Origin of the sequence: Flavobacterium cerinum (assembly GCF_004028155.1) — a bacterium.
Taxonomy (GTDB): domain Bacteria; phylum Bacteroidota; class Bacteroidia; order Flavobacteriales; family Flavobacteriaceae; genus Flavobacterium; species Flavobacterium cerinum.
This window is the reverse complement of the sequence record NZ_SBII01000011.1, coordinates 57,672-115,342: the sequence shown is the minus strand read 5'-3', so window position 1 is coordinate 115,342 and position 57,671 is coordinate 57,672. Positions and strand designations below refer to the sequence as shown.

Sequence of the window (57,671 nt, the reverse complement as noted above, 5' to 3'; positions counted from 1 at the left end):
AGCCTGAAGCGCACAGATAGGATCGATCTCAGTAACAGTAACAATAGAACCCGCACCTCTAAAAGAAGCAGCAGTACCTTTACCTACGTCACCATATCCACAAACGATAACTCTTTTACCGGCAAGCATAAGATCTGTAGCACGACGAACCGCATCTACAGCACTTTCTTTACATCCGTATTTGTTATCGAATTTCGATTTAGTAACTGAATCATTAACATTGATAGCCGGCATAACAAGTGTACCGTTTTTCATTCTTTCGTATAGACGGTGAACACCTGTAGTAGTTTCTTCAGAAAGACCTTTGATAGCATCTACAAGCGCAGGGAAACGATCGAACACCATATTGGTAAGATCTCCACCATCATCAAGGATCATATTAAGTGATTTACGGTCTTCGCCGAAAAACAAAGTCTGCTCTATACACCAGTCAAATTCCTCTTCGTTAAGGCCTTTCCATGCATAAACCTGTATACCTGCAGCGGCAATAGCAGCAGCAGCATGGTCTTGTGTAGAGAAAATGTTACATGAGCTCCAGGTAACTTCTGCACCTAATGCAACTAATGTCTCGATAAGAACAGCTGTTTGGATCGTCATGTGAAGGCAACCAGCAATACGCGCACCTTTAAGTGGCTGCTGTGCACCAAACTCTGCACGAAGTGCCATTAATCCCGGCATTTCGGCTTCTGCAAGGCCAATTTCTTTTCTACCCCATTCCGCAAGCGAAATATCCTTTACTTTATATGCCACAAAAGGCAGCGTTGTAGTACTCATGAATATTGTATATTTGTATTAGCAAAAAAATTTTTGCAAATTTAGTGAATTGGTTTTTAATCAACCGATTTTAACAACAAATTAAAAATTTATGCCGTTACTATAATTGTTTGGTAAACAAGAAGATGATTTCGGCCTTAACAACGATCAATGCCTTTATACAAATCGATTATAATAGATGCAGATACCCAACTGCTCATCTGGAAGAATACAGAAAGTCTCGAAGAACTGTCGCAGCAGGTACAGCTTAAAGATGTTTGTTCTTTAAGATTAAACGGTATGAAATCTGAACTGCATAAAAAAGGTTTCCTGGGTGTACGTATGCTTATGCAGGAAATAGGCTATACTGATTTTGATTTGTTTTATGACACCGATGGTAAACCACATCTAAAAGACGGCAAACATATATCCATAACCCATTCTTATGCTTTTTCGGCCATTATTATAAGCAGCCGCGAAATAGGAATAGACATGGAACTGCAACGGGAAAAAATAATTACCATTGCTAATAAATTCATAGAACCCGAATTCGCTTATCTAGATCCGCTCCACCTTAGTTTGTACATGCAAAAATTAATGGTGATTTGGGGTGTAAAAGAAGCGGTATATAAAATGATGTCACGAAGCGGACTCAGCTTTAAGCAGAATATTTATGTTTTTCCATTCGAATTGAAAGAAAAAACAGGAACAGCATCGGTTCAATTTGAAGAGATAAACGAAACCTATCCTTTTTTCTTTGAAGAAATTGAAGATTTTATTTTAGTGTATTGCTTAGGTACTAAAACCACACAGTAATAATGATAACAATTTTCGATTTTCTTTTCGGGCAGTATAAAGATTATAGTACGCTGCATATCATACTGGAACTTATCGCTACCATATTTGGAATTTTTAGCGTGGTATATTCTAAAAAAAATAACATTCTTGTATATCCTACAGGATTAATAAGTACAGCCATCTATGTTTACCTGCTATTCAAGTGGCATTTATATGGAGACCTTATCATCAATGCCTATTACTTTTACATGAGTATTTATGGCTGGTTGCTTTGGAGCCGTAAAGACAATACAAATCATGACCTGCTTAAAATTACAATGATGACAGCATCCGACAGGACAAAATCGGCAGTGATTTTTCTGGGGTCGATAATTGGCGTTTCTATTGTTTATATTTATTTTAATAAATTTACCTACTGGTGGGCATATATTGATACTTTTATAACCGGTTTATTTTTTGTGGGAATGTGGCTAATGGCCAAACGCAAGATAGAAAACTGGTTATTTTTAATTGCAGGCGACATTATTGCCATCCCCCTGTTTTTTCTTAAGGGCTATACCCTTACGAGTATTTTGAATATAGTTTTAACTATAATTGCCATTTTTGGCTACCTGTCATGGAAGAGAGCATTACAAAACGAAAAGCTAACATAATAAACATTACTGTTTACGGAAATAACCTAAACGGAAGAGAGTTAACAAGTGAATTAACAACATTTATTGACTCAGATGGTAAAGATGCGCGTGAATTTATATTCAGAACGGCAAGCATAAATATTGCCCTGAACGAAAACGACAAGAGTACCAATCTTTTTATTATAGCTGCAGATGAAAATTCCGATGTAAACATTGAAAAACTATTGCGCTCCCTCGAAAAAAATGACAGTTCGCATATTGTAATTACCACTACTACTCCCGAAGAATTTACAGCACAATGCAAAGCTGTTTTAACTTCTCTAAAAATAGCTTTAGATATGGAGTTTAGCATTTCTGATTTAACGGACATCTGGCAGAGGGGAATTCCTCTTGAAAAAATAAAACAGCAGCTCCACGTTTTTAAGAACGGAATAGCAAAAACAACATTAAAAAAACCTGCTCGTTTGGAAGATGGCATTTTTGCAATGCCTTATGATGCAGCCCAAAAATATGCTTCTTATTTTGATGACAAAAAAGACAATTTTAAACTCACCAAGTTTGTACCATCATCTGGAGCAGCAAGCAGGATGTTTAAATTTCTTATTGAATTTATTGCAGAATTCGATCCTGCCAAAGAAACTATAAATGCATATATAAACCGTAAAAAACAAAGCGAACTCAATGTATTTCTTGTTGGTTTAGATAAATTTCCGTTTTATAAAGAAGTTTCAGAGGCATTTAAACAAAATAACCCTGGCTGGAGAAAAGACCAAAAGGCCTATTATTTTATAAAGACCTTATTAGAAGACAAATCATTTGATTTTGCAAATAAACCTAAAGGCATACTTCCGTTTCATAAATATGGCGACTTTATTGCTACTCCAATATATGAACATTTAAAAGAAAGTGTGGCTTATACCAGCTCTCAAAAACAGGCCTATGTACACTTTACCATATCCGAAGATCATCTTGATGGCTTTTTAGATAGTATCAATGAAGTAAAAACCGGAATTGAATTAGAGTCCTGTACAACAATTAACGTGAGTTTCTCCTATCAGCAAAAGTATACCGACACCCTTGCTGTAACAATAAATAATACTCCTTTTCGAGAAGAAAACGGACAATTACTTTTTAGGCCGGGCGGTCACGGTGCTCTTATAGAAAACCTTGGAAAACTGGATGTAGATATTGTTTTTATAAAAAACATAGACAATGTAAGCCATAACAACATTAAAACCATTGCACTATATAAAAAAGCGCTGGCTGGTATACTTATACAATTACAAGAACAGCTTTTCTCTTATTTAGAAAAAATTGCTCAAAACGATATTTCAGAAGAGTGTATAGAATCCATCTTTACTTTTGCTAAAGAAAAACTTTCACAGCATATACCAACAGACATATCTAAATATACGCTTGCACACAAAACTGAATATGCTGCACAGCTGCTTAACAGACCTATTCGTATATGCGGTATGGTGAAAAATGAAGGTGAGCCGGGAGGTGGCCCTTTTTGGATTGTAGAGAAAAATGGTAATTTGTCACTACAGATCGTAGAAAGTTCTCAGGTTGATCTTGAAAACAAAACACAGCAACAATTATTTTCTAATTCGACCCATTTTAACCCTGTTGATTTAGTATGCGGATTAAAAAACTATATAGGTGAATTCTTTAATCTGCAGGATTTTGTAGATAGTTCCTCCGGATTTATTACTTATAAAAGCCGATTGGGTAAAGAAGTAAAATCATATGAATTACCCGGATTATGGAATGGCGCTATGGCCGGATGGATAACTGTATTTGTAGAAGTTCCTTTGGAAACTTTTAATCCGGTAAAAACAGTAAACGACTTATTAAAACCTGCGCATCAGCCACAATAATTTCAGATTCTGCAATCTGTATACATAACTTACATAAAACCACATCTCTTGAATAGCAAGCGATGGATAATATACAATGAACAAAGAATTAATTATATCAGAACTTGACTTTAAAGCCGTAAGAAGCAGTGGTGCCGGCGGACAGAACGTAAACAAAGTTTCGTCTAAAGTTGTACTTAGCTTTAACCTTACTGCATCACGCGCGCTTACAGAAGAAGAAAAAGCATTGGCAGAAGTCCGCCTTGCTTCAAAACTCACAAACGATAAAGTACTGATACTTCAATGCGATGAAGACAGAAGCCAGTTTCGTAATAAAGATATCGTTATAAAACGATTCCTTTTAATGATCGAAAATGCTCTTAAAGAAGAGAAACCAAGGAAACCTACTAAAGTTCCGCGTGCTGTTATTAGAAAACGTATAGAAAACAAAAGACGCCAGGCCGATAAAAAACAATCGCGCAGAAGACCTGAACATTAAATTTTTATTACTAGATATCAAATCATTAGATCTTAAATCCATTTCTATCTAGTGCTTTAAAATAGATCATAAGAAATAGAAACGCCTAGCTTTTCGTTCTAATAATCTAAAAATCTCACAATCTAAAAATCTTTTTATTACTTTTGCGCCGTCTCAAAGGGGTGCTCTAAATAACGAGCTGAGATTATACCCAAAGAACCTGGGCAGGTAATGCTGCCAAGGGAAAAGACAACATTGTGAAGCACATATCACAATGTTGTCAGTAAACCATTAAAAACAAAAGAATAATTACCCCTTTTATTTGTAAACTATTTTACGAATGAAAACCTTATTGACTTTTTCTAAAAAAAGTAAAATCCCAAGACTGCTTGGTTCATCTTTAGCATTTGGCTTTTTCTCTTTAACTGCCTTTGCACAGGAAGTGCAAAAAGACTCAACAAAAACAAAAGATTACAAACTGGAGGAAGTACTGGTACAATCTGTACGTGCCACGGCTCAGGCTCCCGTTACTTTTAGTAATATAAGTAAACAACAACTGGCTCCAAGAAATTTAGGCCAGGACATCCCTGTACTATTAAATTACCTGCCATCTGTAGTAACAACTACTGATGCCGGTAATGGTATTGGTTACACTTCTATGCGCGTGAGGGGTGCAGATGCTACCCGTGTAAACGTAACATTAAATGGTATTCCTTTTAACGACTCAGAATCTCAGGGTTCATTTTGGGTAAACATGCCCGATTTTGCCTCATCTGTAGAAAACATTCAGTTACAACGTGGCGTAGGTACTTCTACAAACGGTGCAGGTGCTTTTGGTGCCAGTCTTAACTTACTTACAGATGCTTTTCAGCAGCAATCAAGTGGTGAAATATCCAACTCTTTTGGAAGCTTCAACTCACGTAAGCACACTGTAAAGTTTAGTACAGGACTAATGAATAACAAGGTTGAGATTGCCGGAAGATTATCAAACATCGCATCTGACGGATATATAGACAGAGCATCATCCAACCTTAAATCTTATTTTCTACAAGCCACATATGTAGGCAATACTACATTAATTAAAGCCATAACCTTTGGCGGAAAAGAAAAGACATACCAGGCATGGAACGGTATTGATACTGCAACACTACAAAGTAACAGGCGTTTCAACACATCAGGAATGTATACAGATGCTAATGGGAGCGTTAAATTCTATGACAATGAAACCGATAACTACGAGCAAAATCATTATCAATTGCATTGGAATGAAAAACTAAGCAGCAACTGGACAACAAACCTTGCCGCCCACTACACTGTAGGTCAGGGTTATTATGAAAACTACCAGGACGATGCTAAATTCTCTAAATATGGATTACAACCTGTTAACATAGATGGTGTTGTAGTAACTAAGGGTGACCTAGTTACCAGAAAATGGCTTGTAAACGATTTTTATGGTACTACTTTTTCTGCCAATTATAAAAATGACGATCTTGATGTGATGGTAGGCGGTGCATGGAACAGGTATGAAGGAGATCACTTTGGTGAAGTGATATGGGCTTCTTATTCCGGAAATGTGCAACCGGATGACAGGTACTATAATGACAACGCTACGAAAACAGACTTTAACGTATATTCTAAAGCGACTTATAAAGTTGCCGAAAAATGGAGCCTTTTTGGTGATTTACAATACCGAAAAGTAAACTATAAAGCAGACGGTGTATTAGCAGATCCTGTAAACGATACCTTTAACTTTTTTAACCCGAAAGCAGGTATTACTTATAGTCTAAATATAAAAAACAATATTTATTTTTCTTATGGCAGGGCAAATAAAGAGCCGCGTCGTGACGATTATGAAAATGGCAGTGCTAAACCAGAACAATTAAACGACTTTGAGTTAGGCTGGAGATTTAATACTGGTAAGCACGCCATTAATATTAATGGATACTACATGAGGTATAAAGATCAATTAGTGCTTACAGGAGCTTTAAATGACGTAGGCGCACCTGTTTATACTAACAGTGGCGACAGTTACCGTTTAGGTCTTGAAATTGACGCAACGATATCCTTGACCGATAATTTTGTACTTAGGCCAAATATCGCGGTAAGTGATAATAAGAACATCGACTTCTTTAACGAAACCGAAGCCGGAGTGCAAAAACTGGGTAATACTCAAATAGCATTTTCACCAAACTTTATAGGTACTAACCAATTGTTATATAACTACAAAAACTGGCATGCAATGCTGGCTACAAAATTTGTTGGTAAGCAGTACATGGACAATTTAGAAGCAAGCAACTCTAAGCTTAATGGCTACTCTACAACAGATGTTAATGTAAGCTATGAATTTAGGCTAAAATCCATTTTTAAAGCTATTGTATTAACCGGACTCGTAAATAACGTCTTTGACCAAGAGTATGTATCTAACGGATATATGTATGGCGACCCATATTATTACCCGCAGGCAGGTATAAACTTTCTTGTAGGAGCAACATTTAAATTCTAAAGATCCAACTAAAAAAATTACTACTCATACAAAACAGGGGAGCCAATTGGCTCCCCTGTTTTGTTTTTGTCTGTTATTCTATTACTTGAACTTCAAAATGCTCTGTGTTTTTTCTGCATCTTCTGCATATTCCCGGATAATTTCATTTCGTTTTAAAAGAAGTTCTTTCATATATTTTTCAAGAAAAAGTACATCTGCCAAATGTCCAACTAGTCCATATGGGCTTTGGTAATTAAAAATATCTGTCACAGCTGTCATCCCATTTTGCTCTTTTAAGATATGTTCATGCTTAAAACCCTTAAAAGCTCCAGACACCATCTCATCTGCAAAATAGAACGGAGCATCAAACCCTGTTATTTTAGAGGTAAGCAATTGTGTTATTCCAAAATGCTTTGCTTTCCAGGTAACCGTTTCTCCCATGCCTATAAGTCCTGATGTCTTTCCGGCTACAGCCTGCTCACCAGTATGCGCGGTAGATATAGTATGAAGATCAATACTTCTTGAAAGGTCAAATACTACCTCAATAGGAGCATTGATAACCATTTCTATTTTAATAACCGGCATAGGTTAGTTGTATACCCTTAACATATTAGGAGCTAGCATTTGCACTCTGTATTGCTTTAAAGGAAACTCTACCTTAGTGCTTGGCTGCCCGGTAAAGAGGCTATACTCTACTCCATCGCAAGGGCATTTTACTAATATCCCTTTTATTTCAAGCACAGAACAATTGCTCAAGGCCTGATTAGGGCAGCTCGCCTCAAAAGCCGTATAACTTCCGCCTACATTCATCACAATAACACCATTAATACCAATACCCAACTGAGTAACACGCACCGGGTTTGAAGGAAACTGAAGCTGACTATACAAAGGCAGATCCAGATTAATATCTATCGAAAAATTATAATTTGGTAAATACCTGTTGTTATTTGTAAAGTCATCTTTACTGCAGGCACCAATAAAAGGTAGTATTAATAGTAATAAAATATATTTTTTCATGTTGTAATTTTTTAGCGTTATAATTATGAAACAAATTTAATTTAATTAACTTTGACGTATGCTATTGCATATTTAAAAATTGAAATATCAAAAAAATATTATCTTTGCAGTGAGAAATCCCGTCCTGATGGGATTTTTTCTATTTATATAAACGACGAAGTTATGAGTACAGTATCTTATTACACAGCAGAAGGATTAAAAAAGTTAAGAGATGAACTTGATCAGCTAAAAAGCATCGAAAGGCCTAAGGCATCGGCTGCTATTGCTGAAGCAAGAGATAAAGGAGATCTTTCTGAAAATGCAGAGTATGATGCGGCTAAAGAAGCTCAGGGTCTGCTTGAACTGAAAATATCTAAAATGGAAGAAGTTGTGTCTAACGCACGTCTTATCGACGAGTCGCAGCTTGACAACTCTAAAGCACTTGTGCTGTCTACCGTAAAAATAAAAAACCAGGGTAACGGAATGGAGATGAAATATACTCTTGTTGCCGAAAGTGAAGCCGACCTTAAAACCGGAAAAATATCTGTTACATCTCCAATAGGCAAAGGTCTTCTTGGAAAATCTGTAGGTGAAATTGCCGAGATCAATGTACCAAACGGAACACTTAAATTTGAAGTATTAGAAATATCAAGAGACTAAGTTATGAGCTCTATATTCACCAAAATAATTAACGGAGAAATCCCGGCTTATAAAGTAGCTGAAGACGACAACTTCCTGGCATTTTTAGATGTAAATCCAAATGCCAAAGGCCACACACTTTGTATTCCAAAAACAGAGATCAATAAGATTTTTGACATGGATGAAGAGCAGTACCTGGGATTGATGAAATTTTCAAGAAAAGTAGCAATAGCACTGGAAAAAACTGTACCCTGCAAAAGAGTAGGCGTAGCGGTTATAGGTCTTGAAGTACCACACACCCATGTACACCTTATTCCTCTTAATGAAATGGATGAAATGCGTTTCGTGAACAAGGTAAAACTTGAAAAAGAAGAATTTGAAGCACTGGCAAAAGCCATCAATGCTAATTTATAGATTAGTACATACTATTACACAAAGCAGGAAGTAATTCCTGCTTTTTTGTTTTAATGAAATTACCATCCATTTTTATTATTAGAAAATTAACTGGATTTTTTAATATTATTTTATATCATTGCACCTTGAATCTAACACAAAATATCATGAAAAAATTAATTGGTTTGGGTTTAGCACTACTTTGCTTAACCGCCTGCTCAAGTGATGACGACTCGGGATCTTCTATTAACCTGAACCAGCTGACAAAAAGATGGTATAACGTTTCTTATGTTGTAGCAGGAAAAACTGTAGAATATGACGGACACCAGCCTTGTGGTAAAGACTATACTGAATTTAGCGGAGGCAATATAGCTAAAGAAGTAGATTACTTTAACTGCCAGGAAGATCCGGACACAGCAACAGGCACATATACTGCGGCAGAAAAATCGCTTACAACAGTGGTAAATGGCGTAACAAATGTTTATACAATTAAAAAGCTTAATTCTAAAGCGCTTGAAATAGAACAAGCTTCGGGAAATCCAAAAATAACATACATATATACCAGTACACCATAAAAAAAGCGGAACATTATGTTCCGCTTTTTTTATATCTTTTTATAACTGGCTTCCATCACCGTCCCTTTTCCAATTTCAGAAGAAAGCACCTTTATCCGTCCTTTGTGATATTCTTCCACAATACGTTTGGTTAAAGATAACCCAAGTCCCCACCCTCTTCTTTTGGTGGTAAAACCAGGTTCAAACACTTTTCGAAACTGCGCTTTAGGAATCCCTTTACCAGAATCGCATACTTTTATCTTAACAAACTTATCGGTTTCCCGTATAATAACATCCAGCCTGCCTTTACCTTTCATGGCATCAATAGCATTTTTCACTAAATTCTCTACCGTCCAACTGTGCAGTTCAGGATTAATCATCACTTTTACCGGGTGGTTAGGTGACATAAAAAAGAACTCTACCTGTTTAGAAGCTCTTGATCTTAAATACTCAAAAGACTTCTCGGTCTCAGCAACGATATCCAACTCTTCCAACAAAGGCTCCGACCCAATTTTAGAAAAACGCTCAGCAATAGTTTGCAATCGGGCAACATCTTTTTCAATTTCGGTTACTGTAGTTTCATCAACATTATCTGCCTTCATAATCTCAATCCACCCCAATAATGACGATAGCGGTGTACCTATCTGGTGGGCAGTTTCTTTTGCCATACCCGCCCAAAGTTTACTTTGCGCCCCCATCTTCGTAGCACGATAAAAATTATAAATAACAGCACCAAAAAGCACTATTACAAGCCCGAGAGCCATTGGGTAATATTTCAGGACATTAAGTAATGTAGAATTACCATAATATATATACTGATTATTACTAGCTATTGGATGATGCATTACTATAGCTGCATTTTGTTTTTTAAATCTTTCCAAATATGCTCGCAATTGCAATGTATCGTTCACAATCCCGTCATCAATATTTTTAGTCCCGGTAATACTATCCTTATTATTTGTCCTGATAATAGGGATTGTAGTATTACTCTCAATTATCTGGGTTAAAAAGTTTATATCAGCTGCTGAGTTGATATTATTGAATTCCTCCATAGAACCCGCCCAAACGTGCATTTTATCTTTCTCCTCCTGTTTAAATATCTGAAAGAGATAATACGTATTCCAAAGTATAAATAAAACTATAAGAAACGATGCTGAAATAATTATCCAACGGGTAATGCTTCTTTTATCTGTAAACTGCATAGGGTATAATTTGTGGCTTAAAGATAACAAAAGTTAGGCACTCGGTTATTGCAAAAAAGCCTGTATAAAATGTAACCTATACTAACGTTAATAGTACCCGATTATTTCAGAGAAAAATTATCTTTGCATAACAAAAAAACTACCATGTTAACTATAGACCCAAAAGAACTTACTACACAAAAGCTGCATGGCTATTTACAAAGCGCTGTTGGACCCCGTCCTATTGCCTTAGCCAGTACTTTAGATAGAAATAACATACCTAATTTATCGCCTTTTAGCTTCTTTAATATTTTCAGTAGCAACCCGCCTATACTAATATTTTCGCCTTCACGAAGAGTACGCGATAATACTACCAAACACACGCTAATGAACGCCGAACTTAACCGTGAAGTGGTTATTAACGTAGTGAACTATGCAATGGTAGAGCAGGTATCGCTTTCAAGTACTGAATATGCCGCTGGTATTAATGAGTTTGAGAAAGCCGGATTTACTATGATACCATCTGACATGGTTAAACCATACAGAGTAAAAGAAGCACCGGTACAATTTGAGTGTCGTGTTAACGAAATTATCGCCCTTGGAACCGAAGGCGGAGCCGGTAACCTTATACTATGCGAAGTACTTAAAATGCACATACATGAAAGCATTTTAGATGATAACGGCGGCATAGACCAGCATAAAATAGACCTGGTATCGCGTTTGGGCGGCAACTGGTATTCCCGCTCTGCAGAAGGCCTGTTTGAAGTAGAAAAACCCTTAACCACATTAGGCATAGGTGTAGATAGTATTCCTGATTTTATAAAAGAAAGCAGTTTTTTTAACGGTAATGATTTAGGCAAATTAGGTAATACAGAAACATTGCCTACTGACGAAGAAGTTAGTATATTTGTAAAAGAAAGCTTCGAAGTAAAAGCGATTTTAAGCTCAGATGATGAGACTAAGAAGTTCCTGAAAGCCAAGGAATACCTTGATAACAACGAAGTAATTACCGCATGGAAGGTACTTCTTGCTAAGAATAATTTTTAATATTAACGATAGCTGCCCCGGCAGAAAACAACAAACAATTACATTATGGAAGTTTCAGGAAGAATTAAGATGATCGATGAAACCAAAGCTTTTGGAAGCAACGGTTTCAAAAAAAGAGAAATAGTAGTCACTACAGATGAGCAGTATCCACAGCACATCATGATAGAATTTACTCAGGACAAATGTGACCTGCTTAATAACTACAAAGCAGGAGAACCTGTAAAAATTTCCATAAACCTTAGAGGAAGAGAATGGGTTAACCCACAAGGTGAAACAAAATACTTTAACTCTATACAGGGCTGGAGAATAGAAAAAGCACAGCCGGAAGCACCACAAGGTGGTAGTTACCAACAAGCGCCACAGCCAACATCGGCAAGTGATGCTTTTGAACCTGCTACAAGCTTTAAAGAAGAAGAGCACGACGATCTTCCTTTTTAAAAAGAAAACCAAAATAAAAAATCCCGATAAGCAGTACTTATCGGGATTTTTTCATTCAAAAATACAAACTAATAATCTCTTGTTAAAGTTTGCACTTTTACTCTTAATCCTTTCGTATACAAAGGCATAAGCTCTTTTTTATTATAAGCATAAATTAATTTTCTGTCCGCTAAATAAGATACTGGCAAATAATAATAGCATTCATAACAAGATGCATCAGAAATTCTTTTTAAGAATACAAAAAATTTATCCCCAATAAAATTATACTTAGAAATATCAATTTTTATTTTTCTAGTAGCATCACTTTTATTTTGTTCAAGAACAATAGGTATTGCAACTTGATTAACTTTATCCCCTAAGCTTCCCTCATCGGAAACCTTATAAATTGTCAATTCAAATTCTGTATTATTAACTTTATCAAAACGATACCCATTCTCCATTAAAATCTCTGTAGACTTACTTGAAGGACAAAAAAACAAAGTCAATTCCTTTATACCCCCATAAGGAATATTATCTACCAGATAATACTCAGGAATATCATCAAAAAACAAATTAACTAAAAGATATGTGGAGTTTTTACCAAAATAAACACTCTTTAACTTCTCTTTTTTAGTGAAATCTTTTTCGATTAAAACTTCTTTCATCTGCACAGTATCTTGAGCATGTAAAATTGTAATTGCGAAAAAAAACACTACCTTAAATAATAAGAATTTAAATGTCATCTATACTCTATAATAAATAATTACGGACAAGGAACAGTAACTTCATGACTTGTTGTACTCCATTTAATCCAAAACCTTCTTTTAACAACGGTTTTGACCTGCACACAGTCAACAGTACCGTCAGCGTTAAGATTTTTGACAATTGGTCCATCTGATTTTTCATTCGTCCAGAAATTACCTAAATCAATATTTACACCAAAAAAGAAAAAACCACCCCCTTTTTGTAAACCAAAATCATTACGAGCTTGAATCAATTCAATCATGTCATATTGATTTCCTACATAAATAGGATCATTTACATCAATAACATCACTATCAGAAATATTCGTTACTGCCTCATAAGTACTAAACGTATTGTTTACTCTATCAACATCTATAAAATATAGAAAATCTCCATTATCCTTATTTGTAACAACATAACCTCTTGCTCTTACATCTGCTAAAGGACTAACTTCAGTTACAAGAATCTTACCCTCGTCTGATATTGATTCAATTTGCTTCCCATATATATATTGTGTATTATAAAAGGAACTTACAAAAGAATTAATAGTATTACTTAGATTAACTTTAGGTGTAGCAAGTGCTTTTCCTGATGTTTGAGATTTAGACATCGCGGCTTCATCTCCTGAACAACTTATAAAAACATTGGCGCTCAAAATCAATACCATAAAAGGCAGTATTAATTTTTTCATTTTAAAGTTTTGTATTTTTTTGTCAGTAATACCGACGTTAGTAATAATTTTTCAATTGGATATCCATTGACAATATTAGCATATTTAATCAAATAAAACTTACAATAAAACTATCGAAAAAGTTAAGCAAAAGTTAAAATACATTATTGTGATTTGCTTTTTTTAAGACCAATATTTAATATTCATATAAATAAACATTATTTGAATATTTTCAATATAAAAAAGCGGAAGACCGAACCACCAGTCTTCCGCATACATTTAGCTAAAACACAATACGTTTCAATTACTTAATGCTATACTATTTTTGTAAATTTTATAATCAAAAAGTTATCTTTCATCTCTTGTATTTTGGATGCAAAACTACATTTATATTACAGAAAAAACCTATAAATAATACATTTAACACACTCAATAAAACAATATAACAAAACAATAGTTTTGGATTTTATTTTAGCATTTTTAACAAAAATTAAGGATAAAAATCACAGATAGACTGCTGGATTTTGGCTTTCCCACCCTCTACTGTCTATTAAGTTTTCGCGATATATTTATCATACACTTTTCACTGTTTATATATAATGTGTAAATTTGAACTGCTATATAAACTAGTACATAAATGTATTTTCTTTCCCGCGAATTATTCTTCCCTTCCGTAAATCATGCTTCCCCCGAAGGCATAGTTGCTATTGGCGGTGATCTTTCGCCAGAACGGCTGTTGCTGGCTTATAGGAGTGGCATCTTTCCTTGGTTTGAAGATGACGAACCTATATTATGGTGGAGTCCGCCTGAAAGAATGGTGTTGTTTTTTGAAGATTTAAAGATTTCTAAAAGCATGCGTAACATTTTAAACCGCAATACTTTTAAAATCACCTTTAATACTTCTTTTAAAGAAGTGATCACCAACTGCCGCACTATTAAACGCGACGGGCAGCCAGGCACATGGATAACCGACGAAATGGTTGAGGCTTATTGCAGGCTTCACGAACTGGGTTATGCCAAATCTGTAGAAGTATGGCAGGACGATAAATTAGTTGGCGGATTATATGGTATAGACCTTGGTCATATATTTTGCGGAGAAAGCATGTTTTCTAAAGTATCGAATGCATCAAAAATTGCTTTTATAGCACTGGCTAAACACCTTGAAAAAGAAAACTACAAACTATTGGACTGCCAGGTGCATAATGACCATCTGGAAAGCCTTGGCGCGACAGAGATTTTAAGAGAAGATTTCTTAGCCATACTAAAAAGTTAAACAAAAGATCCATAAAACAAAAAACCCACTCATTTGAGTGGGTTTTTTATATGCGTAGGGTTACTACTAAGCTTCGAAAGGAACAATTGAAACAAAAGATTTGTTGTTTGCTTTTTTCTGAAACTTAACTACACCGTCAACTTTAGCATGTAAAGTATGATCTTTACCCATGTAAACGTTTTCACCTGGGTTGTGTTTTGAACCACGTTGTCTTATGATGATGTTACCAGCAATAGCAGCTTGTCCACCATAAATCTTAACGCCTAGACGTTTCGATTCTGATTCCCTACCATTCTTGGAACTACCGACACCTTTCTTGTGAGCCATGATGTTTTGTTTTTAAATGTTAATTATTCCTCTGCAGCTTCCGCTTTTTTAGACGCTTTTTTCTTAGTTCCTCCAGCTGTAATAACTGAAATTTGAATTTGCGTTAAAGATTGACGGTGGCCATTTTTCTTTTTGTAACCTTTTCTTCTTTTCTTTTTGAAGACGATTACTTTATCTCCTTTTAAGTGCTGCAGCACTTTAGCTTCTACTGAAGCACCTTCTATAGCCGGGGCGCCTAGAGTAACTGTTCCGTTGTCATCAAGTAAAAGAACTTTCGCAAATGTAACTGCGTCTCCTTCTTTACCTTCTAAACGGTGAACAAATACTTTTTGGTCTTTGCTAACTTTAAATTGTTGCCCTGCTATCTCTACGATTGCGTACATAACAATATGGTTTAATTAATTTTTTAAGTGTGCAAATATACAACTTATTATTTATCAGGCAACCTAGGGTGATAAATTTATCCGAAAAAATCAGCCATAACGGCTATTAATTTCAAATACCTAAAAATTTATGTAATTATTGTAACAAATTACCGAAATTGCACACCAATTAGCAATATCAAAAATAATTATTAATTTTTATGAAAAAATCTTTAATGGCTTTGGGTTCACTTCTAATGCTTGGCGGAGTTGCTTCGGCTCAAAAAGTGGCATTCGAGGAATACAATTTAGACAACGGATTGCATGTTATCCTACACCAGGATAAATCAGCTCCGGTTATCATTACTTCGGTAATGTATCATGTGGGTTCTAAAGATGAAAATCCTGAAAGAACAGGTTTTGCACACTTTTTTGAGCACTTATTATTCGAAGGAACAGAAAACATCAAACGTGGTGACTGGTTTAAAATTGTAACTGCTAATGGTGGTAACAATAATGCCAACACGTCTGACGACAGAACGTATTATTATGAAGTTTTCCCATCTAACAACCTTGAGTTGTCGCTTTGGATGGAATCTGAAAGATTAATGCACCCGGTTATCAACCAAATTGGTGTTGATACTCAAAATGAAGTTGTAAAAGAAGAAAAAAGGCTTCGTATGGACAATCAGCCTTATGGAAACTTAATGACTGAAGTTAAAAAGAATATGTTTAAGGTACACCCTTACCGTTGGTCAACTATCGGTTCTATGGAACACCTTGACGCTGCAACTCTTGGAGAATTCCAGGCGTTCAATAAAAAATTCTACATTCCTAACAATGCAGTTCTTGTAGTAGCCGGAGATTTTGATACTGATCAGGCTAAAAAATGGATCAAACAATACTTTGGTGCGATACCTAAAGGTACTCCTATAACACGTCAGAAATTTGAAGAGCAGCCAATCACTCAGGCTTTCAAAGCTACTTATGAGGATCCAAACGTACAACTTCCAATGGTTGTTACTGCTTACAGGACTCCATCTATGAAAACTAAAGATGCAAGAGTACTTGACATGGTTTCTGCTATCCTTAGTGATGGTAAGAGTTCAAGAATGTACAAGAAGATCGTTGACACTAAAAAAATGGCACTTCAAATTGGCGCTGTGAATATTGCTCAGGAAGATTACGGTTTGTATGTAATATATGGCATACCAATGCAAGGATTCACATCTGCTGATATCATGAAAGAAGCTGATCAAGAAATTGTAAAATTACAAACAGACCTTATATCTGAAAAAGAATTCCAAAAACTTCAAAATCAGATTGAGAACCGTTATGTTAGCGCTAACTCTAACGTAGAAGGAATTGCAGAAAACCTTTCTTCTTTCTACTTATTATATGGTGATGTTAACCTTATCAATACAGAAATAGACATTTACCGTTCTATTACAAGAGAAGACATTAGAGAAGCAGCTAGAAAATACCTTAACCCTAACCAAAGGCTAACACTAGATTACATAGGAGCTAAAGATAAAGCACAAAACTAAGCATTGAAAAATATCATGAAAAAAGTTATATATATTTTAGCCAGCGTGTTTTTAACGATTACTATGCAGGCACAAAACAGACCACAACCTAAACCAGGACCGGCTCCAACAGTTAACGTAGGTAAACCGGAAACTTTTACTCTTAAAAATGGTTTAAAAGTTTTAGTTGTAGAAAACCATAAACTACCAAGAGTATCTTTCAGCCTTACTATGGACAATGCTCCATACTCAGAAGGAAGTAAAAAAGGAGTATCAGACATGACTTCTGCACTTATGGGCAGCGGAACTAAAAAAATGTCTAAAGATGCATTTAACGAAGAAGTAGATTTCTTAGGAGCAAATATTGGTTTTAGCTCACAGTCTGCGAACGGAAGCGGTTTATCTAAATATTCTAACAGAATATTAGAATTAATGGCTGACGGCGCTTTAAACCCTGTATTTACTCAGGAAGAATTTGACAAACAAAAAGCACAAATACTTGAAGGACTTAAGTCTGACGAGAAAAGTGTTTCATCTGTTGCAGCAAGAGTTACCGGAGTTCTTACTTATGGTAAAGATCACCCTGCAGGAGAATACCTTAGCGAAGAGACATTAAACAATGTATCTCTTGCTGACGTAAAAGACAACTACAATACTTACTTTGTACCAGGTAATGCTTACCTTATCGTTGTAGGTGATGTTAAAACTAAAGACGTTAAAAAACAAGTTGAAAAACTGTTTGGTTCATGGAAGCCTGCAAAAGCTCCAAATGTAACCTATAGCGATCCTAAAGATGTACAGTACACTCAGATTAACTTTGTAGATATGCCAAACGCGGTACAGTCTGAAATCTCTGTAGTGAATGTTGTTAACATGAAAATGACAGACAAAGAATACTTTGCTGCTCTTTTAGCTAACCAGATCCTTGGTGGTGGTGGTGAAGGAAGACTTTTCCTTAACCTTCGTGAGGCTCACGGATGGACATATGGTGCTTACTCTTCTATAAGTGGAGGTAAATATGTATCGGATTTTACATCTTCAACTTCTGTAAGAAACACTGTTACTGACAGTGCTGTTGTAGAGATATTCAATGAACTTAAGAAAATGAGAACTGACTTAGTTTCTGCAGAAGATCTTAAAAATGCAAAAGCTAAATTTGTAGGTAACTTCGTTATGAACATGGAGAAGCCAGGTACTGTTGCTCGTTTTGCATTAACTACAGAAACTCAGGGATTACCTGCTGACTTCTACGAAAACTACATTAAAAACATTAATGCAGTAACTGCTGAAGACATTAGAAATGCTGCTAAGAAATATTTCCTTGCAGACAATTCAAGAGTTGTAGTTGTAGGTAAATCTGCAGATGTATTACCAGGTCTTGAGAAAACTAAAATTCCGGTTTTCTACTTTGATAAATTTGGAAAACCAACAGAAAAACCAGTTGTAAACAAGCCGGTTCCTGCAGGTGTAACTGCTAAAACGGTAATGGACAACTACATTAAAGCTGTAGGTGGCGAAAAAGCACTTAAAGCTGTAAAATCTGTTGCTACAAAATCTAACGGTACTGTTCAGGGTATGGCTGTTGTATTTACTTCTAAAGTAACTTCAGACAACAAACAACTTGTAGAAATTACTGCAATGGGTATGTCACTTATGAAACAAGTAATCAACGAAAAAGGTGGTTACAAATCTGGACAAGGGCAACGTGAAGACATTACAGGTACAGAACTTGCTGACTTAAAAGCTAGCGCTGTTCCTTTTGAAGAACTTACTCTTGCAAACAGCAAAGATGTAAAAGTAACAGGTATCGAAGCTATTAACGGCGCTGAGGCTTATGCAGTTAAAAAAGGTGAGACTACTTTATACTATGATGTTAAAACAGGCTACAAAATAGCTGAAGCTAACCAACAAGATACACCAGCAGGAAAAATACCTGTTTTCACATACTTTAGTGATTATAAAGATGTAAAAGGCATCAAAATACCATACAAAGTAGTTATGAATATTGGTGTTGATCTTGACCTTACGGTTTCAGAAGTTAAAATCAACGAAGGAGTTACTCCTGCTGATTTCCAATAATAATTATTTTTGATGTTATTATAAGAAAGGCTGCCCATTGGGCAGCCTTTCTGTATTTATATAAAACCTGTAAGTATTCAAAATTATTTTCTTGCAGAGAAATACACGCCTACCAATATTATTGCTGCCCCTACCGCCTGCGTAGCAGTAAGCGATTCGTTATCCAAAACGCCCCATCCAAAAGCAACAACAGGAATAAGATAAGTTACCGAAGAAGCAAAAATTGGGGATGACATTTGGATAAGTTTGAAGAATACAATATTAGCAATACCTGTACCCAAAACAGCTAGTATAGCAACATACATCATTGCCTTGTGCGTTTCCGGCAGTGCTGCAACATCTGCAAATCCCGAAAAGAAAAGTATCACTAATGCCGGCAGCAGCATTACAACAAAATTACCTGTACTAATGCTTAGCGGACTTAGATCTGACAGATACTTTTTAATAAGATTTACGTTAGACGCATAACATACCGATGCCGCAACTACAAACAAGGCATAGTAATAATTCTGATTCGGATTATTAATAGCTCCATTATAGATAAGAAGCGTACAGCCTATCAGCCCAATTAACACCCCAAACAACTGCCTGCGCTGAAACTGAAGTCCAAACACAGTTGCACCAATAAGCAGCGTATTAAGAGGCGTAAGCGAATTAAGGATGGCACTTATTGAACTGTTAATTTGTGTTTGTGCATACGAAAACAAAAAGACAGGCATAAAAGTACCAAAGAGTGACGTGAGCGCAATAAACTTCCATTGACCCAACGGAATACTCTTAAGACTTTTAAAGCCAATGATGAGCAGGAAAACAGCACAGAAAATGATTCTTAATGCGCCCATCTGAAAAGGACTAAGACCTTCGAGCCCTCTTTTCATAAGTATGAAAGAACTACCCCAAATTAAAGACAACAAAGCCAACAGATACCACTTGAGATGTTTTGATTGCATGGTTTAAAATTTTGAATCAAAATTCCAACATAATAATCAGGTTAGCAAACCGATTTTACATAAATTTGTAAACTCTTTTAAAAGAACCTTTTAAATTTAAAAAACAACATATCATGAATTTTGTAAAAAAACTTTCATTTTTCGCATTAACAGCATTATTATTTGCAAGCTGCAAAGACACCTCTAAAGATGGTAACCTAGAAACTCCTGCCGAAGGAACAGTAACTGATACTACAAAAGTTAAAGAAACTGCAGCTAATCTAGAAACTACAAGCTTTAAAATAGACGGTATGACATGCGCTATTGGTTGTGCTGCTACTATCGAAAGCAAACTTGCAGGCCTTGATGGTGTACAGGAAGCTAAAGTAGATTTCGAAAAGAAAACAGCAACTGTATCTTTTGATGCTGCAAAACAAACTCCGGAAAAACTGGTTGAAACGGTAGAACATATTGCTGATGGTGCTTATAAAGTATCTGATGTTAAAAACTCTGGTGACAAGGCGTTTTTTGCTGTAGATCAGGAAAAAGAAAAAGCTAAAACAGAAAAGAAAGCTGACGATAAAAAATCGAAAGATGCGAAACACTCTTGCTGCTCTAAAGATGCAAAAAAAGAGAAAAAAGAAGGATGCTGCTCAGCTGACAAAAAAGAAGGAAAAGGAACTTTATAACCCTACTCCATCCTAACAATACAAAAGCAGCTTTAGGGCTGCTTTATTAATTTTATCTACCGATGAATAAACTAAATGTAATTGAGAATACAATTCCTGTAACGACTTACAGAACACTAAGAGTCAACTCGGGGTTATCACCCAAGACCATAGCTGCTGCAGAAATCGGACTTGCTAATTCGCTGTACTCCGTTATGATAGCTAATGAAGGGAACGAGGTAATAGGTATGGGAAGAATAATTGGGGATGGTGGCTGCTTTTGCCAAATTGTAGACATATGTGTACTACCCGAATATCAGGGACAGGGCATTGGCAAACTTATTATGGAGAATCTAATGAACTACATTAACAATGAACTTCCAGAGTCCTGTTACATAAGTCTAATTGCAGATGGCGATGCTGATAAATTATATGCTAAATATGGCTTTAAAGACACAATGCCAAAGTCTAAAGGAATGGCTTTAAAGAAATAAGCCTTATTTCCATTTAACTGTTTCCATGATATTACGCATATCATCTCTTAGGTAACTGGCGGCAGGCATGATAGAATCGAAGTTAGGTTTTGCATAAAAATATACAGATCCTGATAAAAAGTGATTTAAGCTATCGGTAACATAAAACTGAGCATTTGTAGCAGCGTCTCCCCCTACCTCATAAAACATTCCGTAAAGCCTTTTCTCAGGATTCATAAACGGCTGTTCGCGTATATCATCTGCCTTAACAACCTGCTTATACGTTAATGTTTGCGCATCTTTAAGCAGTTTATCTAAATTACCCTCCACAGGTTTGTAATTCAGATAAATAGTAGCCTTCATTTTAGGGTATTGAATCATTAAACTGCAATCACCGCCTTGTTTTAGTTTGGCTAAAGAGTTATATCCAAAAGTATATGGACAATCTGACTCTAATGGCAAATATTTACCCATTGGGTAATCCAGCCTTAAATAAGCTTTTGGCTTTGGCAGTGTATCACCACCACAGCTAACTATAAGTATTCCTGCAAAAAACAGTATTGTAAGCCCAACTAATTGTTTAATCGTTTTCATTTAAGTGTAACCTTAATTTGTTTTATCCTTCTCTTATCAACTGATTCGACGGTAAAGATATTGCCATTAAAGCTAATTTTTTGTCCTTTTTTAGGAAAATTGCCCGATATCTCCAAAAGAAAGCCAGCCAGTGTTTCGGCCTCTCCTTTTGAATTCTCAAAATCTTCTTCCTCAATATCCGTAATCCGGTAAAAATCCTTAAGACTTATTTTCCCATCAAACAGATAGTTACGATCATCGATACGTGTATATATAATATCCTCGTCATCAAACTCATCGCTTATATCACCTACTATTTCTTCAAGAATATCTTCTAAGGATATAAGCCCGGATGTCCCTCCATATTCATCAACCACAATAGCAAGGTGGTTTTTCATACTCTGGAATTCTTTAAGCAGGTTATCCAGCTTTTTATTTTCGGGAACAAAGAAAGGCTCTCTAACAATTGTTTGCCATTGAAAATCTTCGTTATCGATATATGGAATAAGATCTTTAATAAAAAGCACACCTTCTATCTGGTCGATATTATCGCGATACACCGGTATACGCGAAAAACCTTTATCTACCAGCTTTGGCATTATCTCTACAAATGATGCTTCAACATCTAAAGCAAAAATATCGATACGCGGACTCATAACCTGTTTCACATCGGTATTACCAAAAGAAACAATACCTTCCAGTATTTTTTGTTCTTCCATTGTAGCATCTCCATAATCTGTAAGTTCCAATGCCTGCGAAAGCCTGTCTACAGAAAGTCCTCCACCCTGTGCTCCTATTTTTTTGTGTAATGCTACTGTTACCTCACGCATAGGCACGCTAAGTGGCGAAAGCAGTTTATTAAGACCATACAATAAGTACACTACCTTCTTAGCAAATTTAGTATTGTTCCTGCCCGCATAGAGCTTAGGCACCACCTCTCCGAAAAGAAGCACCAAAAATGTTATAACGATTACCTGCAGTGAAAAGCTGAGCCACGGTAATGCTATAGCACCAAAAAGTGCATCACCAAGTCTGAAGAACAGAATGATAATAGCAATATTAATAAAAGTATTAGTGATTACAATAGTGGCTAAAAGCTTTTTGGGCTTTTCCAGAAGGGAGACAATGAGACTGCCTTTCCTTGCACTTTTTTGATTTATTTTATCAATATCCTGAGGTGTAAGCGAAAACATTGCTACCTCTGTACCGGATATAAATGCAGAGCATATAAGTAGAATTACAATTCCAGCTATGCCTATTATTAGGTTAAAATCTATTGAGTTAAAACTCGAGGGGTCGGGGTCCAAAATTTTTGGTTTTAGTTAAACATTAAAATGGCAAGTCGTCATCTGGCGCCGGCACATTCACATCATAATTAGGCTTTGCAGGCTCACTCACCGTTGGCGATGTAAAACTCTGCTTGTTGTTATTATCCAATTCCTTCTTTGTAGTAAGAAATGTAAATTCTGTTACCTGTATCTCTGTGGTATATTTAGTAGTGCCATCTTCACCCTGCCATTGACGGGACTTTATACGTCCTTCTACATATATCTTATCTCCTTTACTTAGATACTTTTCGCAAATCTCGGCAGCCTTATTACGCACCACAAGATTGTGCCATTCGGTAGACGTTATTTTTTCGTTCGTCTGCTTATTAATATATATTTCATTGGTAGCCAGCGGAAACCTTCCGATGCAGTTACCACCTTCAAAATAATGGATCTTTACATCGTCACCCAAATGCCCTATAAGCATCACTTTATTTAACGTTCCGTTCATGCTTTGCGCTGATTAATTCACTCAAATATACCACTTTTAATGATTACTCCAATGGTTCTCTATAAAATTATAAATAACGATAGGAAATGGATAACTCTTTAACAAATCAACACCAATAGCACCATCAACCACCTCTCCAACAGCTACTTCCCAAAACCGAACAGACAAATGCTGATGCGATAATTTATGCACAATAACATCCGGATTAAGCAGTTTTATGCGCTGTGGCACAAAACCAAGACCTTCAAAATTTGCAATACGCTCAAGGGTTTCTTCGCTAGATAGCAACACCTCTGTTTCAAGCAATGGGAATTCATATAAGTTATGCCAAATGCCCTTTGCTGTTCGCTTCTGGATAACACTATTATTATTCACATCCTTCACAATAAGGTAATTAAAGTACCTGTTTGTTACTTTAATTTTTTTAAGCTTTACAGGCAGCTGCCCTACTTTACCCGTATTAAAAGCTACGCATTTTACAGTAAAAATACAACTCCCGCAATCCGGACTTTTAGGAACACATTGCAGCGCTCCAAACTCCATCATAGCCTGGTTAAATTCTGATGCCTGCCCTTTTGGGAGCAATGATGCCGCCAGTTCTGTAAATTGCTTTTTTGCACCCGAAGATGAAATATCTGTTTCGACACCAAAATAACGTGACAGCACTCTGTACACATTCCCATCTACCACAGGAACCGCTTCACCATAGCTTATAGAAGCAATAGCAGCAGCTGTGTAATCGCCCACACCTTTTAGTTTTAAAAGACCCGCACTACTATCCGGAAAAACACCACCCATATCGAAAGCTACCTGTTTTGCAGTAGCATGAAGGTTACGTGCACGAGAGTAATAACCAAGCCCCTGCCACAATTTGAGTACTTGCTCTTCGGGGGCATTAGCCATATCCTGAACTGTAGGAAAAGCATCCATAAAACGCAAAAAATAGGGTAATCCCTGTGCTACACGCGTTTGCTGTAACATTATTTCTGATAGCCAAATAGCATATGGAGCAGTGGTTTTACGCCACGGCAAATCACGCTTATTCTGTAAATACCAATGAATTAAAGACTTAGAAAATTCCATTATCAATATGAGGTTTAGCAAATGTAAAAGTTTATGTTATTAAATTTTAATAGATTAACCTTGAATTATTGTTTTTTTAATTCTTATATTTGCACTCTCAAAAAAATACACACAATCATAAATTAGAAAGAAAATGACGAAAGCAGACATCGTAGCGAAAATTTCGGAGAAACTTGGACTTGAAAAAGGAGATGTTCAAGCGACAGTTGAGTCTTTTATGGAAGAAGTAAAAAACTCTCTTGAGACTGGCGATAATGTATACCTAAGAGGTTTTGGAAGTTTTATAATCAAAACACGTGCAGAAAAAACAGGTAGGAATATCTCTAAAAACACTACAATAAAGATACCTGCTCACAATATACCGGCATTCAAACCTGCAAAGATTTTTGTTGACGGAGTAAAAACGAATACTGAAGCTAAAGTAAACTAATTATTAACCACCTAATCCTTTCATTATTATGCCAAGTGGTAAAAAAAGAAAAAGACATAAGGTAGCTACGCACAAACGTAAAAAGAGAGCGAGAGCAAACCGTCACAAGAAGAAAAAGTAGTTTAATACTACTTTTTCTTTTTTAGATTAAAGTTCATTGAAAACGGAATTTTATATTGCAGATTTTAGAGTTTAGACTGGCACTGCCTGCTAAATACTGCTTCTGCAATTTAAAGGTCCTTCGGGTAACAAATACCTGTAAACTATTGTTTAATCCATCTGCATAGAGGTTGTAGGTTACGAGTTGCGGGATTCGGGTTGTTAAACCCTAAACTCAAAAACACAAGACCAATAACTGCAAAGCGGATAAAAATGTACAGTGTGAACAAAGAACTAATTATTCGATCTGGTTCTGAAGCCGTAGATTTTGCCTTATTAAAAGATGGAAAACTAATTGAATTACACAGCGAGCGCGAAGACAAGAACCAATTTTCTGTTGGTGACATCTTCATAGCGAAGATCCGTAAACCCGTGGCCGGCCTTAACGCCGCCTTTGTAAATGTAGGCTTTGAAAAAGATGCCTTTTTACATTACCACGATTTGGGTCCGAACCTGGCCTCAATGCAAAAATTCATAAAACTTGTAAGCGCAGGTAAAATTAAAGATTACACACTTAAAAACTTTCCTTTTGAACCGGAGATAGACAAAGATGGCTCCATTGCCGATGTACTTAGTGCAAACCAGTCTATACTCGTTCAGGTAGTAAAAGAACCCATATCTACAAAAGGGCCAAGAATAAGTTCTGAACTTTCTCTGGCCGGACGATATGTAGTTTTAGTACCGTTTTCGGACAGGATATCTATTTCACAAAAAATAGAATCTAAAGATGAAAAAGACCGCCTAAAAAGACTTGTACAGTCGATCAGGCCAAAAGGATTTGGAGTTATAGTGAGAACGGTAGCCGAAGACAAAAAAGTAGCTGAACTGGACAAAGACCTGCAAAATTTGCTGGAAAAATGGACAGGAATGTGCAAACGTCTTCCCAGTGCCCATCATCCGTCTAAAGTACTTGGGGAAGTTAATAAAGCTTCATCAATATTACGAGACGTATTCAACGATACCTTCACCGGTATTTATGTAGATGATGAGGACCTGTATTACCAAACAAAGGACTATTTGCAGGAAATAGCTCCTCAAAAAGCGAATATCGTTAAGCACTACCAAAGTAAAGAGTTGCCGTTGTTTGAAAAATACAACATTGAAAGGCAAATTAAAACCTCATTTGGAAAAACGGTATCTATGAGCAAAGGTGCCTATTTAATAATAGAGCATACCGAAGCCCTGCACGTTATAGACGTGAACAGTGGTAACCGCTCTAACAAGGCTTTAAGCCAGGAAGATACCGCCCTCGAAGTAAACCTTATAGCCGCCGCAGAGATTGCGAGACAGCTCAGATTAAGGGATATGGGAGGAATTATCGTAGTCGATTTCATTGATATGTCCAATCCGGACAACAGAAAGAAACTCTACGATTTCCTTAAAGAGGAAATGAGCGACGATAAAGCAAAACACAAGATCCTGCCTCCTAGTAAATTTGGGCTTATCCAAATTACAAGGCAAAGGGTAAGGCCTGAAGTTAACATTAAGACAAGAGAAGAAGATCCGAATAATGAAAATGCGGAAATTGAAGCTCCAATACTAGTGATTGACAGAATAACGGCCGACCTAGAAAGAATTATGAAGACCCACAAAAAGATAGTGCTTAATGCACACCCTTTTGTGGCCGCATACCTTACCAAAGGTTTTCCATCCATTCGCACAAAATGGTTTTTTGAGCACAAAAAATGGGTGAAAGTTATACCACGTGACGCTTACACGTATTTAGAATACCGCTTTTTTGATAGCAAAGGAAACGCTATCGCAGAATAACAAAAACCGCCCCGATAAAAATCAGGGCGGTTTTTTTGTTTATAAATACTAAATGATACTTTATTCTGTTTTCTTTATGAACCAAAAATTCTTACATGAAAAACATCTTTTTTGTATTAGTCATACTCTTTGCCATTTCTTGCAAAAAAGAAGAAGCCTTTACACGTGCAGCACATATACCTTCCAAAATTGATAACTTGAATACTGAAGATGAAATTGAAGCTTATATCCGTAAGTTAGATACAAATCTCCGTGACTTTTATCTTGTTGATTACAAGAGAATAATGACATTTAACCCAACTTATGTTGACAGCCTTAATCGTATTTATGCAAAACAACTCGGTATCAATAAAACTTTTTATAAAACGGATTTTAATAATGATGGCCTTACAGACCTTTTACTCATAGGAGGATGGAAAAATGGTAACGTAAAACCAAAAGATCAACTCTATCAGTTTAATTCACAAATTGTAATAAATGGTGGTGAAGGTAAATCCACTACTTATTCTATTGCACGTGATTATAATTTTGCTTTCGTCCCGCAAATCTTATATACAGATAGCCTACCGCTTTTAGTATTACACCATTCTCAAAATTTTGACATTGTATATCCGCCTCGCAGGGATACGCTTCAGGTAAAATTGGTGTATAAATCTGGTTATTTTGTTGAATTCAATAAAAAATCTGTTAAGCATCATGAAATTAAAAAAATTGAATTCACTAATGTTCTTGGAGAGTCGGGGCCATTTTTCCAAATGATTCTAAATAAAAACAAGGAATCATGGTTTATCGCCATATGTAATAACTTTGAAGAACGCCAATATAGTGAAGGCACGTTTAAAACCGCAATTAAAGATTCAGATTTTAATGCAATATCGGATTTACTAAATTATATTGATTTTAAAAACTTGCGTGAAGACTATAGCATATACAATACCGGCCCACCAAGTATGGCTTTGAGAATAACGTATGATAATGGTAAAATAAAAGAAATTTTCAATAACGCTGGAGCAGGCACATACGGCTTGGAAGCCATATATAGCCTGATGATGGAACTACGGTTCTCACAGGATTGGAAACCTGCAAAAGAGCCAAAAAACATACGCATACCCAGACCCGAGAAAACGACTAGATGGAAAGCATAATTCATAATTTTGGCTACATCTAATCCCGCATTAAGTAAACACCAAGGACTGTCTAAAATCCCAAACTTTTCTTAAAACATACTAAAACAATACGCAGCGAGTTATAGTAAAAAAGCTTGGTTATGAAATATTACTTACACATACTGTTACTACTTGCATCGGCAAATTTTTACGCTAACAATCTTGAAAACTGCGGACTGGACAGCAACCCTGCTCTTACAGATGATGAAGCTGCTTTCCTGAATACTTACTTTGGTGAAGATACCGATGGTTTCGATTTTAAAGGCAAAAGAATATTAATTGTAGCTGGTGCCGAAGGATCGCGTTTTGAAACAAAAGCGGAATACTTCCGTGATATCAAAAAACGCCTTCAGGAATCAGGATTACCCGTTGCTACTACTCCCTACCCGCTTACTGAAATGGAAAAGATACAGTCCGGAGGATATGATGCCGTAGTAACGCATTGGGTAAACGAACCAATAAGTAAAGAAAAAAGAAGGAACATTATTGCCCGTCTTGCTTCAGGGATATGGGAAACTTTTAACAATTAATTCACACAAATACAGCGTTTCAAGTAGCCGTATATCTCCTTAAAAATACTTAAGTTTACTCTTCTTAAAAGAGTTATGAATCAAAAAGTGTTACTGGTAGGCAATGACATTAATAACGCGTCAGGATCGTATTCCTGGAGCGACCTTATTAACAGGCTTCTTGATTTCACCAAAACAGACAGAGGCATCAATAAATTAAACAAGCCGTTCCCATTATTATATGAGGAAATCTATCTACGATCGGCTGCCGAATTTGGCACTTCCGAAAGCCTTATTAAAAAATTCATTGCTTCGGAGACCGAACGCTTAAAGCCAAATCAATTACACACAGCAATTCTTGATCTGGGTATTGAGAACCTACTCACCACCAATTATGATCTCTCTTTTGAAAAAGCATCGGGTACCGACCTGAAAAAATGTAAAAATCAGGGGATGATAAAAGAGAATACCTATAATCTTTTTAGGTATCACAAAACCGACAAGCATAAAATATGGCACATCCACGGCAGTGAAACCAACCCGAAGTCAATTACATTGGGCTATGAACATTACAGTGGTTATTTGCAACAAATGCGCAACTATACTGCATCAGGAACTATTGGCACCTACAAAGCTAAAGATTTTCACTCACTCATAAGACGAATAAAAGAAAACACAGTACTGGACGAAAGCTGGGTTGATTTTTTCTTTACAAAAGACATTTATATTTTTGGCCTTAACCTAGATTTTGTAGAGCTGCATTTGTGGTGGCTATTTACATTTAGAGCCAGAGCTAAGGCAGAAAACCGCTGCGCCGTAACCAACCGTATCGTTTATTTTTATCCCGAAGAAAAGGAAAAAGAATCGGCACATAAGCTGGAAATGTTTAAAGCTGTGGGCATAGAGACAATTGCAGAAAAATCGCCAGCTGGCAATAAGATGCAATACTACCTCAACATTATAAACAGGATTAAAAAAGAGTAAATTTATCTTTTTCTATATATCCAAAGAAATAAAAGAAGTTTTTTTGTCCTGATCACCCCCTTTGGTTGTCACACATACCACTATACTTTCACATTAACTTTCGTAGCTTTACTATATTACTAAAAACATAGCAATGAGAAAGTTAACTGTTTTTAATTTTATCAGTCTTAATGGTTATTACAAAGGATCGGATAATGATATTAGCTGGCACAGACATGGCGCCGAAGAAGATGCTTTCTCTGCCGATTCACTAAAAGCAGATAACATACTGCTCTTTGGCCGTATAACCTATGAGATGATGGCGTTTTGGTGGCCTTCGCCGATGGCTGCCGAAGCCTATCCAGAAGTGGCTAAGGGAATGAATAGTGCGGAGAAAATAGTGTTTTCTACCATTATCGAAAAGCCGAAATGGAATAATACTACCGTTATACATAGTGATATTGTAAACCGTATACGCCAGATGAAACAACAACCGGGCAAGAACATGACAATTTTAGGCAGTGGCTCTATTGTTTCACAATTTGCCGAAGCAGGATTAATTGACGAATACCTCATCATGATAGATCCAATTGCATTAACTGGCGGAACGCCCATATTTAACGGGTTAAAAAGCAATCTCAGTCTTACCTTAACCGATAGCAAAGTTTTTAAAAGCGGTGTAGTGTTATTATCATATAAAATCGCATCTAATGCTACTTAAACAAAAGAGATTTTGTTGGCTTTTCCGATTTACTTTGTTATGTTTTTTTCAGTTTAATTCACTTTAACGCATTGTAAAACAGAATCATACTTTATTTTCTTTGTATCATAAAAAAAACATTCCACCATATCTTCGTTCGTTATTTTTATTTTACTCGGAAAATAGGTTCCTGAGAGGCCGGAATCTATTTTCTTAACAAATACTAAATCAGAATTATAAACTGAATAACACCAATTTCTCTCTTTATTTTGTGAAAGCACCACAATAGTCCCGTTAGATAACACTACCATTTTTCCTGTATCGATTTTATCAAACAATTCAATTTCGATATTTTTCTTAGTGACAAAATTGACATTAGTTTTTGTTAAATACATTTCTTTTCCACCAAAAAAATTTGTGGCCAAAAAAATATTCTCAGTTAAAGAATTAGCATAAAACCCATTAATATTTACCACATTGTGATTATTATAACCTCCCTCAAAATATTTAAAATCTTCCTGGTCTTCAAGTGTTTTACCATTAAATCTATAAATATGTGTTTCGTTTTTCAAATTTTTCAAATCGGTTTGATCAAAATTAGATGCAGAAAAATAGTATGTTGAACCTACTTTTGAAATCTCCGATACATCAATTCTGCCACCGCCACCATAATCAGAGATTATCTTAGAAACGGGATCTAATATTTTGGGGAAATAGCCTTCTTTATAATGAAATTTGTTCAGGTCAACAGTAATGATTTCAAGCTTCTCGTCTCTTGTAATTGATCTGCCTGGCTCTTCAGAAGCGACTAAAACATGAATCCTCTCTTCTTCAAAAATGAAATCTTTCAGATAACAGGAATAGTCGTTTTTAATATCATAGACTGTTCCGTACTGTTCCAGATTCAATACTACAATCATTGGTTGCCATTCGCTTACATAATGATCATCTAAATTCAAACGCCCTAATTCACTGCATCCCAGTATGAATTTTTCAAGCTTTGAATTATAACTGATTACTTGTGTTCGATGAGCATCACCTATCTTTAATATTTTAAAATTTTTATCCGTTGAAATTAAAATATAATGGTCATCATAAAATCCGATTGAAAGATCTATCGCTTTGTTAATAATAGGATCCCTTTTCTTTTCATCTTCTTCCAGTGCTTTTATTCGTCCCACAAACATATGATTACCACGTTCATCAGCCGCTCCATCATGTATTGTCAACGAAAATCCTTTAAAATAAAAAGGATTTTCTTTAATTGCTGCATCCAAAATTCGAGGTTTAGATGCTTCTGTCTTGATTCGTGAGGATGTAGTTTTTGTTTTAGATGCTGGTTTTTGTTGAGCTAATGCCGGTAATCCCACCAACCATACTGCAAGAATGAAATATTTTATCATGTTTTTTTACGGTTTATTTCCACAAATTAATTCTTTAGGATACAAAAAAATATTTCAGGAATTCCCTTTTTGTTCTACAATTCGATTTTAATAATTTAAAATGGAGTACAATAATATAAAATAAAACTTACAAATAAAACTTAAACAGCGTCATCATATAAACCGGAAGCTAATGATTAATTTTCAATTGTAAGTAGTACCTTCGCCCTCCTAAAAAAATCACATGTCGAAGAACCTTAACGAAATGACCGCCGAAGAGATCGCGAAGGCATTTCCTGTCGAACTTTCATCATATGACAAAGAATGGCCAAAAATATTTGAAGCCGAAAAAGAACGTATTATTGGAGCTTTAGGTAGTGACCTTATACGTATAGAGCATTTTGGGAGTACTTCAGTTCCGGGGATCATAGCAAAAAACACTATTGATATTTTAGCTGAATTTACTCCTGATGAAACAAGAATGAGCAGTATCATCGAGCGAATGAAAACCCTCGAATACAACTATATGTGGCAGGAAGATGGCGAACCGCCTTACGGCTTTTTTGCTAAAGGTTTTTCCGGCTCAGGCATCAAAGACCAAACCTATTTTATCCATACCGCTGCAGCCAATCATAAACTATGGGACCGACTTTATTTTAGGGATTACCTGAGAGAATACCCTAGTGTTGCTGCCGAGTATGAAGCATTAAAAATACAGCTTGCCGAAAAGTTTAAATACAACAGGGTAGGTTACCGCATTGCAAAAACCGACTTTGTAGTTGCTGCGACCGAAAAGGCAAAAGCTTACTATATTACAAAGCAAGAGTAAACCTATTCACTCACAATTTCAATTTTCCGCCTGATCTCATTCCCTGATTCATCGGTAACGGTAAGAATATATTTCCCGGTTTTGGCTTCTACCTGCATTTCATGAAATGTTTTGGTTTCACCAAGGTATTTATCGCCCAGATACCAGAACAATTTAGCATTAGGTGAACTATGTGCCGCTTTGAGCACAAACGGTTGTATAACCCCGTTAAAATCTTTCGCAAGGTATATTTTACCGGTCTCTTTAGGATAAATAAAGTCCATAGATCCGGATGTTACTCCCTGACAGTCGGCTCTAAATGGAGGTAACGGCATATAATCCATATGTAGGCTTTTATAATACCATTCCATTACCGGAGGCAGTACAAACCATGTTTTCGTAATCATATTGTCTACACTTTCGCAACTGCTGTTAACCTGGTACTGCCCTGTTGGATCGAGATGTATGGTTTTGTGGTATGGGCACATACTGGTTTTGCTCCTACTTAAAGGAATCCATTGTTTTACAACCGGACAATGGTCGCCAGCCAAATGACCACTTAATGCGCAAACATCGGCTTCTTCCAGATCGTTGAACGGAGCTGCAAACCATTTGGTTCTTGGCAGTAGATTAAAAACATCAAAAAGTATGGGAGCAGCACTACCTACACCTGTAAGCGATGGTCTGCCCTCACCAGAAGCATTTCCTACCCAAACGCCTACTACATATTTAGAACTTGTGCCAATAGCCCAACCGTCACGTCCTCCAAAGCTAGTACCCGTTTTCCACGCAATTTCTAAGGATGAATCATAAAAACGCCAGGCTTCATCACCCTGAGGACGATTCACCTCTTTCATCGCATTATAAGTAAGCCATATCGATCCTGCACCTAGTTGTGGTTTATTAAAAATATCTTTACCATAATCATTTTCATGATCGTGATCCCAATTCAGTTCAGCAAATTCGCCCGTTCTATACTTCGCCTGATGCGCATTAAAATAATTAAGCGTTCCGCTCAACCCTGCATAGGTTCGACAGAGATCCCACAAGTTCGATTCGGCACCACCCAAAATAAGTGATAACCCGTAATGGTTGGGATGCTTGTTGATATCCCTTAATTTAAAATGCTTTAACTGATCGTAAAATCGGTACACTCCATACTCCTTAAGCATCAATACCGATGGTATATTCAGCGAACGCGACAAGGCACGCTGAGCCGGAACAGCTCCATCATAGGTCAGTTCATAATTCTTAGGACTGTAGCCTGCTATCTGCGTAGGCACATCGGCAACCAAAGTATTTGGCAGTATCTCTCCGGCATCGAGCATGGCTGCAAACAAAAAAGGTTTTAAGATGCTCCCCGTACTTCTGGGAGCAGGTATAATATCCACATCTTTTTGGTGCGCCATATCGGTTGGAGAATTACCAACATAAGCAACAATATTGCGGGTTTGCACATCAATAACCAGAATAGCAAGATTGTGCACCTCTGTTTGTTTGTAATCCTGATAGTAACGGGCAGCAATTTGGTTTACCCTTGCCTGCAATCCGTTTTTAACAGTAGTTTTTATACGCTGGCCTTCTTTCGTCTTTGCTATGTTTTGTAGCAGGTGTGGCGCAGCCTGAGGCAGGTTAAAAGGTTTATTAGGCAAATCTTCCTGAAGGGAAAGTTCATACGTCGTCTGATCGATGATCTTCTCTTCAAACAATTTCTTTAAAAGACGGTTTCGTTTTGCTAAAAGGTGTTGTTGGTTTTTACCCGGATAGATAAGGCTTGGCGCATTAGGCAATACTGCCAAGGTTGCCGTTTCCGCCCACGACAATTGATGCGGCTGAACGCCAAAGTAACGCCAGGAAGCCATTTCCAACCCTACCACATTGCCTCCATAAGGAGCATGAGCAGCGTAAAGTCCTAAAATAGCATCTTTACTATGACGAAATTCCAGACGGGTAGCAAGTACCATTTCGATGAATTTCTCAAAATAACTTCTCTTTTTGCCTTCGCGGGATAAGCGTATTACCTGCTGCGTAAGCGTACTCCCTCCGCGCACAACTTTGCCCGCTTTATAGTTTTGTCGAACCGCATTTACAATTGCAACCGGATTAAACCCCGGATGGCTGTAAAAATGCTGATCTTCAAAATGTACAATGCATTCTCGGAATTTATAAGGTACGCTGTCCTGTTCCGGAAAACGCCACTGGCCATCACGGGCGATGCGAGCACCAAGCAGTTCACCTTCACTGCTTTCTATTACTGTAGAATAAGGTTCACTAAAAAGGGTTCGCGGTAAACAGAAATAATATCCAATAAGCAAGAGCAACGCTATGGCAGACTTGATCTTGTTGGCTTTTATCCAGTGGAATATACGTTCCAGCAAGGTTTTAAAAACCCTGTAAGTATTCTTTAAAAACGCTCTGAATTTATTTTTCATGATTGTGCTTCCTGATCTTATGTATTAAAACAAAAGAAACAAGATTCAAGGGTGTTATAGTCACCTTAAATATTCTGTATATAAACACCTGCAAAACTAATTAACCTTGCAGGTGTTTTAAAAAATCTAAATTATCGCACTACTCTAACCCACTGCCCTTGGGTACGTGCAAAGAACGAGTTATCATACATGGCTTCACACTGTACACCCGGCAGGTAATAGCTACCCGGATAAGATGCGTTTAGCAGAACCCTAAATGTTTTGGTCTCATTCGCTTTAAGTGGGAAGTAGAAGTTGGTCCTGTCATCCCTTATATCTGTATAGTCTACATTGTTTTCTGCAAAGCTTCCAAAATCGGTAAACCTTGTATTTACAATTTCCCATCCTGACGGAATGATCTGTGTAAGCGCCACATTCTCTACATATTCATTTTTGGTATTCTGAATCGTTACTTCGGCTATAAACTCGGTACCCTGTCTAAGTTCTGAAGGATTAATAACATTACCAGATCTGTCTTTAAATGTAATACCAGTTGCCAGTCCGCGTTCTGCCGTTTGCTCTTCACCAACAGGAAGTATACCACTGTAAACTACTTTTACATACAGTGTCGATTTTTTGTTGTTCTTGATCGAAACGGTATTATTTCCGTTTATCTGAAGAACCCTGTCTGCAAACGTTTTGGCTGTATTAATAGTCTGCGTCTTACCTTTATTCGTATAGGTAACATCGATTCCTTTTGAGCCATTCACCTGAGCAAATTTAGACATCGCATACAAACAGTAAGCCGATGTTTGTGTACTCATCCATTCTCCTGAAGACATTTGCTTTGCCAGTTTATTTGCTAACGTAAACGCCTTTTCCTTTTGACCTAACACAATAAGCGTTTCCAGCGCCATAGCTCTGTTACGTTCCGGTGAACCATAATAGTAATAGCCGTACTCATTATTTTCGGCATCAAGACTACTCTGGTTGAGCAATTGCTGACCTACCGTTTTTTGGCCAGCCAATGCATAAGCAGCAGCCAGTCTTAATTTAGATTCGTTAGACAATCCCGGAGTTTCTCTTAATCTGTTCATCGATGAAAGATCCGGTGCGCCTGCCAATGCCAGTGTATACAAACGATATGCCTGAGCAAAATCGTTCCTGTAGCCACTATTATAACGCCACTGTCTTGCTGTTTTTTGCTGGTATTGCAGCCATTGCCTTTTTGAATTTAATGGTAATGCATATCCTTTTTTCTCCGCTTCTATAAAGAAGTGCCCCACATAGCTCGATCCCCAGTCATCAGGAGTGTTATTACCCGGCCAGTAAGCAAATCCTCCATCTGCTACTTGGTATTGGGATAACTTCTGGATTCCTGCCGTAACGTTTACCTGTATTTTTTGCTTTCTCGAAAGATCAATATCAGCAATATCAGCCAGATACAACTGCGGGAATACACCCGATGTTACCTGCTCTAAACAGCCGTGAGGATATTGTATTAAATAATCCAGCCTGCGGTTAAAGTCTATAGACGGGAATGAAGAAACTTCCAGCCTTGCCACATTACTGCCTGCTACACCAAAAGAAGCCCAGTTTATCGTTCCTGTTTTACCAGGTTCTAATACCAGTTCCTTATAATTTTGGGTTACCGGATTTGGATTCGTGATATCTAACTCTACATCATAGCTGGCTTTTTCTTTACCGGATGTTGCCGTAACCGTCACTTTACCAATACCGGTTACATCACTTACTTCAAGATCAAAATAAGCGATCTTCTCATCAGGACGAGCAAAACTCACCGACTGCGTTGATGCTCCAATTACCTTAATTCCGTTATTCGTTTTTACCTGTAACGTTACATTCTTGATTTGGTTCTCCATTGCAAAAATGGTTACCGGAAGAGTTACTTTTTCTTTAGAGGTTATCTTTCTAGGTAACGATGCTAACAGCATTAACGGACTTCTTACCGGGGTTGTTTTTTCGGCACTGCCATAAGCACCTAAATCGGTATTTGCTGCAACAACCATAGTACGAACAGACCCTACATATTTAGGCAGTTTAATCTCATGTATCCTTGTTTCTCCTTTTCCTACTGTAAACGGACCCAAGAACACAACCACCGGTTTAAAGCGATTGGCTTTTTTAGCCTGTCCTCCGCCAAGATCGGCATCACCACCGATACTGAATACTTGGTTTACCTTACCTCCATAAGCACCTATAACATCGTCATAGATATCCCATGTTTTTACACCCAATGCTTCTTTAGCAAAGAAACTATCCCAGGCATTTGGTGTTTTAAATCGGGTAAGATCAAGTAGCCCGTCATCTACAATTGCCAGTGTATAAGTCATCGGTTTGCCCGATTTCTCATTTACTTTTATTGTAGTTTTCTGCTCAGGCCTCAATACGGCAGGCATAACTATCTGAGGCTGCAGAATCGTATTCTTATCTACAACTTCAATAGGAATGATACCATACAAACGTATAGGCGAATCATTTAACGTAGTCGCGTGTGGTTGTATTAGTGTAATATGTATGTACACATTAGGCGCCATTTTTGCCGTTATCGGAATATCGATCTGGGTTTCACCTTTTTTAGTTTGTGCCCAGTACGTCTGCACTACTTTAGATCCGTTCTCTAGTGAAATTAAAGCACGGCCTCCTTCGCTGGAAGGGAATGATATTGTTGCTTTTTCGCCTACGGCATATTTCTCTTTATTTGCACTAAACATAAGCATAGCAGCATCCTGACCTCCGTTATTACGGGTACGCCCTGACCAGTATGGATAATCTATAAGCACTGTTTCTCCTGCAGAGTGTCCGCCCTGAATATCAGTGACACGCACCAGGTACCTGCCCCACTGATCTTCACCCGTTGCAAAGCTGAATGATGCTTTACCTGCCGCGTTTGTAGTTACATGTTGTGTATAAAATGGGGTATTGGTCATGGCTGAGCTGTACGATGATGCTCCATTATTGGATTGATCCCACCACCAGCGCCAGTCTACCTTATATACTTTTACTTCCAGTGTTCGGGATGCTTTAGGCTGTCCTTTTTCATTTACCGTAGCAAGATCAAAACGGTTAGCTTTACCTGTTTCCAGCATACCATATTTATTACCTTCAGGTCTTTTTACACCCACATAAGTATCATAAGGCGAATAAGAAGCTGTAACCACATCGGTACTAAAATCGCCTCCTTTTTCGTAAGCCTTAGTAATAATTGCGGTTTTAAGCATACCCGGTGCACGCGATTGCAGTTTTGGCTGAAGCGTAACTACAGCAGCACCGTTATCATCTGTTTTCCCCGAGAACATATTTACCTCTTCACTGCTAAAATCCTGTGCAGGGTCATCAAAAACATAGTTTAAATATCCTTTAAATGTAGTTGTCTGTTTAAGGAACTTGGCCTGCATCTCTACCTTAAGGTCTTTCGCTATAGCTCCGTGAAGCCACATTACCTGTACTGTTCCTGTATTTTTGGCAGTCGCCGAAATGGTTTTACCATCAAAGCTGTTTTTTATTTTGAGCCTGTTTGGCTTAATCGTTTCTATTTTGATTCCCTTGTAAAAATGCGCTCCACCAATAGACACTTTAGCCTCCCAGTTTCCTGTAATAGCTGCTGCCTGTGTAGGTACAATAAATTTAAAGTGGTTTTTCTGGTTGTAGGTTTGTACTGCCTCAAATACCATTTTACCATTAGGGTCGCTCAATCTTAATTTCACAGGGTGCGTTGCCGGTAGTTTAGCCGCTTTATCGTTAAGGATGAACCCTAAGAATAAGGTGTCACCAGGACGCCACACTCCTCTTTCTCCATAAATATACCCTTTAAGCCCTTTTACCAACTGAGTACCATCTACATCGAAACTGCTCACTGATTTAGAATTACCATCATACAGCTTAACATAGGTAGTATTGTTGTCTTTTTTAATGATCGCAAAAAAGCCGCCTTTACCAGTTGTAAAACTTACTGTTCCTTCGGCTCCTGTTACTGCCGATCCCAATTTTTGACGTTGGAAATTATAAATTTCAATTTTAGCTCCAACTACAGGAGCTGTAGTTGTAATACTGGTTACAGCAAAGAAATAATTGTTGTTAACTCCTCTTTTGGCAATAACACCCAGGTCGCTTGCTAAAACATTAGTCGCGATTTTCCTGTCATAAAAATAAGAGCTGCTACACGCGTTTTCTCTTTGATCCCAATCGTAATTGTATGGGTAATAATCGTAGTCTTCATATTCAGAATAGTCCTGTTCTTCTTCTTCATCCTCATCTTCTTCCGGTTCATCTGCAGTTTGCTGTACATTAGATGCTTCATCACATTTATAAAGCGAATATGCTTTTTTAATCGACATCTCTACTCTGTAAATAGCACCCGGTTCTGGTATAATTAATGTAGACAAATCAAGCGCATAAGCATTCCATTTGCCATAATTCAGCAGCTTGTCACTATTAAGTACCAGTTTCTTTTTAGCAACCGGCAATGCTACATTTCGCATGCTGTAACCACCATTCAGTTCGTTTTGCTGTAAAAACTGCATCACATTATTTTCGAATACACGGTATACCTTAACATCTACATTACTAAGGTTTACGGCTTCGAAATTGATCTTAAGATTACTCGATGCCGGGAGAATCGTTCCGCTTTTTATAAAACGAACTTCCGGTCTCATTTGTTCAAAAAGTACTTTTTCAGAATGTGTTTTCTTAGTCTTATAGCCATCAATACTTTCTATTCCCTGAAAGACCTCTACCATAAAATTACCGTTAATCGGCTCTGCAAAGAACACTTTTAGCAGGTTTCCATCTACAGCATACCTAAGGTTTTGTACACTTTCTACAGCAACAAGACCTGAAAAATCCTGATCTTTTCTAAGAGGGTCAGAGAAATTGATCAATAACGTTTGGTTATCTCTCATTTCTGCCGAAAGGCTGATCACTTTAAAATTATCTTTCCCCGGAATTTCAAAATCCATCGAATCCTGCTTATCGATCCCTACGGAGTTTCCATTCCAATGAATTGTTATAATACCGTTCTTAACTTTTCTGTTTATTTTATCTACTATAAAATGGAATTCGGTAGCAGTACCTGCAATGTCGTCAAAACGAATACTCAATGGTTTACCATCCTGCTCTGCCGTAACAATTTTTCGGGCAGTAGCGATATCCATCTGGTCGCTGGTTTTAAGTGTACAATTAAGAAACTGCGAATCTCTGTTATACGATTGCAGATCCTGAGTAGTAACTAAAAAGTCCTGCTTTATGGTTTTTATCCTAAACTTAAAATCGTTTAAAGTGTTAGGTACTTTTATAAATTTAGAGAGGTGTAGTGTTACACGGTACTCTGTATCTTCATCCAGTTTTTTTGCCGGACGGAAAGCAATCGTATTATCCGCAAGGAACACCACTTTACCATCTACCGATGGCGAAATGCTAAAATAATCCTCATCCAATTCCTGGTTCACCTGCCATTCTTTTTTAGTAAAGGCAAGCCCTACCTGAATGTCGGCCTTTGTTGAAATGATACCCGAAGAAAAGCTGGTAATATATTCCCTATACAGGGTATAGTCTGAATCGAAATCTTTCCCGGACTCTTTAGAACAGGAAGGTAACAGCGAAGCGATAACTGCAAAGAACAGGATCAGTCTAAGGGTTTTCATAAGGTTTGGCCGTGTTAAGGTTAAAAAATTAATTATGTGTTTATATTTTCACGCTATAACTGATAATATCTTTCAATTATTGCAGTGAAACCAATGTATATTTAAACTATTTTAAAAATACGCAAAAAAGCCAACAACACGTTGGCTTTCAAAATATTACTTTCTTCTTTTTTTGAAAAATTCTTTCACTAAAACAGAACATTCTTCACCCAGAATACCGCTTACAACTTCTGTCTTTGGGTGCAGCTTTGTACCCATTACCCTGTAGCCTCTATGATCATCGGAAGCTCCAAAAACTACTTTAGATACCTGACTCCAGTACAAGGCCCCGGCACACATCTGGCAAGGTTCGAGTGTTACATAAAGCGTACAGCCAGTAAGATACTTGCCGCCAATAAAATTTGCCGCTGCCGTTATGGCCTGCATTTCAGCATGAGCGGTAACATCATGCAATAATTCTGTAAGATTATGGGTTTTTGCGATTACCCTGTTATCTATAACAACAAGTGCTCCTACGGGTATTTCTCCTTTATCAAATGCTGTCTCTGCCTCCTGCAGCGCCTTCTTCATAAAATACTCGTCGGTAAAGATGTTTTCCATGCCGACAAAAATACGATTATGATTACAAATTGATTATCAAGAAAATCATAAATTATAACAAGAAAAGTTATATGCATAGCCCTTTCGGGACGATTAAGATAAGTCATGTGCCAATACTAAAAAGGAATGACAACGGTATAAGTAATATATTGTAAATTTGCTGCTCGCAATAATGATAATGAAAGGCAATTTACTTGACAATATAAACGACCCAAAACAACTTAGAACACTAAGACCCGAACAGCTGCCTCAACTGGCTGCCGAACTGCGCCGTTTTATTATCGACGTGGTCTCTGTTAAAGAAGGGCACCTTGGCGCCAGTCTTGGCGTAGTAGAACTTACCATTGCACTGCATTATATATTCAACACTCCCGATGATCAATTGGTTTGGGATGTAGGCCATCAGGCATACGGGCACAAAATACTCACCGGGCGTAAAGATAATTTTGACACCAATCGTCAATTGGGCGGTATTAGCGGTTTTCCTAACCGAAGAGAAAGTGAGTATGACACGTTTGGCACCGGGCACTCCAGTACCTCAATTTCTGCAGCATTAGGAATGGCAATAGCCTCACAATTAAAAGGCGACACAAACAAAAATCATATTGCTGTTATAGGCGATGCTTCTATAGCATCAGGTATGGCATTTGAAGGTTTAAACCATGCCGGTGTTACCGACGCCAACCTACTTGTGATACTTAACGACAATGCTATAGGTATAGATCCAAGCGTAGGTGCACTTAAGCACTACCTCACTCAGGTTAAAGAAGGTAAGAATCCGCCGCAAAATAACATGATCAAATCCTTGAATTTTGATTATAGTGGTCCTATTGATGGTCACGATCTGCCTACATTACTAAAAGAACTCGAACGCCTTAAAAATAAAAAAGGACCTCGTTTCCTTCATATCATTACAACAAAAGGCAAGGGTTTACGCCAAGCCGAAGAAGATCAGGTTAAATACCATGCTCCAGGAAAATTTGATAAAATTACCGGAGAAGTTTTGGCTATAGCCGATGAAAATCTTCCGCCTAAATACCAGGATGTTTTCGGGATTACGTTGGTTGAACTTGCCAAAAAAAATAATAAAATTATAGGCATCACTCCTGCTATGCCATCGGGCAGTTCCATGAAATTCATGATGGAAGCTTTCCCCAAAAGAGCACTGGATGTAGGTATTGCCGAACAGCATGCTGTTACTCTGGCCGCCGGAATGGCGACACAGGGAATGGTAGTGTACTGTAACATATACTCAACCTTTTTACAACGTGCTTACGACCAGGTTATTCATGATGTAGCATTACAAAACCTGCCTGTTATTTTCTGCTTAGACAGGGGTGGACTTGTAGGAGAAGATGGTGCAACCCATCATGGTGTTTTTGATATCGCTTACCTTAACTGCATTCCTAATCTTATTATCTATGCTCCTTTAAACGAAATTGCCCTTCGCAATATCCTTTATACGGCACAATTAGGACTGAAGCATCCTATCGCAATTCGCTATCCGAGAGGCAGAGGTGAAAACACCAACTGGCGAAAACCATTTGAAGTTATCGAAATCGGTAAAGCACAACAATTATCTACAGGATCTAAAGTTGCAGTACTCTCTACCGGAACTATAGGTAACAATGTTATAAAAGCATTGACTCAAATTGATAATGCCGATTTATTTTCGCATTATGATTTTGCCTTTATTAAGCCATTAGATGAAGTTTTACTGCATGAAATCTTTACTAAACACAAAGAAATCATCACAATTGAAGACGGAACTGTTATTGGGGGTTTTGGCGGCAGCATTTCTGCTTTTGCCACAAAACACAATTACATACTGAAAATAAACACTTTAGGAATCCCTGATACTTTTATTGAACACGGGACGGTAATCCAGCTACAACATTACTGCGGCATAGACGTTAATAGTCTTAAAGATATTTTTTCGGGATACTGAAAAAATGCCGACTTTTGCAAAAAATTTCCAAAAAACTGTTAGAATGAAATTGAGAGCCTTATTTATGGCATCGCTGTTTATTGCCTTTACCCAAGTATCAAAAGCACAAGTAATAGTAACCACTACCCTTCCTGACTCCATTACCTATTGGGAAAAAACAAACAGAGTGGGATTTGACATTAACCAGATCGCGTTTGTAAACTGGAGCGTAGGTGGTAATAACTCGGTTGCCGGTCTTGTAAAAGGTGCTTTTATAAGAAGATATACAAAAGGAAACATGGACTGGAACAATGAACTTATCCTGAAATACGGACTTAACAGGCAGGAAGGCCAGTCAACCCGAAAAACAGATGACCAGGTAGAGTTAAACTCAACCTTTGGTTACCGAAATGATACTGTATCTCATTGGTATTATAGTGCTAAATTTAACTTTAAGACTCAGTTCTCTAATGGTTATTCTTATCCAAATACTGTAAATGAGATCTCAGGACCTTTCTCTCCGGCCTATATCTTTCTAGGGGTTGGTACAGAATACATTCGTAAAGACCTTGGATTCAACGCTTATTTCTCTCCATTAACGAATAAAACTACTTTGGTTTTAAATAACACGCTAGCCGATCAGGGTGCATTTGGGGTAGATGCAGCAATTAAAGATGAAAACGGAAACATCTTAAGACATGGTAAAAACTCAAGAACAGAGGTAGGTATATTAATAACCAATCAGTTTAAAAGACAGATATTCACCAATATTATGCTCGACAACCGCGTAACACTTTATACCGATTATCTTAACAACTTTGGAAATGTAGATGTAGACTGGCAATTGCAGCTTGACCTTACCGTTAACGAGTATGTAAAAGCAAACATTGGCATGCATATGATCTATGACGATGATATTAAATCGAAAAGAGAAGTTGCCGGCGTTCAGCTTACTGAAGGTCCGAAAATACAGCTTAAGCAAATGATTGGTGTAGGACTTAGCTATACTTTCTAGTTTGATTATTGGTTTGAAAAATCCATACAACATGAAAAAAGGAACAATCTTCAATTTAGATTCTTCCTTTTTTTATTTAGTTTTCAACTCGGTTACGTTATGTACCAAACAACTGAGTCTGTCGAAGCATTATATATCATATAAAGACAATGGATAATTACTTTGCTCCTGTGATGGTATTATAAAGCAGTACAGCCTTACCATCTGTCAACGTTGATACAAAATGGCAAATATGCAGTAACCTGTCATAAAGGTTCATTTTCTCAGTAATAAACTTCTCTGGCAGCAGCTTTAATACAAGATTATCATAGTTGCTGCCATTGCCTTCAAACTTGTTGTTATAAGCCGTACAAAAGGTATCCAGCAGTGTATTTATAATACGATAGCCTATTACCTCTTTTTCTACTACTTCACGGCTCTGATAAATGTTTTTTACACTAAGGTTAATAATATCTCTCATTTGAGCCGTATACTTACCCTGATCTGTCAAGGCATACGGATATTTACCCTGAAGTATCAATTCTTCATTTTCAAGGAATACATTTACTGCATCGCCAATAAGCCTTCCTATAGCCAATGCTCTCAGGTAGCTTATACGGTCTTCTTTAGTGGTAAGCATGTTGTATTTTGATGCATCGATAGAATCTTTTACCAGTTTAATTAGGTATTCCAGTGCAAATTCTTCCTGGATAAGCCCAAGATTGATACCATCTTCAAAATCGATTATAGTATAACAAATATCATCGGCAGCCTCCACAAGGTAAGCTAACGGATGACGCTCGTAACCAATATCATCTCCTGTTTTATTAGGGATAAGTCCCATTTCTTTTGCGACATCTTTAAAGAACTCTTTATCGCACTGAAAGAAACCATATTTTTTATCGGCAATATTGGCCGTTGGCTTTTTAGGCAGTGATTCTTTTGGGTACTTCATAAAAGCCCCAAGGGTAGCATAGGTAATTCGTAAACCACCTTCAACTCCCGGACGGGACGATGTAAGCAGGTTAAAGCCATTAGCATTGCCTTCAAAATCCGTAAGGTCCTGCCATTCTTTAGCAGTAAGCTTGTCTTTATACTGTTTGCCGTTTCCGGTTTTAAAGTACTCTCCAATGGCTTTTTCTCCCGAATGCCCAAAAGGCGGATTTCCAATATCGTGAGAAAGTGCAGCTGCAGCTACAATAGCCCCAAAATCGTTCATGTGAAAACCATGAATATCATAGAGGTAAGGATGCTTTTCGATAATTTTTTTACCTACTAACCTTCCTAATGAACGGCCTACTACAGAAACTTCGAGGCTATGGGTAAGGCGGGTATGTACAAAATCGGTTTTAGATAAGGGTATTACCTGCGTTTTATCCTGAAGGCTTCTAAAACCGGATGAAAATATAATACGGTCATAATCTACTTCAAAACCCAAACGGGTATCGTCCTGTTCCTTACGTAATCTTTTGCTTGTATCACCCTGTCTTTTCAAAGACAGTAACTGTTCCCATTGCATCATTTAGTTTATGATTTTAGATTTCTCTATTTCAGCCTTAATAATATTATTCTTCACTTCCTTAAACACATGGTTTTTAGCTTCCGCAAACGAAATTTCGTAAACTCTGTCCAATGTTTGAAATTCAACCGGATATTTCATCAGCAGTTTATCATAGTACACATCCAGTACCTCTTTTGCAGGTGAAGTAAATTCCAATCGCAGTTCAAATCTACGGATCAATGCCTCGTCTATCATTTTTACCTGATTTGTCGCCGCAATAAGAATTGAATTCTTAGGGAAGTTATCAATCAACTGAAGAATGGCATTCACCACACGCTTCATTTCACTACTGTCTTTGCTATCATAATCACGTACCTGACCCAAAGTATCAAATTCGTCAAAAAACAGCACAGAATCGTGATAACTCACCTCTTTAAACAAGGTAGCAACATTCTTGGCTGTTTCACCTAACTTAGATGATACTATCGCCGAAAGATTCACTACAATTATTTTCCTGTCCAGCTGCTTTGCTATGGCTTTTGCAGTCATGGTTTTACCACATCCCGTTTTACCATACAGCAGCATTTTGTTGTTTACAGGCAAATCATAGCTGTCCAGGATATCCCTAAACTGGTATTCTTTTAAAAACTGTTCTATCTGCACAGAAACTGCTTCATTAAAAACTACGTCTTTAATATCTACCTCGCTTCTGTCTGTAAAAAATAATGCGCTCAATTGCTCGTATTTAAATTGCTTACTTCTTTAAATTGAATAAAAAGAAATCACGTGATTTTTTAGGATACTGTGCAAAACTTCTGTCGCTTGGATTCTCTATAATCGACTTGATAGTTATTTTATCGCCCAGCTTAAAGCTCTCTTCTACACGTTGGTAATCCAGCATATACTCTCCGCAAAAGTAATTACCATTTTCATCTTTCTCAATAATTCCTGAGTAAACTCCTTTTTTATCTTTTGACATTTCTATTATTTTTCTTCGTTAATTCCTATATCTTCAACATCTTTAGTCTGATGTCTCCTATTAAATTCATATATATCTACTACCCTTGTTCTCGAAAGGCTATCGTGTAATCCTACACCCGGGTTCCATAAGAACGAAAGGAATTCTAAAGGTATAAGCCTGCACAATGTTCTTAAAAAAATGCGGCCGTCACCTGGTTTGGTACCATCATCTTTTACCACCATAGTGTTGGTTACATACTTACCTGGTGTTCGCATAGTCAAAGTTTCAAACAACCCAAAGTAAACTATATTTAAGGCTGTTGCCAGTAATAAATATTTTATGTTACCCAATACCGGCAAACCGATATTTAAGGCTTCATTACCAAATTTATGATACAATGCATTACAACCTTCGGTAGCTCCAAACTGAATAAGCCCAACAACTATACTATCTATAATAAAATTCACAAACCTGTTCGTTCGTGAAGCCAGCATTCCCGGTTTTATTTCTACAGGTTTTTCCATATCTATTTAACGCCGTCCCTTTTTATTTCTAAAAATGGATCTTATAATTGTAAAGCGCCTGATCTAATTAAACTTTATTTGTTTTTGAAAACAAAAATAAGGAGCATTTGCTCCTTATTTACTTTTATTGAAAGATTTATTTACGAACCACACATTTCGCAATCCTCAGGATCAGCGGTTCTCGAACGTTCCAGCATTGCCTGAAACTCGCTTGCCGGTATAGGCTGAATTTCTTCTGCCGCAACTACAACTGCAGGTTTTGGCGCTGCCACAACCTCTGGTACTTCTTCTACTTTTTTATCGTTATTAAGTGTAAACTTAATAGCATCTACAGCACTCTTCGTTCTCAAATAGTACATACCTGTTTTCAGGCCGCTCTGCCACGCATAAAAGTGCATTGACGTTAGCTTAGAGAAGTTTGCATTCTCCATGAACAGGTTAAGTGACTGCGACTGGTCTACAAAGTAACCTCTTTGGCGTGACATATCAATAATGTCTTTCATACTCAATTCCCAAACAGTTTTGTACAGTTCTTTAATATCCTGAGGGATAATATCGATATTCTGTACAGATCCATTTGCTCTCATGATCTCCTGTTTAAGGTTTTCATTCCATAAACCTAAGTTCACAAGATCTTCAAGAAGGTGTTTGTTTACAACGATAAACTCACCGGAAAGTACCCTTCTTGTGTATATGTTTGATGTATAAGGCTCAAATGCCTCATTATTACCTAGTATTTGCGATGTAGACGCTGTAGGCATTGGCGCCATTAACAGTGAGTTCCTTACACCGTGTTCCATAACTTCTTTACGAAGTGAAGCCCAATCCCAACGACCACTTAGATCTTCATCTTTAAGTCCCCAAAGATTATACTGGAATTCTCCCTGAGATATTGGCGAACCTTTAAAGCTCGAATATGGACCTTCTACTTTTGCCTCTTCCATAGAAGCGGTTACCGCAGCAAAGTATATTGTTTCGAATATCTCCTGATTCAATTCTTTAGCAGCATCGCTTGTAAACGGAAGACGCATTAATATAAAGGCATCTGCAAGACCCTGAACACCTAATCCTACCGGACGGTGGCGCATGTTAGAGTTTTCTGCTTCTTTAACTGGATAATAGTTCCTGTCTATAACTTTATTAAGGTTACGAGTTATACGCTTAGTAACCTGATATAAGAATTCGTGATTAAATTTACCACCTTCAACAAACATTGGAAGTGATATCGACGCAAGGTTACAAACTGCAATTTCATCTGCAGATGTGTACTCCATGATCTCTGTACAAAGGTTTGAAGAACGGATCGTACCAAGATTTTTCTGGTTCGATTTTCTGTTAGCCGCATCTTTGTAAAGCATATAAGGCAATCCTGTCTCAATTTGTGATTCAAGTATTTTTTCCCATAATTCACGTGCTTTAATGGTTTTTCTACCTTTATTAGCTGCTTCATAGCTAAGGTAAAGTGCATCAAACTCTTCACTGTGCACACTGTATAGATCCGGACATTCGTTAGGGCACATTAATGTCCAGGTACTGTCTTCCTGTACACGTTTCATGAACAAGTCAGGAATCCACATAGCAAGGAACAAGTCACGTGCTCTCATTTCTTCTTTTCCGTGGTTTTTTCTCAAATCAAGGAAATCAAAGATATCTGCATGCCAAGGTTCAATATACACTGCAAAGCTTCCTTTACGCTTACCTCCACCCTGGTCTACATAACGTGCCGTGTCATTAAACACACGCAGCATTGGTACAATACCGTTTGATGTACCGTTTGTACCTCGAATGTATGAACCTGTAGCTCTTACATTGTGGATAGACAAACCAATACCTCCTGCAGACTGCGATATTTTTGCAGTACTTCTAAGTGTATCATAAATACCATCAATACTATCATCTTTCATTGAAAGAAGGAAGCATGACGACATTTGCGGCTTAGGCGTACCCGAATTGAATAGCGTAGGCGTAGCGTGAGTAAAGAATTTTTTAGACATCAGTTCATAGGTTTCTATAACTGACTCAATATCATTAAGGTGAATACCTACAGATACACGCATAAGCATGTGCTGTGGTCTTTCGGCAATCTGTCCGTTTAATTTTAAAAGGTAAGAACGCTCAAGCGTCTTGAATCCAAAGTAGTCGTAGTTAAAATCCCTGTTGTAGATGATGGTAGAATCCAGCATCTCAGCATTAGCCATAATAGTTTCATACACCTCGTCAGACAACAAAGGTGCTTCCTGCCCTGTCCTTGGGTTAACATAATGGTACATATCAGACATCGTCTCTGAGAACGATTTCTTTGTATTTTTATGCAGGTTAGACACCGCAATACGGGCAGCTAACTGAGCATAATCAGGGTGTGTAATTGTCATTGATGCAGCAGTTTCTGCTGCAAGGTTATCAAGTTCTGATGTGGTCACACCATCATACAGACCTTCAATAACACGCATTGCCACTTTAACCGGATCTACCAGTTCGTTTAGTTCATAGCACAGTTTTCTAACACGGTCAGTGATTTTATCAAACATTACCGGCTCTCTTCTTCCGTCTCTTTTTACTACATACATAGGGCAACAATTTTAAGGTTAACAATCAGGGCACCGGGGTGCACCTTACAATCAGGTATAGATGGGTTGTTTTTAAAAGTCAGCGTCAAAACTAATTTTTTGAGAGTCGCCGCCTTCTTTGTTCATTACCCCTGCTTTTTGGTATTCTGAAACTCTTTTTTCAAAGAAGTTTGTTTTACCCTGCAGCGATATCATGTCCATAAAATCAAACGGATTACCTGCATTAAACTGTCTTTCACAGCCTAATTCTACAAGCAGCCTGTCTGTTACAAATTCTAAGTACTGTGTCATTAGCACTGCATTCATACCAATAAGGCTGGCAGGTAAAGACTCAGTAATAAATTCTCTTTCAATATCAAGTGCATCAAGAAGAATTTCTCTAATTCTTTCTTTAGACACTTTATTCACTAGGTGATGGTTGTGTAAATGCACTGCAAAATCACAATGCACACCTTCGTCACGGGATATTAATTCGTTAGAGAAGGTAAGACCCGGCATAAGTCCGCGTTTTTTAAGCCAGAAGATAGAGCAGAATGCACCCGAAAAGAATATTCCTTCTACCGCTGCAAAAGCAATAAGCCTTTCAGCGAATGAGTCAGAATCAATCCATTTCAATGCCCAGTCGGCTTTTTTCTTAATAGCAGGAAACACTTCAAGTGCATGGAAAAGCTGATCTTTCTCTGTCTCATCTTTTACATATGTATCTATAAGCAGGGAATAGGTTTCGCTATGTATGTTCTCCATCATGATCTGGAAACCATAGAAAAACTTAGCTTCGGCATATTGCACTTCGTTTACAAAGTTTTCAGCCAGGTTTTCGTTTACAATACCATCAGACGCTGCGAAAAATGCCAGAATGTGTTTAATAAAGTATTTTTCGTCTTCATTAAGTTTAGTATTCCAGTCATTAAGATCCTGATGAAGATCAATTTCTTCAGCTGTCCAAAAACTGGCTTCCATTTTTTTATACCACTCCCATATATCATGGTGCTTTATTGGAAAAATTACAAATCTGTTTTTATTTTCCTGTAAAATGGGTTCGATTGCAGACATATTATTTTGACTTTTATAGTATTATAGAATAGATGTTGTCATCTCAAGTAGTGAGTACAAAGATTGGCATTTACATTAAAAAATGAAAGCCAAACTTATTCACAATTGCCTATAGTTTTTAACAACGTTAAATTTCTCACAACAAGAACATGTGTTTGTAATATATTGTTTTTCAATATATTACAAAAAGTAAGTTTAAAAAAATTTCTGTAAGAAAAGATGTAAAAACTAGCGTTTTAAAGGGTTTAGCGACGTTTCTGCACAGGGTTTTCCCTAAGCTCCCCGGCTACTTTTTCAAGCTCCTCATACCAGTCTTTTCCAAAACGGCGAATGAGCGCTTCTTTAACAAATTTGTATACCGGTACTTCCAGCTCTTTACCCAAAGAACACGCATCGCTGCAAATATCCCATTTATCGTAGTTAACAGCGGCAAACTCTGTGAAGTCTTTTACCCTGATAGGGTATAAATGACAGGAAACAGGTTTTTTCCAATCTACGATTCCTTGATTATAAGCCTGCTCAATACCGCAAAGCGCAGTTTTACCGTCAAAAATAACGTAAGCACAGTCTTTATTATCTATAAGCGGCGTTTCAAGATCGCCATCAGTACCTTTAACCCATGTTCCCTGAGCCTCTATTGCAGCAATACCCTCTTTTCTTAAGAAAGGTTTTACTTTTGGATAGATCGCTTCCAGGATTTTGGTTTCCTCTTCATTTAACGGTGCTCCGGCATCTCCGTCTACACAACAAGCCCCTTTGCATGCCGAAAGATTGCATACAAATTCTTTTTCCAGTATGTCTTCAGACACTATTGTTTTTCCCAGTTGAAACATGCTGCAAAGATAGTCAAACTTTAGCTATCAGTAGCCAATTGACAGCTTTGACAAAAAAAATAACTAATTAGCGAATTCAATTTTAAATGTCATTTGGTGATGCCTTAAAAATTTTCGTAAATAAACAGTTACATTTTTCCCATTTATTCGTTATACCAATACGTTTTTAATACCGTTACTATTTTTAAACCAACCGTTATGAAAAAAATTATCCTTCCCCTCTTGCTGCTTTGCAGTGCAAAATCATTTTGCCAAGACAATAAACCAAGCGGCTTTAATTTTGATTTTGAAAAACAAACCCCAGGAGAAAGTCTCCCCGATAATTGGTTCGTTTGGGGTAAAGACTACAAAATCGCTATCGACAAAACCATTGCACAGCATGGAAAATCGTCAGTATCACTGGTGCCTGAAGGAAAAGAAGCCGAATTTGGATGTGTTGTATTATCAATACCTGCAAATTATGCGGGAGAAACTATTGAACTAAAAGCCTACCTAAAAACCGAAGATGTCAAAGAAGGTTTTGCCGGACTTATAATGCGTATTGATGATTCCGAGAAAATTCTTCAAATGGACAACATGAACGACAGAGGAATTACCGGCACAACAGACTGGAAGCAATATTCCATAAAGCTGCCTTTATCTCCTAAAGCCCGAAAGATTTTTGTAGGTGCCATACACACCGGAGCGGGAAAAGTATGGGCCGATAATTTTGAAGTCTTTATTAACGATAAAAACATAAACGATTTAAAACCGACAGAAAAACAAGCATCAAAAGCAAGCAAGGATACCGAGTTTGACAAAGGGTCTACTATTACATCTATTGTACTTAATAAACAAAACACAAAAAATATTGAACTTTTAGGTCAGGTTTGGGGCTTTCTAAAGTATTATCATCCGGCAGTAGCATCAGGAAATTACAACTGGGATTATGAGCTGTTCAGGGTAATGCCTAAAATACTGGAATCAAAAACCGAACAGCAGAGAGACGAAACACTTCTGGCATGGATTGCATCATTAGGAGAGTTTAAAATAAAACAGGAAAAAGCACTTTCTATAAATCAGATTAGAATGCAGGCCAATCTTGGATGGATCGAAAAAATAGGCAGTTCGCAGTTAAAAACACAATTATATAAAGTAAGGGACGCCGAAAGAAGCGGCGGAAATGAATATGTAGAATTTGCTCCAGGTGTTGGAAATACGCTGTTTGATAATGAAAAAGGTTATGCCGAAATGAAATACCCAGATGCCGGCTTTCGTATGCTATCACTATATCGCTACTGGAACATTATTAATTACTTTTTCCCTTACAGGGATATTATTGGTGAAGACTGGAACAACATATTAACAGAGTTTACCCCTAAATTCAACAATGCTAAAAATGAGAGCGAATACCACCTTGCATGCCTTGAAATAATTGCCCGCATTCACGACACCCACGCAAATGCATGGGGCGACTATACCGGCATAAACAAATACTGGGGAATAAATTATGCTCCCGTTAAAGTTACTTTCACAGAAGGACAACCCGTAGTAACAGCCTTTTTAGACAACGAGTTCGGACCTAAAACAGGACTCAAAAAAGGTGATGTTATTACAGCGATCAATAATACACCCATAGCCGATATTGTAAAAAACAGCCTTAAATACATTCCCGCATCTAATTATGAGACACAACTAAGGGACCTTTCTGTACAAATAATGCGCACTAACGAGAGCACAATGAACATTACCTACAAAAGGGACAAGAAAACACTTAAAACTACAATCAATACTTACCCTGACGATAAAATAGACATTTATAAAATATATAAGGAGCAGGCTAAAGACACTTGCTTTAAAATGCTTTCACCTAAGATCGCTTACCTATTTCCCGGCTCTATAAAATCTTCTTACCTGAAGAAAATCATGGAGACTGCAAAAGATACAGACGGGCTTATAATTGACCTGCGCTGTTATCCGTCAGACTTTATCGTTTTTAGCCTGAGCGAATACTTAACCCCAAAGTCAACATCTTTTGCGAAGTTCTCTGCAACAAACTTTCAATCACCAGGAGTTTTCACCTATACCCCGCCAGTATCTGTAGGTAAAGAGAGTAAGGATAATTACAAAGGAAAGATTGTAATTCTGGTAAATGAAACAACTCAAAGCCAGGCAGAATATACTGCGATGGCTTTTAGAACTGCACCAAAAGCAACTGTTATTGGATCGACTACCGCGGGGGCAGACGGAAATCTTTCGCGCATTATCTTACCTGGAAATATAAAGACAGCCATGAGCGGTATTGGTGTTTATTATCCTGACGGAAAAGAAACACAGCGCATAGGTATAGTACCGGATATTACTATTAAGCCCACTATTGCAGGAGTTAGGCAAAATAGGGACGAAGTACTGGAGAAAGCCATCGAAATTATCAATAAAAAATAAATTTCTCAGTACTCTAAATCAATATAGCCGGAATGTTTTAAAGCATTCCGGCTATTTTTATAACCATACCCGCTTTTTCAATAAGAATAATATATCATATTTATTAATACCTTTGCGAGCTAAACATTAATGTATATGGAGTTAGACTGGAAAGAAGTATTTACAGCCAGCATGGTACTGTTTGCAGTAATCGACATCGTGGGTAGTGTTCCTATAATTGTCGACTTACGTAATAAAGTAGGCCACATACACTCAGAAAAGGCTTCAATTGTAGCTATGGTAATCATGATCGCTTTCCTTTTTGTAGGAGAAGAAATCTTGAAACTCATCGGTATTGATGCTAATTCATTTGCTGTTGCAGGTGCTTTTGTTTTGTTTTTTCTTGCATTAGAAATGATCCTGGGAATACGCCTTTACAAAGAAGACAACCCAAGTACAGCCTCTATAGTCCCGATAGCTTTCCCACTTATTGCCGGAGCCGGAACCATGACAACGATACTATCGCTTCGCGCAGAATTTGAAAAAATAAATATTATTATTGCCATAGTAATCAATGTAATAGTTGTTTTTGCTGTACTAAAGCTTTCTGCAAGAATAGAACGCATTTTAGGCGTTAACGGTCTTGGCGTAATCCGTAAAGTTTTTGGAGTTGTACTCCTTGCAATAGCTGTTAAATTATTTGCAGCTAATGTTAAACAATTGTTTCTATAATATTATATTCATTAATTTCCCGCACTGAACACCAATCACCTATCTTAAATAAAAGATACTATATAATGAAAATTTTTATTTACACCTTAATGACTATCGCGTTAGCGCTTATTATTTTCAACATCACCCTACTTGATTTTGATAACCTGTTAACAGGAAATAGTTTAGTTGCACTTATAGGCATCATCGCTTCTTTATGTGCTGTTTGTATTCTGGTTATTTTTAGAATGGCTAAAAACATCGAGGAAAAAACCAGAAATCACTAAAATTTATGTTTGACGTTTTAATTATTGGAGGAGGCGTTTCGGGCGTTTCCTGTGCACTTATTATAGGTTCCGCACTAAAGCGACCATACGCCGAAGGTAAGAAAACAGGAATCTTTACCCACCAAAAGGCAACCTCTTTACAAGATGCTCTTTTTAATAATGCTTATGGCATTCCTGCAGGGACATTAGGCTTAGACCTTATGGAAACCAGTCTGAAACAATTAAGCGATCTATATCCTGAAATGGAGCAGATACCTAACGAAAAGGTAATGAGTGTTGAGGGCGAAGCGGGTAACTTTATCGTTACTACAAACAAAGGTACTTACAAAACAAAAATGATAGTTGTAACAATAGGCTCTGCAAATACATTTGCTATAGAAGGGCTTATGGACTATGTTATTCCTAACAAGAAAGCAATGCCGGAAAAAAACCGTATACAGCTTAAAAATGAAGATCATCTTGTAGCCCCGGGCATTTATGTTGCAGGAACACTTGCAGGTCATAGAAGCCAGTTATCTATAGCAGCCGGAAGTGGCGCAGCAGTAGGAACAGATATCCTTACACTTTGGAATGATGGCAAACCTACACAATATCACGATAGCACCAGAAAGTAGTTTACAACAACTATTATACAATACAAAAAAGCGGGATCCATAATGAATCCCGCTTTTTTGTTATCTGCAAGTGCCATGAGCACTTAATATTATTTTTTATGTTCCAATACAGCCTTTACCATATTATCTTCTTTAAGGATCATTTCATAGTAGGCTTTTTCGCTTAATAGCTGTCTTGCAAACTCTGCAGCCAGGTAATGTTTTACTTTCGCCTTATGCTGATCCAAATGAAATACAAGTCCGTTCTTGGCAAGATATGCGCCAAAGGCTTTAAAGTATTTATCATTTTCAACAACTTTATCAGTTATCTGCTGTGCAGATAATCCTTTAAATACGGCACGTTCTTTATCCAGTTGTTCAAACACAAAATAGCTCACAACACCGCTCTGCATTATCATAGTAACGGCCTCATCGCCATGTTTACCTTCAAGAGGCACAAAAACATCTGGAATAATACCGCCGCCGCCGTACACAATACGTCCTTTAGCGGTTTTAAATTTAAGCGTATCGGCAACTTTTATGCTATCGGCGGCATAAAGCTCACCGCTTTCAAAACGTTTCTCGAATTCATTAAAGTATTCAGCACCACCATGAGAGTAGCTGCGCTGTATTGATCTGCCTGAAGGCGTATAATAACGGGCTACCGTAAGGCGTACTGCACTACCATCACCCAAAGGCATTTCGCGCTGTACTAGTCCTTTACCAAAAGAACGTCTCCCCACAATTACACCTCTATCGTTATCCTGAATAGCTCCTGCAAGGATTTCGCTTGCCGAAGCACTATTTTCATTGATCAGAATGTATAGTTTACCGGTTTCAAAACTACCTTCTTTTGTAGCATAGGTTTTATCCACACGGTTCTTTTTATTTTTAGTCTTCACGATAAGCTGCCCGTCTTTTAAAAGATCGTCGGCAATTTGAACCGCTTTCTCTAAATAACCTCCTCCGTTATCACGAAGATCGATTATCAGTTCTGAAGCACCTTGTTTCTTAAGGCCTTCCAGTGCTTTATGAAACTCATCGTAAGTAGTCTCTGCAAAACGGTTTATTTTGATGTAACCCGTTTTTTTATCGGCCATAACAGCAGCATCTACACTTTTAATAGGTACTATGTCGCGTTTTACATCTACTTTGAATTTTTTGTTTTCACTCTTTCTGAAAATTGTAAGCGTTACATTCGACCCCTCTTCACCTTTCAGTTTAGAGAACAAGGTATCATTCGGCAATTTTCGCCCAAAAAGCTTACTATTGTTAGCATACAATATACGGTCACCCGATTTAATTCCTGCCTTTTCAGACGGCCCTCCGGGTATTGGTTTTATAACCGCTACCGAGTCTTTGTACATATAGAAATTAACCCCTATGCCCACAAAATCTCCCTTCATGCTCTGAGCCACCTCTTCCATTTCATTTTTAGCAATATAAACGGAGTGCGGGTCGAGCTTTTCGAGTATGCTGTTTACAGTGATATCTACAATAGAGTCGGTATTCACTTCATCTACATACTCCCTGTCTATAAAATCTATAAGTTTGTTTAGTTTGCTCTTGTTAGAGCCGGATATCATTCCGCGCTGTTCGGCGGGGAAATTAAGGAAACTGCCCATGAGCAGTCCTATGGCAAGCGCCAATGATACTATTATCGGTAAATAAATTTTCTTAATCTTCATGTATATCTACTTCCAAATCTGGAATGTGCGCTACCTCTACACCTGCTTTAAGTAAAAATTCAATGCCCGAATCATCTTTGTAGCCATCTTTATACACTACTCTTTTTATTCCGGACTGATGTATTAATTTACTACAGTCTTTACAGGGTGACATGGTTATGTACAGCGTTCCGCCTTCGCAGGATTGTGTTGAACGGGCAACTTTTAATATTGCATTTGCTTCAGCATGGAGCACATACCATTTGGTCGTGCCTTCAGTATCCTCACAGCAATTCTCAAACCCGGACGGCGTCCCGTTATAACCGTCAGAGATTATCATTCTATCTTTTACAATAATTGCGCCAACTTTT

At 37.3% G+C, this 57,671-nt stretch carries 53 protein-coding genes and 1 pseudogene (2 of these 54 cut by a window edge); 28 read left to right on the top strand and 26 right to left on the bottom strand.

The genetic code is table 11. From position 1 onward, the window contains the following. On the bottom strand, window positions 1-774 hold the 5' portion of the coding sequence (gene ahcY, locus EPI11_RS14910; protein ID WP_128390777.1) for an adenosylhomocysteinase. It extends 543 nt beyond the left edge of the window; only the first 774 of its 1,317 coding nucleotides appear in the window; the start codon lies at window positions 772-774; its stop codon lies off the left edge, out of view. Window positions 775-924: 150 nt separating this feature from the next. Between ahcY and EPI11_RS14905 the strand changes: the two genes are divergently transcribed. The 5 genes from EPI11_RS14905 to EPI11_RS14885 all read left to right on the top strand — a co-directional run bounded on the left by EPI11_RS14905 (window position 925) and on the right by EPI11_RS14885 (window position 7,026). Then, window positions 925-1,569: a 4'-phosphopantetheinyl transferase family protein gene (locus EPI11_RS14905; RefSeq protein WP_128390776.1), complete on the top strand. Its 645-nt coding sequence runs from the start codon at window positions 925-927 to the stop codon at window positions 1,567-1,569. 2 nt (window positions 1,570-1,571) lie between these two features. Next, window positions 1,572-2,204 carry a nicotinamide riboside transporter PnuC gene (gene pnuC / locus EPI11_RS14900; protein WP_128390775.1) on the top strand — a complete coding sequence of 211 codons (633 nt, stop codon included), beginning with the start codon at window positions 1,572-1,574 and terminating at the stop codon, window positions 2,202-2,204. Continuing rightward, window positions 2,168-4,066, top strand: a complete 1,899-nt coding sequence (locus EPI11_RS14895) for a DUF4301 family protein (RefSeq protein WP_128390774.1) — start codon at window positions 2,168-2,170, stop codon at window positions 4,064-4,066. Before pnuC ends, EPI11_RS14895 begins: the two co-directional genes overlap by 37 nt. 76 nt (window positions 4,067-4,142) lie before the next feature. Next, entirely contained in the window at window positions 4,143-4,544 is a 402-nt protein-coding gene (arfB, locus tag EPI11_RS14890) for an alternative ribosome rescue aminoacyl-tRNA hydrolase ArfB (protein WP_128390773.1), read from the top strand. Between the two features lie 319 nt (window positions 4,545-4,863). Next, window positions 4,864-7,026, top strand: coding sequence for a TonB-dependent receptor (locus EPI11_RS14885; RefSeq protein WP_128390772.1), 2,163 nt, complete (start codon window positions 4,864-4,866; stop codon window positions 7,024-7,026). A gap of 81 nt (window positions 7,027-7,107) precedes the next feature. Here EPI11_RS14885 and EPI11_RS14880 read toward each other — a convergent pair whose 3' ends face one another. Both EPI11_RS14880 and EPI11_RS14875 read right to left on the bottom strand, forming a co-directional pair. After that, window positions 7,108-7,590 (bottom strand): SRPBCC family protein, encoded by a 483-nt coding sequence (locus tag EPI11_RS14880; protein WP_128390771.1) that lies wholly within the window; start codon window positions 7,588-7,590, stop codon window positions 7,108-7,110. Between the two features lie 3 nt (window positions 7,591-7,593). Next, entirely contained in the window at window positions 7,594-8,022 is a 429-nt protein-coding gene (locus tag EPI11_RS14875; protein WP_128390770.1) for a Rieske (2Fe-2S) protein, read from the bottom strand. A gap of 162 nt (window positions 8,023-8,184) precedes the next feature. Between EPI11_RS14875 and greA the strand changes: the two genes are divergently transcribed. From greA to EPI11_RS14860, 3 genes are all read left to right on the top strand, one after another. Next, a complete protein-coding gene (gene greA, locus EPI11_RS14870) occupies window positions 8,185-8,661 on the top strand; it encodes a transcription elongation factor GreA (protein WP_128390769.1) in 477 nt (158 codons plus the stop codon). 3 nt (window positions 8,662-8,664) lie between these two features. Continuing rightward, on the top strand, window positions 8,665-9,054 hold the full coding sequence (locus EPI11_RS14865; RefSeq protein ID WP_128390768.1) for an HIT family protein: 390 nt from the start codon (window positions 8,665-8,667) through the stop codon (window positions 9,052-9,054). A gap of 146 nt (window positions 9,055-9,200) precedes the next feature. Then, the gene (locus EPI11_RS14860) at window positions 9,201-9,608 is read left to right on the top strand and encodes a lipocalin family protein (RefSeq protein ID WP_128390767.1); all 408 of its coding nucleotides are present in this window, start codon (window positions 9,201-9,203) and stop codon (window positions 9,606-9,608) included. A gap of 29 nt (window positions 9,609-9,637) precedes the next feature. On the opposite strand, the gene EPI11_RS14855 is transcribed toward EPI11_RS14860, so the two are convergent. After that, complete coding sequence (locus EPI11_RS14855; RefSeq protein WP_128390766.1) at window positions 9,638-10,789, bottom strand: sensor histidine kinase; 1,152 nt, start codon at window positions 10,787-10,789, stop codon at window positions 9,638-9,640. A 144-nt stretch (window positions 10,790-10,933) separates the two neighbouring features. Here EPI11_RS14855 and EPI11_RS14850 point away from each other — a divergent pair, with 144 nt between their 5' ends. Both EPI11_RS14850 and EPI11_RS14845 read left to right on the top strand, forming a co-directional pair. Continuing rightward, the gene (locus EPI11_RS14850) at window positions 10,934-11,815 is read left to right on the top strand and encodes a flavin reductase family protein (RefSeq protein ID WP_128390765.1); all 882 of its coding nucleotides are present in this window, start codon (window positions 10,934-10,936) and stop codon (window positions 11,813-11,815) included. A 45-nt stretch (window positions 11,816-11,860) separates the two neighbouring features. Then, complete coding sequence (locus EPI11_RS14845; protein WP_128390764.1) at window positions 11,861-12,253, top strand: DUF3127 domain-containing protein; 393 nt, start codon at window positions 11,861-11,863, stop codon at window positions 12,251-12,253. A 68-nt stretch (window positions 12,254-12,321) separates the two neighbouring features. Here the strand turns inward: EPI11_RS14845 and EPI11_RS14840 are convergent, their stop codons facing one another. Together EPI11_RS14840 and EPI11_RS14835 are read right to left on the bottom strand one after the other, a co-directional pair. Next, window positions 12,322-12,897 (bottom strand): hypothetical protein, encoded by a 576-nt coding sequence (locus EPI11_RS14840; protein ID WP_128390763.1) that lies wholly within the window; start codon window positions 12,895-12,897, stop codon window positions 12,322-12,324. A 98-nt stretch (window positions 12,898-12,995) separates the two neighbouring features. Beyond that, window positions 12,996-13,667, bottom strand: a complete 672-nt coding sequence (locus tag EPI11_RS14835; RefSeq protein ID WP_128390762.1) for a hypothetical protein — start codon at window positions 13,665-13,667, stop codon at window positions 12,996-12,998. A 616-nt stretch (window positions 13,668-14,283) separates the two neighbouring features. Between EPI11_RS14835 and aat the strand changes: the two genes are divergently transcribed. After that, on the top strand, window positions 14,284-14,919 hold the full coding sequence (gene aat / locus EPI11_RS14830) for a leucyl/phenylalanyl-tRNA--protein transferase (protein WP_128390761.1): 636 nt from the start codon (window positions 14,284-14,286) through the stop codon (window positions 14,917-14,919). Window positions 14,920-14,985: 66 nt separating this feature from the next. Here the strand turns inward: aat and rpmA are convergent, their stop codons facing one another. Continuing rightward, window positions 14,986-15,246, bottom strand: coding sequence for a 50S ribosomal protein L27 (rpmA, locus tag EPI11_RS14825; RefSeq protein WP_128390760.1), 261 nt, complete (start codon window positions 15,244-15,246; stop codon window positions 14,986-14,988). A 26-nt stretch (window positions 15,247-15,272) separates the two neighbouring features. Beyond that, window positions 15,273-15,629: pseudogene (rplU, locus tag EPI11_RS14820) on the bottom strand (50S ribosomal protein L21); the annotation flags it as partial. Between the two features lie 200 nt (window positions 15,630-15,829). On the opposite strand from rplU, the gene EPI11_RS14815 reads away from it, so the two are divergent. Next, window positions 15,830-17,155, top strand: a complete 1,326-nt coding sequence (locus EPI11_RS14815; RefSeq protein ID WP_128390758.1) for a M16 family metallopeptidase — start codon at window positions 15,830-15,832, stop codon at window positions 17,153-17,155. A gap of 15 nt (window positions 17,156-17,170) precedes the next feature. After that, the gene (locus EPI11_RS14810; RefSeq protein ID WP_128390757.1) at window positions 17,171-19,213 is read left to right on the top strand and encodes a M16 family metallopeptidase; all 2,043 of its coding nucleotides are present in this window, start codon (window positions 17,171-17,173) and stop codon (window positions 19,211-19,213) included. 83 nt (window positions 19,214-19,296) lie between these two features. Here EPI11_RS14810 and EPI11_RS14805 read toward each other — a convergent pair whose 3' ends face one another. Further along, window positions 19,297-20,163 carry a DMT family transporter gene (locus EPI11_RS14805; protein WP_128390756.1) on the bottom strand — a complete coding sequence of 289 codons (867 nt, stop codon included), beginning with the start codon at window positions 20,161-20,163 and terminating at the stop codon, window positions 19,297-19,299. Window positions 20,164-20,276: 113 nt separating this feature from the next. Here EPI11_RS14805 and EPI11_RS14800 point away from each other — a divergent pair, with 113 nt between their 5' ends. Further along, window positions 20,277-20,831 carry a heavy-metal-associated domain-containing protein gene (locus EPI11_RS14800; protein ID WP_128390755.1) on the top strand — a complete coding sequence of 185 codons (555 nt, stop codon included), beginning with the start codon at window positions 20,277-20,279 and terminating at the stop codon, window positions 20,829-20,831. Window positions 20,832-20,893: 62 nt separating this feature from the next. Next, the gene (locus EPI11_RS14795; protein ID WP_128390754.1) at window positions 20,894-21,304 is read left to right on the top strand and encodes a GNAT family N-acetyltransferase; all 411 of its coding nucleotides are present in this window, start codon (window positions 20,894-20,896) and stop codon (window positions 21,302-21,304) included. Between the two features lie 3 nt (window positions 21,305-21,307). Here EPI11_RS14795 and gldD read toward each other — a convergent pair whose 3' ends face one another. The 4 genes from gldD to mutY are packed head-to-tail and all read right to left on the bottom strand — an operon-like array spanning window position 21,308 to window position 24,718. Further along, window positions 21,308-21,877 (bottom strand): gliding motility lipoprotein GldD, encoded by a 570-nt coding sequence (gene gldD / locus EPI11_RS14790; protein ID WP_128390753.1) that lies wholly within the window; start codon window positions 21,875-21,877, stop codon window positions 21,308-21,310. After that, window positions 21,874-23,163 (bottom strand): gliding motility-associated protein GldE, encoded by a 1,290-nt coding sequence (locus EPI11_RS14785; protein ID WP_128390752.1) that lies wholly within the window; start codon window positions 23,161-23,163, stop codon window positions 21,874-21,876. The genes gldD and EPI11_RS14785 overlap by 4 nt, the downstream gene beginning before the upstream one ends. A gap of 22 nt (window positions 23,164-23,185) precedes the next feature. Then, window positions 23,186-23,635 (bottom strand): single-stranded DNA-binding protein, encoded by a 450-nt coding sequence (locus EPI11_RS14780; protein ID WP_128390751.1) that lies wholly within the window; start codon window positions 23,633-23,635, stop codon window positions 23,186-23,188. 36 nt (window positions 23,636-23,671) lie between these two features. Continuing rightward, entirely contained in the window at window positions 23,672-24,718 is a 1,047-nt protein-coding gene (gene mutY / locus EPI11_RS14775; RefSeq protein ID WP_128390750.1) for an A/G-specific adenine glycosylase, read from the bottom strand. Between the two features lie 133 nt (window positions 24,719-24,851). Here mutY and EPI11_RS14770 point away from each other — a divergent pair, with 133 nt between their 5' ends. The 6 genes from EPI11_RS14770 (at window position 24,852) to EPI11_RS14745 (ending at window position 30,436) form a co-directional block, all read left to right on the top strand. After that, window positions 24,852-25,148, top strand: coding sequence for an HU family DNA-binding protein (locus tag EPI11_RS14770; protein WP_057671073.1), 297 nt, complete (start codon window positions 24,852-24,854; stop codon window positions 25,146-25,148). 372 nt (window positions 25,149-25,520) lie between these two features. Further along, a complete protein-coding gene (locus tag EPI11_RS14765) occupies window positions 25,521-27,077 on the top strand; it encodes an Rne/Rng family ribonuclease (protein WP_206619131.1) in 1,557 nt (518 codons plus the stop codon). A 95-nt stretch (window positions 27,078-27,172) separates the two neighbouring features. Then, window positions 27,173-28,222, top strand: coding sequence for a DUF6438 domain-containing protein (locus tag EPI11_RS14760; protein WP_128390748.1), 1,050 nt, complete (start codon window positions 27,173-27,175; stop codon window positions 28,220-28,222). 122 nt (window positions 28,223-28,344) lie between these two features. Continuing rightward, window positions 28,345-28,773, top strand: a complete 429-nt coding sequence (locus EPI11_RS14755; protein WP_128390747.1) for a hypothetical protein — start codon at window positions 28,345-28,347, stop codon at window positions 28,771-28,773. A gap of 75 nt (window positions 28,774-28,848) precedes the next feature. Next, window positions 28,849-29,736, top strand: coding sequence for an SIR2 family protein (locus EPI11_RS14750; protein WP_128390746.1), 888 nt, complete (start codon window positions 28,849-28,851; stop codon window positions 29,734-29,736). A 133-nt stretch (window positions 29,737-29,869) separates the two neighbouring features. Beyond that, entirely contained in the window at window positions 29,870-30,436 is a 567-nt protein-coding gene (locus EPI11_RS14745; protein WP_128390745.1) for a dihydrofolate reductase family protein, read from the top strand. Between the two features lie 53 nt (window positions 30,437-30,489). Here the strand turns inward: EPI11_RS14745 and EPI11_RS14740 are convergent, their stop codons facing one another. Continuing rightward, window positions 30,490-31,818 (bottom strand): hypothetical protein, encoded by a 1,329-nt coding sequence (locus tag EPI11_RS14740; protein WP_128390744.1) that lies wholly within the window; start codon window positions 31,816-31,818, stop codon window positions 30,490-30,492. 223 nt (window positions 31,819-32,041) lie between these two features. On the opposite strand from EPI11_RS14740, the gene EPI11_RS14735 reads away from it, so the two are divergent. Next, a complete protein-coding gene (locus EPI11_RS14735) occupies window positions 32,042-32,626 on the top strand; it encodes a GrpB family protein (protein WP_128390743.1) in 585 nt (194 codons plus the stop codon). A gap of 2 nt (window positions 32,627-32,628) precedes the next feature. Here EPI11_RS14735 and pbpC read toward each other — a convergent pair whose 3' ends face one another. The 3 genes from pbpC to EPI11_RS14720 all read right to left on the bottom strand — a co-directional run bounded on the left by pbpC (window position 32,629) and on the right by EPI11_RS14720 (window position 41,279). Next, window positions 32,629-35,037: a penicillin-binding protein 1C gene (pbpC, locus tag EPI11_RS14730; RefSeq protein ID WP_128390742.1), complete on the bottom strand. Its 2,409-nt coding sequence runs from the start codon at window positions 35,035-35,037 to the stop codon at window positions 32,629-32,631. A 131-nt stretch (window positions 35,038-35,168) separates the two neighbouring features. After that, on the bottom strand, window positions 35,169-40,679 hold the full coding sequence (locus tag EPI11_RS14725) for an alpha-2-macroglobulin family protein (RefSeq protein WP_128390741.1): 5,511 nt from the start codon (window positions 40,677-40,679) through the stop codon (window positions 35,169-35,171). Window positions 40,680-40,835: 156 nt separating this feature from the next. After that, complete coding sequence (locus EPI11_RS14720; RefSeq protein ID WP_128390740.1) at window positions 40,836-41,279, bottom strand: nucleoside deaminase; 444 nt, start codon at window positions 41,277-41,279, stop codon at window positions 40,836-40,838. 178 nt (window positions 41,280-41,457) lie between these two features. Here EPI11_RS14720 and EPI11_RS14715 point away from each other — a divergent pair, with 178 nt between their 5' ends. Together EPI11_RS14715 and EPI11_RS14710 are read left to right on the top strand one after the other, a co-directional pair. Next, window positions 41,458-43,227, top strand: coding sequence for a 1-deoxy-D-xylulose-5-phosphate synthase (locus EPI11_RS14715; RefSeq protein ID WP_128390739.1), 1,770 nt, complete (start codon window positions 41,458-41,460; stop codon window positions 43,225-43,227). A gap of 43 nt (window positions 43,228-43,270) precedes the next feature. Beyond that, window positions 43,271-44,221, top strand: coding sequence for a DUF3078 domain-containing protein (locus EPI11_RS14710; RefSeq protein ID WP_128390738.1), 951 nt, complete (start codon window positions 43,271-43,273; stop codon window positions 44,219-44,221). A gap of 157 nt (window positions 44,222-44,378) precedes the next feature. On the opposite strand, the gene EPI11_RS14705 is transcribed toward EPI11_RS14710, so the two are convergent. The 7 genes from EPI11_RS14705 to EPI11_RS14675 form a co-directional block, all read right to left on the bottom strand. Then, on the bottom strand, window positions 44,379-45,719 hold the full coding sequence (locus EPI11_RS14705) for a deoxyguanosinetriphosphate triphosphohydrolase (protein ID WP_128390816.1): 1,341 nt from the start codon (window positions 45,717-45,719) through the stop codon (window positions 44,379-44,381). A 3-nt stretch (window positions 45,720-45,722) separates the two neighbouring features. Then, window positions 45,723-46,436: an AAA family ATPase gene (locus tag EPI11_RS14700; protein ID WP_128390737.1), complete on the bottom strand. Its 714-nt coding sequence runs from the start codon at window positions 46,434-46,436 to the stop codon at window positions 45,723-45,725. 19 nt (window positions 46,437-46,455) lie between these two features. Next, window positions 46,456-46,680 carry a hypothetical protein gene (locus EPI11_RS14695; RefSeq protein ID WP_128390736.1) on the bottom strand — a complete coding sequence of 75 codons (225 nt, stop codon included), beginning with the start codon at window positions 46,678-46,680 and terminating at the stop codon, window positions 46,456-46,458. 5 nt (window positions 46,681-46,685) lie between these two features. Then, window positions 46,686-47,186 carry an RDD family protein gene (locus tag EPI11_RS14690; protein WP_128390735.1) on the bottom strand — a complete coding sequence of 167 codons (501 nt, stop codon included), beginning with the start codon at window positions 47,184-47,186 and terminating at the stop codon, window positions 46,686-46,688. A 140-nt stretch (window positions 47,187-47,326) separates the two neighbouring features. Next, complete coding sequence (locus EPI11_RS14685; protein WP_128390734.1) at window positions 47,327-49,753, bottom strand: ribonucleoside-diphosphate reductase subunit alpha; 2,427 nt, start codon at window positions 49,751-49,753, stop codon at window positions 47,327-47,329. Window positions 49,754-49,825: 72 nt separating this feature from the next. Next, window positions 49,826-50,806, bottom strand: a complete 981-nt coding sequence (locus tag EPI11_RS14680; protein WP_128390733.1) for a ribonucleotide-diphosphate reductase subunit beta — start codon at window positions 50,804-50,806, stop codon at window positions 49,826-49,828. A gap of 245 nt (window positions 50,807-51,051) precedes the next feature. After that, window positions 51,052-51,639 (bottom strand): DUF3109 family protein, encoded by a 588-nt coding sequence (locus EPI11_RS14675; protein ID WP_128390732.1) that lies wholly within the window; start codon window positions 51,637-51,639, stop codon window positions 51,052-51,054. A 198-nt stretch (window positions 51,640-51,837) separates the two neighbouring features. Here EPI11_RS14675 and EPI11_RS14670 point away from each other — a divergent pair, with 198 nt between their 5' ends. The 4 genes from EPI11_RS14670 (at window position 51,838) to EPI11_RS14655 (ending at window position 55,654) form a co-directional block, all read left to right on the top strand. Continuing rightward, entirely contained in the window at window positions 51,838-54,063 is a 2,226-nt protein-coding gene (locus EPI11_RS14670; RefSeq protein WP_128390731.1) for a S41 family peptidase, read from the top strand. Window positions 54,064-54,198: 135 nt separating this feature from the next. Further along, window positions 54,199-54,774, top strand: coding sequence for a MarC family protein (locus EPI11_RS14665; RefSeq protein WP_394343651.1), 576 nt, complete (start codon window positions 54,199-54,201; stop codon window positions 54,772-54,774). Window positions 54,775-54,839: 65 nt separating this feature from the next. Then, window positions 54,840-55,040, top strand: coding sequence for a hypothetical protein (locus tag EPI11_RS14660; protein ID WP_128390729.1), 201 nt, complete (start codon window positions 54,840-54,842; stop codon window positions 55,038-55,040). Window positions 55,041-55,045: 5 nt separating this feature from the next. Further along, window positions 55,046-55,654, top strand: coding sequence for an FAD-dependent oxidoreductase (locus tag EPI11_RS14655; RefSeq protein WP_128390728.1), 609 nt, complete (start codon window positions 55,046-55,048; stop codon window positions 55,652-55,654). An 89-nt stretch (window positions 55,655-55,743) separates the two neighbouring features. On the opposite strand, the gene EPI11_RS14650 is transcribed toward EPI11_RS14655, so the two are convergent. After that, window positions 55,744-57,321, bottom strand: coding sequence for a S41 family peptidase (locus EPI11_RS14650; protein ID WP_128390727.1), 1,578 nt, complete (start codon window positions 57,319-57,321; stop codon window positions 55,744-55,746). Beyond that, window positions 57,311-57,671, bottom strand: the 3' portion of a protein-coding gene (locus EPI11_RS14645; protein ID WP_128390815.1) for a deoxycytidylate deaminase. The gene runs 86 nt beyond the window's last position; 361 of the gene's 447 nt are visible here — the last part of the coding sequence; its start codon lies off the right edge, out of view; it ends in the stop codon at window positions 57,311-57,313. The genes EPI11_RS14650 and EPI11_RS14645 overlap by 11 nt, the downstream gene beginning before the upstream one ends.

Bases quoted from the DNA above. Each gene is read 5' to 3' on its own strand.
- EPI11_RS14905 (WP_128390776.1), top strand. From the start codon at position 925: ATGCCTTTATACAAATCGATTATAATAGATGCAGATACCCAACTGCTC.
- pnuC (WP_128390775.1), top strand. From the start codon at position 1,572: ATGATAACAATTTTCGATTTTCTTTTCGGGCAGTATAAAGATTATAGT.
- EPI11_RS14895 (WP_128390774.1), top strand. From the start codon at position 2,168: ATGGAAGAGAGCATTACAAAACGAAAAGCTAACATAATAAACATTACT.
- arfB (WP_128390773.1), top strand. From the start codon at position 4,143: ATGAACAAAGAATTAATTATATCAGAACTTGACTTTAAAGCCGTAAGA.
- EPI11_RS14885 (WP_128390772.1), top strand. From the start codon at position 4,864: ATGAAAACCTTATTGACTTTTTCTAAAAAAAGTAAAATCCCAAGACTG.
- EPI11_RS14880 (WP_128390771.1), bottom strand. From the start codon at position 7,590: ATGCCGGTTATTAAAATAGAAATGGTTATCAATGCTCCTATTGAGGTA.
- EPI11_RS14875 (WP_128390770.1), bottom strand. From the start codon at position 8,022: ATGAAAAAATATATTTTATTACTATTAATACTACCTTTTATTGGTGCC.
- greA (WP_128390769.1), top strand. From the start codon at position 8,185: ATGAGTACAGTATCTTATTACACAGCAGAAGGATTAAAAAAGTTAAGA.
- EPI11_RS14865 (WP_128390768.1), top strand. From the start codon at position 8,665: ATGAGCTCTATATTCACCAAAATAATTAACGGAGAAATCCCGGCTTAT.
- EPI11_RS14860 (WP_128390767.1), top strand. From the start codon at position 9,201: ATGAAAAAATTAATTGGTTTGGGTTTAGCACTACTTTGCTTAACCGCC.
- EPI11_RS14855 (WP_128390766.1), bottom strand. From the start codon at position 10,789: ATGCAGTTTACAGATAAAAGAAGCATTACCCGTTGGATAATTATTTCA.
- EPI11_RS14850 (WP_128390765.1), top strand. From the start codon at position 10,934: ATGTTAACTATAGACCCAAAAGAACTTACTACACAAAAGCTGCATGGC.
- EPI11_RS14845 (WP_128390764.1), top strand. From the start codon at position 11,861: ATGGAAGTTTCAGGAAGAATTAAGATGATCGATGAAACCAAAGCTTTT.
- EPI11_RS14840 (WP_128390763.1), bottom strand. From the start codon at position 12,897: ATGAAAGAAGTTTTAATCGAAAAAGATTTCACTAAAAAAGAGAAGTTA.
- EPI11_RS14835 (WP_128390762.1), bottom strand. From the start codon at position 13,667: ATGAAAAAATTAATACTGCCTTTTATGGTATTGATTTTGAGCGCCAAT.
- aat (WP_128390761.1), top strand. From the start codon at position 14,284: ATGTATTTTCTTTCCCGCGAATTATTCTTCCCTTCCGTAAATCATGCT.
- rpmA (WP_128390760.1), bottom strand. From the start codon at position 15,246: ATGGCTCACAAGAAAGGTGTCGGTAGTTCCAAGAATGGTAGGGAATCA.
- EPI11_RS14815 (WP_128390758.1), top strand. From the start codon at position 15,830: ATGAAAAAATCTTTAATGGCTTTGGGTTCACTTCTAATGCTTGGCGGA.
- EPI11_RS14810 (WP_128390757.1), top strand. From the start codon at position 17,171: ATGAAAAAAGTTATATATATTTTAGCCAGCGTGTTTTTAACGATTACT.
- EPI11_RS14805 (WP_128390756.1), bottom strand. From the start codon at position 20,163: ATGCAATCAAAACATCTCAAGTGGTATCTGTTGGCTTTGTTGTCTTTA.
- EPI11_RS14800 (WP_128390755.1), top strand. From the start codon at position 20,277: ATGAATTTTGTAAAAAAACTTTCATTTTTCGCATTAACAGCATTATTA.
- EPI11_RS14795 (WP_128390754.1), top strand. From the start codon at position 20,894: ATGAATAAACTAAATGTAATTGAGAATACAATTCCTGTAACGACTTAC.
- gldD (WP_128390753.1), bottom strand. From the start codon at position 21,877: ATGAAAACGATTAAACAATTAGTTGGGCTTACAATACTGTTTTTTGCA.
- EPI11_RS14780 (WP_128390751.1), bottom strand. From the start codon at position 23,635: ATGAACGGAACGTTAAATAAAGTGATGCTTATAGGGCATTTGGGTGAC.
- mutY (WP_128390750.1), bottom strand. From the start codon at position 24,718: ATGGAATTTTCTAAGTCTTTAATTCATTGGTATTTACAGAATAAGCGT.
- EPI11_RS14770 (WP_057671073.1), top strand. From the start codon at position 24,852: ATGACGAAAGCAGACATCGTAGCGAAAATTTCGGAGAAACTTGGACTT.
- EPI11_RS14765 (WP_206619131.1), top strand. From the start codon at position 25,521: ATGTACAGTGTGAACAAAGAACTAATTATTCGATCTGGTTCTGAAGCC.
- EPI11_RS14760 (WP_128390748.1), top strand. From the start codon at position 27,173: ATGAAAAACATCTTTTTTGTATTAGTCATACTCTTTGCCATTTCTTGC.
- EPI11_RS14755 (WP_128390747.1), top strand. From the start codon at position 28,345: ATGAAATATTACTTACACATACTGTTACTACTTGCATCGGCAAATTTT.
- EPI11_RS14750 (WP_128390746.1), top strand. From the start codon at position 28,849: ATGAATCAAAAAGTGTTACTGGTAGGCAATGACATTAATAACGCGTCA.
- EPI11_RS14745 (WP_128390745.1), top strand. From the start codon at position 29,870: ATGAGAAAGTTAACTGTTTTTAATTTTATCAGTCTTAATGGTTATTAC.
- EPI11_RS14740 (WP_128390744.1), bottom strand. From the start codon at position 31,818: ATGATAAAATATTTCATTCTTGCAGTATGGTTGGTGGGATTACCGGCA.
- EPI11_RS14735 (WP_128390743.1), top strand. From the start codon at position 32,042: ATGTCGAAGAACCTTAACGAAATGACCGCCGAAGAGATCGCGAAGGCA.
- pbpC (WP_128390742.1), bottom strand. From the start codon at position 35,037: ATGAAAAATAAATTCAGAGCGTTTTTAAAGAATACTTACAGGGTTTTT.
- EPI11_RS14725 (WP_128390741.1), bottom strand. From the start codon at position 40,679: ATGAAAACCCTTAGACTGATCCTGTTCTTTGCAGTTATCGCTTCGCTG.
- EPI11_RS14720 (WP_128390740.1), bottom strand. From the start codon at position 41,279: ATGGAAAACATCTTTACCGACGAGTATTTTATGAAGAAGGCGCTGCAG.
- EPI11_RS14715 (WP_128390739.1), top strand. From the start codon at position 41,458: ATGAAAGGCAATTTACTTGACAATATAAACGACCCAAAACAACTTAGA.
- EPI11_RS14710 (WP_128390738.1), top strand. From the start codon at position 43,271: ATGAAATTGAGAGCCTTATTTATGGCATCGCTGTTTATTGCCTTTACC.
- EPI11_RS14705 (WP_128390816.1), bottom strand. From the start codon at position 45,719: ATGCAATGGGAACAGTTACTGTCTTTGAAAAGACAGGGTGATACAAGC.
- EPI11_RS14695 (WP_128390736.1), bottom strand. From the start codon at position 46,680: ATGTCAAAAGATAAAAAAGGAGTTTACTCAGGAATTATTGAGAAAGAT.
- EPI11_RS14690 (WP_128390735.1), bottom strand. From the start codon at position 47,186: ATGGAAAAACCTGTAGAAATAAAACCGGGAATGCTGGCTTCACGAACG.
- EPI11_RS14685 (WP_128390734.1), bottom strand. From the start codon at position 49,753: ATGTATGTAGTAAAAAGAGACGGAAGAAGAGAGCCGGTAATGTTTGAT.
- EPI11_RS14680 (WP_128390733.1), bottom strand. From the start codon at position 50,806: ATGTCTGCAATCGAACCCATTTTACAGGAAAATAAAAACAGATTTGTA.
- EPI11_RS14675 (WP_128390732.1), bottom strand. From the start codon at position 51,639: ATGTTTCAACTGGGAAAAACAATAGTGTCTGAAGACATACTGGAAAAA.
- EPI11_RS14670 (WP_128390731.1), top strand. From the start codon at position 51,838: ATGAAAAAAATTATCCTTCCCCTCTTGCTGCTTTGCAGTGCAAAATCA.
- EPI11_RS14665 (WP_394343651.1), top strand. From the start codon at position 54,199: ATGGAGTTAGACTGGAAAGAAGTATTTACAGCCAGCATGGTACTGTTT.
- EPI11_RS14660 (WP_128390729.1), top strand. From the start codon at position 54,840: ATGAAAATTTTTATTTACACCTTAATGACTATCGCGTTAGCGCTTATT.
- EPI11_RS14655 (WP_128390728.1), top strand. From the start codon at position 55,046: ATGTTTGACGTTTTAATTATTGGAGGAGGCGTTTCGGGCGTTTCCTGT.
- EPI11_RS14650 (WP_128390727.1), bottom strand. From the start codon at position 57,321: ATGAAGATTAAGAAAATTTATTTACCGATAATAGTATCATTGGCGCTT.